The organism is Streptomyces sp. NPDC046215 (assembly GCF_040646215.1).
In the GTDB taxonomy this organism is placed as follows: Bacteria; Actinomycetota; Actinomycetes; order Streptomycetales; family Streptomycetaceae; genus Streptomyces; species Streptomyces stramineus.
In genome coordinates this window covers 1-56,523 of record NZ_JBEYZW010000015.1, presented here as the reverse complement: position 1 = coordinate 56,523, position 56,523 = coordinate 1, and the positions used below count along the sequence as shown (strand labels likewise).

The following is a 56,523-nucleotide window of genomic DNA, read 5'->3' as shown; positions in this document are numbered from 1 at the left end:
TTCGAAGGGTGCAGAGTGAAGGGGGTGGGGGCGGGACCGGTGGCGAGAGTGGAGCTCAGGCCTTCGCGCGGAGGATGTCGATGTTGCCGTACCGGGTGCGGGCGTGGACCTCGACGGTGTCCTCGGCCTTGCCCGGGGTCTCGGAGGCGGTGAGCATGTTGCGCACCTGGCCGGAGCTGGAGTGGGCGTCGAGCCAGGCGGCGGTGCCCTCGCGGATGCCGACCTCGATGGTGCCGTAGGAGGTCTCCAGCCGGACGGTGCCGCGCGCCACTTCGCCCACGCGCACGGCGCCGTGCGCGGTGACGGCGGTGACCGAGCCCTCGGCCCGCCGGATCTCGATGTCGCCGTTGGCGCCGCGCACCCGCAGCTCCCCGGTCGCCGCGCCGACGGTCGTGGTGCCGTGCGAGTTCTTCAGGACGGCCGGGCCGTCGACGGTGCCGACGCGCAGGCTGCCGGAGCTGGTGGTGATCTCGGCCGTGCCCTCGACGCGGTCCACGGTGATCGAGCCGTGGGAGGCGGTCAGCGTCAGGGGGCCGGTGGTGTCGAGGCGGACGTCGCCGGACGAGGTCTTCACGCGGACCTCGCCGAGCCGGCCCGTGCCGAGCACCTGGGCCCAGGAACCGGTCACCTCGACGCCCGAGCCCGTGGGCAGTTCGACCGTCACGTCCACGGTGCCGGTCCGGCCGAACGGATTCGACTTGGGCGTCCGGACGGTCAGGACGCCGCTCGCGCAGGTGACCTCCGTCTGGTCGGCCGTCCGCACGTCCCGGTCCTTCTTCGGGTCGCGGGGCCGCACCTCGACGACGGTGTCGAGGCGGTCACCCGCCACGAACTGGATGGAACCGGCCTCCACGTGCGCCGTGGCCGAGAGCGGTCCGGAGGTCTCGAAAGAAGGCATGGCTGTCCCGTCCTCTTGGGTCTTGGGGTCGTCCCAGCAGGTGGGACGTGGTGTGGGTGAAGTGGTGCGGGGTGCGGGCGCGAAGGCGGTTAACGCATCCAGCCCGTGATGCTCTGTCCGATCGTCTGGGCCCTCTCCGGCGTGCGCGGCCGGGTGCCGCCGTCGACCGCGGCCGACACGGCGCGCACCAGCCACGCGTTGACCGACAGGCCCTCGCGGCTCGCGGCCTCCTCGGCGCGGGCCTTGAGGTGGGCGGGCAGGCGCAGGTTGACGCGGGCGGTGCCGCCCTCGTCGCCGTCGGCCGGGGCCGGGGCCGTGAACGGCTCGACGGGCGCGGCCGGCGCGGCGGGGGCGCCGCCGTCGGTGGACGGCAGGGTCACCACGAAGTCGGGGTCCAGGCCGCGCAGCCGTACGTCGACCGAGCCGGGGGCGAGCTCGCGGGTGATCTCGTCCATCGCCGCGGAGAGCACGTTCAGCAGGGTCAGCCGGGTCGCCGACTCCAGAGGGGCGGTGAGCCGCTCGGCCAGCTCGCGGGCTTCGTCGCCACCGGCCTCGGCGGCCACCGCGAGTTCGCGGCGGAGGGTGTCGACATACGGGGTGAGGTCCATGACGTCATCATGGCACCATTGTGGCGCCATGCGCAAGCCTGATGGCGTCGCCTCGGGTGTGAACTTCTGAAGAAGCGCTCTGACCTGCGGAAATGCTGGGAGGTGGCGCCGGGCTGGGAGGGTGTCGTCCGGGCTCGGGTGCCCATTCGGGCTAGAGGTGGCACCGCGTGGCGTCAGATGGCGCTAAATGGTGCCACTCGGCGTCATGTGGCGCCATGCGCGCCCGGGGAGATCCGCCGTCGCGGCTTGATCGTCATGGCTTGAACCCTGCGGTTCGCGGGGTTCGGCCTGATCTTCTCTCCCTGAGGCCCCTCCTCCCCGTAACATTACCTGCCGGTAACGTTACGGGGGCGGAGGGATGTTTCTTGTGAATACTGTACAAACCCACGCTGCTGGGGCCCGGTTGAAGCCGAAGACCCGGGTCAGGCGGATGCCGCGCGAGGTGCGCGAGCGCCAGATGCTCGACGCGGCCGTGCAGGTCTTCGCGCGCCGCGGCTACCGCCCGGCGTCGATGGACGAGATCGCCGAGCTCGCCGGGGCCTCCAAGCCGCTCGTGTACCTCTACCTGAACTCCAAGGAGGAACTGTTCAGCGCCTGCGTCCGGCGGGAGGCCGACGCGCTGGTCAGGGCCGTGCGGGACGCGGTGGACCCGGACTCGCCCGCCGAGCGGCGGCTGTGGGACGGCCTGCGCGGGTTCTTCGCGCACACGGCCGCCCACCCCGACGGCTGGGCGGTCCTGCACTGCCAGGCCCGCACGCACGGCGAGCCCTTCGCGCTGGAAGTGGCCGCCGTGCGGCAGAAGCTCGTCGACATCGTCACCCACCTGATAGCGGAGACCGCGGCCGAGGGCAGCTGCGGCGCGCCCCTGGCCGGGCACGAGGCGTCCGGGCTGGCCAACGCGCTGGTGGGCGCCGCCGAGGCGCTCGCCGGGTGGTCCAACGCCCGCACGGACGAGGCGCCTTCGGCCACCGAGCGGGCCCGGACGCTGATGAACTTCGCCTGGGCCGGGCTGGAGAACCTCACCAACGGACGGCGCTGGGCGCCCGCCCGTCCGTGAGGGTCCCTCCAGGGCCGGGGCCGACGTCCGGGTGCGGCCGGACCGCCCCGCCCCGGGCCTTCCGGCGCGGCCTCGTAAGAGCGCCCGCACCGGACACCGCCCGCCGAGCCGCGAAGCTCCACCGGCCCGGCCCCGCCGAGCCGCCTTCCCCCGGCACCTTCCGGTCCGAAGACACGAGGCGGTCTGGAACGCACGGGAGCGGAGTCGTACATTCGCAGCCGAGGTTGCTTGTGGGCCCGACTACAGGAGCCGCACGTGTCCATACCGCACAGCGCCGCACCCCCGCCACCCCTCGTACCGCCCCGGGCCACCCGCGTCCGGGGCGTCGTCCGCGAGGCGTCCGTCCCCCCGCTCGTCCCACCCGTCTCCCGGGGATCCCTGGGAGACCTGCCCTTCGACAACGCCGCCGCCGACCCCACCGCCCCCGTCCTCAGCCGCAAACAGCCGGACGGCACCTGGCGCGACGTCACCGCGGCCACCTTCGCCGCCGAGGTCCTGGCCACCGCCAAAGGGCTGATCGCCCACGGCCTGCGCCCCGGCGACCGGCTGGCCGTCATGGCCCGCACCTCCTACGAGTGGACGCTCCTGGACTTCGCCGGCTGGGCGGCCGGCCTGGTCACCGTCCCCGTCTACCCCACCTCCTCCGCCGACCAGGTCCGCTGGATCCTCGCCGACTCCGGGGCCGCCGCCTGCGCCGTCGAAAGCACCGCCCAGGAAGGCCTGGTGGCCGGTGAACGGGACGGCCTCCCCGCCCTGAGGCACCTCTGGTGCTTCGACGCGGGCGCCGTCGGCCGGCTCGCGGCCGCCGGCCGGGAGCTGCCCCGGACTGCCGTCGACGAGGCCCGCGCCACCCGCACCCCCGACGACATCGCCACCCTCATCTACACCTCGGGCACCACCGGCCGCCCCAAAGGCTGTGTCCTCACCCACGCCAACTTCTGCACGGCCACCGACAACACCACCGAGCTGCTCCACCCCGTCTTCAAGGCGTCCGCCGGAGCCCCCGCCTCCACGCTCCTCTTCCTGCCGCTCTCGCACGTCTTCGGCCGCTCGGCCGCCGTCGGCTGCATGCGGGCGCGCGTCCGGCTGGGCCACGCGCCGTCCCTGCGGACCGAGGACCTCCTCGCCGACCTCGCCGGGTTCCGGCCGACGTTCCTGATGGCCGTCCCCTACGTCCTGGAGAAGGTCTACAACACCGGCCGCGCCACGGCCGAACGGCGCGGCCGCGCCGCCTCCTTCGACCGGGCCGCCCGCGTCGCCCGGCGGTACGGGGAGGCCGAGGAGGCCCGGCGGCGTGGGGACGGACCCGGGCCCGGACCCGGGCTGCGGGCGGCCCGCGCCCTGTACGACCCGCTCGTCTACCGCCGGATCCGGGCCGCGCTCGGCGGCGAGGTCCGCTACGTGCTCAGCGGCGGCTCACCGCTGGGGGAGCGGCTCGCCGCGTTCTGCGCGGGCGCCGGCATCGAGGTGTTCGAGGGCTACGGGCTGACGGAGACGACGGCCGGCGCCACCGTCACCCCGCCGCTGCGGCCCCGCCGCGGCACGGTCGGCTGGCCGCTGCCGGGCGGCGCGGTGCGGATCGCCGAGGACGGCGAGGTGCTGCTGCGCGGCGGGCACGTCTTCGCCGGGTACTGGGACGCCGGGCGCGGGGCGGCCGTGCCCGCCGGGCCGGGGGAGTGGTTCGCCACCGGCGACCTGGGCGCGCTCGACACCGAGGGCTACCTCACGATCACCGGCCGCAAGAAGGAGCTGATCGTCACCTCCGCGGGCAAGAACGTCGCCCCGGCTCCGCTGGAGGACCGGGTGCGCGCCCACCCCCTCGTCGGCCAGTGCGTGGTCATCGGTGACGACCGCCCCTACGTCACCGCCCTGATCACCCTCGAACCCGACGGGCTGGCCCACTGGCTGCGGATGCGCCCCGAGGGGGCGCCGGCCGGCGCACCGGCGGACGACCCGGAGCTGCGGGCGGAGCTCCAGCGGGCGGTGGACGACGCCAACACCCTCGTCTCCCGCGCCGAATCGATTCGCCGCTTCGCGGTCCTGCCGGGGCAGTTCACCGAGGAGAGCGGTCACCTCACCCCGTCCATGAAGCTCAAGCGGACGGCGATCGCCCGGGACTTCGTGGCCGAGATCACGGCGCTGTACGAGCGCTGACCCGTGAGCGCCCCGTACCGGCCTCTTGGGGGAGGGCGGTACGGGGTCTCGTCCCCGGCGGGTCAGCAGTTGCCGGTGGTCCGCTTGTCCGCGAAGCGGTCGGCCAGCCAGTTCGCAGCCGGGATCGACTCGGTGATCACCCCGAGGACGTGCTCGCCCAGCGGCAGCGACTTCCACTGGACGGCGCCGCCCTTGGCGCACCAGTCGGCGCGCAGCTGCTTGCCGACGCCGTAGGGGATCAGCTCGTCGATGACCCCGTGGTAGAGGTACACGGGCCGGCTCGGGGCGTGCGAGCCGAGGGCGGAGGAGCGCAGCACCCGCTGCCAGTCCGCCTCGGAGAGCGGGTTCGTCACCGTGACGTCGGAGATCCGCTTGAAGAGGCCGGCGACGGCGCTGACGGCCACGCAGTTCTTGCGCAGGAAGTCGACGTAGAAGCGGCCCCTGTCGTTGAGGTACTTGTCCAGGTCCAGCTCGGGGTGGGCGGCGTTCTGGCCGACGGCCGCCATGAGGATCAGGCCGGCGCCGATGCCCCCGTCGTTGTACTCAGCGGTCCGCAGGAGGTCGGCGGGCACGCCGCCGGTGGCCGTGCCCTTGAGGTTGAGCTCGGGAGCGTAGGAATCGTGCAGCTCGGCGGCCCAGCTGCTGGCCTGCCCGCCCTGGGAGTAGCCCATGATGCCCACGGGCGAGTCCTTGCCGAGCCCGGCCTCGGGCAGTCTCAGCGCGGCGCGGGCCGCGTCGAGGACGGCGTGGCCCGCGGAGCGGCCGACGACGTAGGTGTGGTCGCCGGGGGTGCCCAGCCCCTCGTAGTCGGTGACGGCGACGGCCCAGCCGCGCAGGGTGAGCTGCTGGATGAGGTTGGCCTCCAGCGTGGTGCCGTTCGGGAAGCCGGCGGAGGGGGCGCACTTGTCGGCCAGGCCGACGGTCCCGACGGCGTAGGTGATCAGCGGGCGGGGGCCTTTCCGGCCGTCCTGGGGGACGATCACGGTGCCCGAGACGACGTTGGGGGCGCCCTTGGCGGTGGTGGAGCGGTAGGTGATGTGCCAGGAACGGGTGAGGGTGGGCTGGCCGGGCAGCGGGTGGAAGGACGTGGGGGCGGAGCTGACGATGTCGCCCGGTGCCGTGGCCCGGGGCGCGGCCGAGGCGGTGCCCGTGCCCGCCAGGCCGAGCGAGACGGCCAGGGCGGTGAGCGCGGCGAGGGCTGTGGTGCGCAGGTGCATGCGGCTCTCCCGACTGTGCAGGGTGATGGACCGGCGGTGGAGCGGTGGTGGTGACCGTAGTGACTGCCGGGGCCGCCGGGAGCTGACCGGGGTGCTCAGCTTTGCTGACCGTGGAGCCGGTAGGCACCGGTGTGCTGCCCGTGGAGCCGGACTGCTCAGCTTTGCTGACCGTGGAGCCGGAAGGTGCCGGTCTGCTGGCCGTCGAGCCGGAAGGCACCGGGCGTCGTGCCCGTCCAGCGGCGGAACGCCCGGTGGAAGGCGGTGTCCTCGGAGAACCCCAGCCGGGCCGCGAGCTGGGCGATGGGCTCCTGGCCCTCGGCCAGGCTGCTGACCGCGGCCTCCCGCCTGACCTGGTCCTTCAGCCGCCGGTAGGAGGTGCCCTCCGCCTGGAGCCGGCGGCGCAGCGTCGCGGGGCTCACCGCGAGCCGGGCGGCTATCTGCGCCACCTCCGGCAGCCGGGCCGCGCGGCCCTCGCGAAGGGCCCGTACGAGTGAACGCCGGACCTGCTCGGCGACGGTCGTGGCGTAGTCCCGGCGGGTAAGGAGGTCGGCGGGGGCCCGCCGCAGCAACTCCGCCAGGCTCTCCTCGTCCTGGACGACGGGCGCGGCCAGCCACCGCGGGTCGAAGCCGGCCCGGGTGCGGCGGGCGCCGAAGCGGACGGGACAGCCGAGGAGCAGGTCGTACTCGGCCGCGTAGGGCGGGGCCGGGTGGGCGAACTCGGCCCAGCGCAGGGGAATGCGGCGGTCGATGAACCAGCTCGCCAGCCGGTGCCAGATCACGATCAGGCACTCGCCGAGGAAAGCGCCCTCGGGGATGCCCCGCAGGTCGTCGCGGAGGGTGAACACCGCGTCGTCACCGAGGCGTTCGAGCGCGAGGTCGGGCCCGGCGGGGAAGAGCCCGTAGAAGCGGGTGGCCCGCTCCACGGCCGAGGCCAGGTCGCGGCAGCCGACGCAGGTGCAGCACATCATCGCGAAGGTGCCCTGCCGGCTGGGCGCGGGGGCCAGGCCCAGGAACTCGTCACCCGTCGCCCGGCGCACGCCGTTGACCAGCCGGGTGAACTGCTCGGGCGTCACCCGGGCCCGGTCGTCGCCGAGCAGCAGCGGCGGGATCCGCGCGGCCTGGAGCAGGGGGACGGGGTCGATGCCGAGCCGCTCCGCCCCGCCGAGGGCCGCCCTGACGTAGTGCACGGTGATCGTGCGCCTCATGCCGTGCACGGTAGCCCGATTGAGCGCTGAGGACAGCGGTGCTGACGGTTCCGGTCATCCCGGTGAGCGGGGTTGGCTCCGTAGCGTCAGGAATTGTCCGAATGCACTCAGGGAGGCGTCATGCGGCAACGACCCGGCACGCTCGCGGTGCTCGTGGAATGGGCGGCCGAACAGTACGGCGGCCTGCCGGCCCTGCGGTTTCGGACGCCCGGCACCGCCGGCTGGACGGAGACCGGTTACACGGAGCTCCGCACGGCCGTACGGGCCGTCGGCCGGGGCCTGCTCGGCCTCGGGGTGCGCCCGGGCGACCGGGTGGCGATCCTCGCCGAGACCCGGCCGGAGTGGACCCGCGCCCACTTCGGGGCGCTGGCCGCGGGCGCGGTCGTGGTCCCGGTCTATCCGACGGCGGGTGAGGAGGAACTGGCCTGGGTGCTCGCCGACTCGGGCGCGTCCGTGGTCGTCTGCGAAGACGAGGCGCAGGCGGCGCGGGTGGCCGCGGTGCGCGGGAAGCTGCCGGAGCTGCGGCACGTGGTGCTGATGGACGGCGGGGCGGGGGCGCTCCCGCTGGACGCGCTGCCCGGCCCGGCGCCGGAAGGGGAGTTACTGGCGCGGGCCCGGTCCCGCCGCCCCGAGGACGTGTGCGTCATCGTCTACACCTCCGGCACCACCGGTCTCCCCAAAGGCTGCCGCCTCACCCATCGCAACTTCACGGCGGTGGACGGCGCCACCGCCGAGCTCATCGGAGGGGGTCCGGGGCACACCACCTTCCTCTACCTGCCGCTCGCCCACCTCCTGGCCCAGCTCATCCAGCTGTCCGCGCTCGTGGAGGGCGGCACCGTCTGCTTCTTCGGCGGGCGGATCGAGAACGTCGTCGCCGACCTGGCCGAGGCCCGCCCCACCCATCTGCCGTCCGTGCCCCGCCTGTTCGAGAAGGTCCACGCCTCGGTGGCCGCGCTCGCCGACTCCCGGGGACCCGAGGCCCGGGCCCGCTTCGACGCGGCGATCCGCACCGGCCTCGCGGTCGCCGCGGCGCGCGAGCGGGGCGAGGAGCCCGGGGCCGCGCTGCTGGCCGCCTGGCGGGAGGCGGACGAGAGCCTCTTCTCACCCGTCCGGGAGGCATTCGGCGGCCGGCTGCGGCTGGCGATCACCGGGGCCGCGCCGATCGCCCCGCAGACCCTGGACTTCCTGCGCGCCTGCCGGATCGCGGTCTACGAGGGCTACGGCATGACGGAGGCCACCGGGGTGATCACCCTCAACCACCCGGGCGCCGTGCGGCACGGAACGGTGGGCCGGCCGGTGGCCTGCGCCGAGGTGCGGATCGCGGCGGACGGCGAGGTGCTCGCGCGCGGCGCCGGCGTCTTCGCGGGCTACCACAACGACCCGGCCGCGACCGCCGCGGTGCTGGGCGCGGACGGCTGGCTGCGCACCGGGGACCTCGGCAGCCTCGACGTGGACGGGTTCCTGTCCATCACCGGGCGCAAGAAGGACCTGATCATCACGTCGGGCGGCAAGAACCTCACACCGTCACTGGTGGAGTTCGCCCTCCAGCAGTCCCGCTGGATCTCCCGCGCGGTCATGGTCGGCGACCGCCGTCCGTACCCGGTGGCGCTGCTCACCCTGGACGCGGCGGAGATCGCCGCCTGGGCCGGCCGTGAGGGGGTGCAGCTCGACGGGCCCCCGGCCCGGCACCCGGCTGTCCGGGCGCTGTGCGAGGAGGCGGTCGCGGCCGCGAACCGGCAGGTCTCCCGGCCGGCCCGGATTCGGGCCTTCGCAATTCTGGACGCCGACTTCAGCGTCGGGGACGGGACGCTGACCCCGACCCTGAAACTCCGGCGGGCGGCCATCGCCGACCGCTACGCGATCGAGATCGATGCACTGTATGAACGAAAGTGAAAGAAAGCGTCGCAAGTGAAAGCGGAAGCGAACGGGAAGGGAACGGGGAGGGGACTAAAGCGGAAAGGCAGGAGCCCTGCCCCTCCGCCGAAGCGGAAGAAGGACAGGGCTCCTTGGGTACAGCGTGTCGATCGCGATCGGCAACCGTCGTACCGGAGAGATCCGAGGATCAGACCGGGGTGACGTTCTCCGCCTGCGGGCCCTTCGGGCCCTGCGTGACGTCGAAGTTGACCTGCTGGTTCTCCTCGAGGGAGCGGAAGCCAGCGGCGTTGATCGCGGAGTAGTGGACGAAGACGTCGGGGCCCCCGCCGTCCTGGGCGATGAAGCCAAAGCCCTTTTCAGCGTTGAACCACTTCACGGTTCCGGTAGCCATAAGCCCTCCTTGGGCCAAAGGGTTGCCCTGCTCCAGAACCTGCGAGAAGTCTGAAAACTACAAAAGCCTGCGGGGTCACATGCTCCGCAGGCTCTGTACTGCAAGGGAAACCAAACTGCAACTTGCGGCGAGCCTAGCACGCGAAGTTCTTGCTGCGAAAGAGTCGAAGATCACGCTGTCGGATGGTTTTCCGGCTCTCGCGGTCGGAAAAGATCGACGGTTGGGCCGGGCCCGCCGGGACCCCCCGGCCCGCCCTCCGAAGGGCCGCGGGCTAGCCTCCGGATGTGGACAATTCAGCCTCAGACCCCACCGGCCGGAACACTCCCGGCGCCGCTTCGGCCGAGCGCCGCAGCCGCCCCCGCGTCGGCCACATCCAGTTCCTCAACTGCCTCCCCCTGTACTGGGGGCTCGCCCGCACCGGCACGCTCCTCGACCTGGACCTGACCAAGGACACCCCGGAGAAGCTCAGCGAGCAACTGATCCGCGGCGACCTGGACATCGGCCCGGTCACCCTCGTCGAGTACCTGCGCAACGCCGACGACCTGGTCGCCCTCCCGGACATCGCCGTGGGCTGCGACGGCCCGGTGATGTCCTGCGTGATCGTCTCGCAGCTGCCGCTGGACCGGCTGGACAAGGCACGGGTCGCGCTCGGCTCCACCTCGCGCACCTCGGTGCGGCTCGCGCAGCTGCTGCTGGCCGAGCGCTACGGGGTCGAGCCGGAGTACTACACCTGCCCGCCCGACCTGGGGCTGATGATGCGGGAGGCGGACGCCGCCGTCCTGATCGGGGACGCCGCCCTGCGGGCCTCCCTGCACGACGCGCCCCGGCTCGGCCTGGAGGTCCACGACCTGGGGCAGATGTGGAAGGAGTGGACGGGGCTGCCGTTCGTCTTCGCTGTGTGGGCCGTGCGCCGCGACTACCTGGCCCGCCAGCCGCGCATCGTCTCCCAGGTCCACGAGGCGTTCCTCGCCTCCCGGGACGTGTCCCTGAAGGAGGTCGGGAAGGTCGCCGAGCAGGCGGCGCGCTGGGAGGCGTTCGACGCCGAGCTCCTGGAGCGCTACTTCACCACGCTGGACTTCCGCTTCGGCGCGGGACAGCTGGCCGGCGTCACCGAGTTCGCCCGCCGCACCGGACCGACGACGGGCTTCCCCGCCGACGTGCGGGTGGAACTGCTGGAGCCCTGACCCCGGGGTTCGGGGTCAGGGCTCCAGCGAGCGAAGGTGCCGCGGTCAAGGGGCCGGGCGGCCGGGGAACAGGACGGTGCCCGGCCGCGGGATCAGGGCTCGACGGGTCCCGTCATCTGGTCACTGATCCACTTCATGCTGCCCGCGTTCATGCCGTCGATGTAGGTCTTGGCGTTGTGCGTGCCGCCCTCGATCACCTGCAGGTGGGTGTGGACGGGGCCCTTGTTGCCGTACGTGGCGATGAACTTGTCCACGTGCGGAATGACGCTCTTCTCCTTCGACCCGTACTGGAAGGCGAGATAGACGTCCGGTCCCTTGCGGGCGATGAGGTCCTTCGCCAGCAGCTCGGGGTTGTTCTCGTTCTTCTCCTTCTCGTAGCCCTTCCACAGGGGCGAGTCGGGGAGGATGTCCGGGCCGGAGGCGATCACGGCCTTGAACTTGTCCGGGTGCTTGAGCACGGCCTTCAGGCCGGCGAAGGCGCCGGAGGAGGAGCCCATGAACGCCCAGCCGTCGCGCGACTTCACCGTGCGGAAGTTGGCCTTGATCAGGTCCGGGACGTCCTCGGTCAGCCAGGTGCCCATCTTCGGCTGGCCCGGGATGTCACTGCCGTCCCAGTAGAGCCCGCCGGTGTCCGGCTTGGGGTTGAGGACCGGCATGGCCAGGATGAACGGCTTGCCCTTGCCCTCGTTGTACCACTTGGTGACGGACGACTGGAGGTGGAGGCCACCGTCGTCCATCCAGTAGTTGTTGGGGAACCCGGGGCCGCCGGGGAGGGCGATCAGGACGGGGAAGCCGCTCTTGGCGAACTTCTCCTCCTTGTACGCCTTGGGGGCCCAGACCCAGACCTTGCCCTTGAAGCCGGACTTCTTGCCGTCCAGCGTGGTCACGGCGACCTGGGTGCCGTCCGAGAGGGTGCTGGTGTTCTTGAACTCGGCGACCGGCCCGGTGGGCATCAGCACCTTGGAGTCCGGGGCCTGCCCGCCGCCCGCGCCGCCGGCCTGGCCGCCCTTGGCCTGGTCCTGGCCGAAGCTCACGGGCTTGCCCTTGTCGGAGAACGGGCCGATCTTGAGGTAGTTGAGCACCCCGCCGGCTATGAGCCCGAGTACGGCTATGGAGGCCACCACGATGGTCCATCGTTTGGCCCGGGATGCACGGCGGTGGCCTTGGGACTGGTAGGCCCCGTTGTTCAGGTGCGTCATCGCGTCGCTCCGGATGATGCTGCTGCCCCGAAGGACATGACGGTCTGTTCCGTCCTGGTGGATGGGAGAACCGGGCTTCGGGGTTCCTGGGACACCCCGTGAAATGAGTCATAGCCTGCAAATCGGGGCCCAAAGGGTCCCCACCGGGGGAGGCGAAGGGCCCGATGCAGCCATTGCTGGCGGAAGATCCGCAGGTCATCGGCGCGTACCGGCTGCTGGGGCGGCTGGGCGCGGGCGGCATGGGCCGGGTGTACCTGGGCCGCAGCGCCGGCGGGCGGACGGTCGCGGTCAAGGTCGTGCACCCCCAGTACGCCCTCGATGAACAGTTCCGGGCCCGCTTCCGCCGGGAGGTGGCGGCGGCCCGCCGGGTCGGCGGCGATCTGGGCGCTGAGCCGCACGGCACGTGGACGGCGCCCGTCCTGGACGCCGACCCGGACGCCCCCGTGCCGTGGGTGGCCACCGGGTATGTGGCCGGGCCGTCCCTCACCCAGGCCGTCGAGGACACCGGCGCCCAGCCGGAGCGGACCGTACGAGCCCTCACCGCGGGGCTGGCCGAGGCACTGGCCGCGGTGCACGCCCTGGGCCTCGTCCACCGGGACGTCAAGCCGTCCAACGTGCTGCTGACCCTGGACGGCCCGCGGCTGATCGACTTCGGCATCGCCCGGGCCACCGACGCCACCGCGTCCCTGACCGCCACCGGGGTGTCCGTCGGTTCCCCCGGCTACATGGCACCCGAGCAGATCCTGGGCCGGGAGGTGACGGGCGCGGCCGACGTCTTCTCGCTCGGTGCCGTCCTCGCCTACGCGGCCACCGGGGAACCCCCCTTCCCCGGCGATCACGCCGCCGTCCTCCTCTACCGCGTCGTCCACGAGCCGCCCGCCCTGGGGCCGCGGCTCACCGGCGAGCTGCGGGCCCTCGCCGAGAGCTGCCTGGCCAAGGACCCCGGCGACCGGCCGGCCCCCGGCGAGGTGGTCCGGCGGCTGGCCCCCGGCGGCGCGGCCACGCTCGTCCGCTCCGGCTGGCTGCCGGGGCCGCTGGTGGAGAGCGTGAGCCGGCGGGCCGTGGAACTGCTGAATCTGGAGGCCGCCGGCTTCGACGCGCCGGGCGCCTCCGCTGCGTCCGGCTCCTCCGGCTCCTCTGGCCCGTCCATCCGGGAAGCGACCGCACCGGACGGGCCGGCGGACGCCCCGCCCGTCCCGTCCGCCTCGCCCGCCCCGCCCACCGGCAAGAAGATCGAGGTGACCGCCGGGGCGGGCGGCGGGCAGCGCCGCCCGCGCCGGCTGAGCTGCACCCTGGTGGTGTCCCTCGCCGCCGCGCTGGCCGTCGCGACGTCCCTGCTGTTCGTCTTCGACCTGCTGCCCGGCAGGGAGAACGGCGGCGGACCCGCCTCCGACGCGCGGCGGCCCCCCGCCGCCTCCGCCCCGGCCTCGGACAAAGACCCGTCCGCCACCGTCCCCAAGGCGTTCCTCGGTACCTGGAACGGCGAGATCCGCCAGGCCGACGGCACCCCCAACGGCACCCTGACCGCCGTCATCACCGCCGGCGGCAAGGGCGCCTACGTGGCCCGCACCACCTACAAGGCGCTGAACATCCTGGAGTGCCGCAGCAAGGCCCGGCTGCTCACCGCCAGCGCCCGCCGAATCACCCTGGAAGAGGTCACCGACGGCACCGCCGGCCTCGGCTGCACGGGCGAGACCGCGCGGATCACCTTCACCCTCGCCGACGGCGGCAAGCTCGCCTACGCCTCGCAGGACGCCAAGGGCGGCAAACCCACGGCGACGTTGGCCAGGACCGGTGGCTGACCGGCCGCCATCAGCCGCTCCGAAGGGCTGGCGTAGGCTGGATCGGACGTGTAATACCCCCTCCGAAGGGACGCCCCGGTGACCGAGAACGCCGACCTTACGTCCGTAAATGTCGCAGCCGTCCTCGACCGCGCTGCAGCCGGTGGCCGCATCACCCCCGAAGAGGCGCTCGAGCTGTACCGGTCCGCGCCGCTGCACGCCCTGGGGCAGGCGGCCGACGCCGTGCGCCGCCGCCGCTACGCGGGCACCGAGCACATCGCGACGTACATCATCGAGCGGAACATCAACTACACGAACTCGTGCGTCACCGCGTGCAAGTTCTGCGCCTTCTACGCCCCGCCGAAGAGCGACAAGGTCTGGACCCGCGGCCTCGACGACATCCTGCGCCGCTGCGCGGAGACCGTGGAGCTGGGCGGCACCCAGATCATGTTCCAGGGTGGCCACCACCCGGACTACGGCGTGGAGTACTACGAGGAGCACTTCTCGGCGATCAAGAAGGCGTTCCCGCAGCTCGTCATCCACTCCCTCGGCGCGTCCGAGGTCGAGCACATGTCGCGCATCTCGGGCGTCAGCGCCGAGGAGGCCATCCGCCGGATCCACGCCGCGGGCCTCGACTCCTTCGCGGGCGCCGGCGCCGAGCTGCTCCCGGCCCGGCCGCGCAAGGCCATCGCGCCGCTGAAGGAGTCCGGCGAGCGCTGGCTGGAGATCATGGAGCTCGCCCACACGATGGGGGTCGAGTCGACGTCCACGATGCTGATGGGCACCGGCGAGACCAACGCCGAGCGCATCGAGCACCTGCGGATGATCCGCGACGTGCAGGACCGGACGGGCGGCTTCCGCGCCTTCATCCCGTACACCTACCAGCCCGAGAACAACACGCTGAAGGGCCGGACGCAGGCCACGCTCTTCGAGTACCTGCGGATGATCGCCATCGCGCGGCTCTTCCTCGACAACGTCGCCCACATCCAGGGCTCCTGGCTGACCACGGGCAAGGAGGTCGGCCAGCTCTCCCTGCACTACGGCGCGGACGACCTCGGCTCGATCATGCTGGAGGAGAACGTCGTCTCCTCGGCCGGTGCCAAGCACCGCTCCAACCGCATGGAGATCATCGACCTCATCCGCAAGGCGGGCCGCGTCCCGGCGCAGCGCGCCACGACGTACGAGCACCTGCTCGTCCACGACGACCCGGCGAACGACCCGGTCGACGACCGCGTCGTCTCCCACCTGTCGTCGACGGCGATCGAGGGCGGCACGGCGCACCCCGAGCTGAAGCTCGTCAGCGCCGACTGAGGACGCCGCTGTGCTGACGCTTCACGCCGCACCCGCCGTGTGCCTGACCTGGGACGCGGAGCCGCTCGCCGACGGCGGTGTCGCCGTCGAGGGCGACCGGATCGCGGCCGTCGGCCCGCTCGCGGAGCTGCTGGAGCGATTCCCGGGCGCGCGGGTGCGGCGCTGGCCGGGCACGCTGGGCCCCGCGCTCGTCCACGAGGGCCCGCTGCCGGACGCGCCGAGCCCGCGGGAGCGGGTGCACGAGGTGCTGAAGCGGGGGGCCGCGGCCGTACTGGCCGAGCACGCGACCGACCCCGGGGTACGGGCGGCCGCGGGCCGGGTCGGTGTCGCCGTCCTGGAGCGGTCCCGGCCGGTGGCGATCGCCGACACCGCCCGCGCGGATCTCGCGGTGTTCGCGGAGGACGGGCGCTGTATCGCTACGGTGCTGGGTGGCCGGCTGGTACACCGGCGGGCCTGACGCCTTTTCCGGTGTGGAGCGCCGTTCATTGCTTCGGGTGACGCTACCGTCGTATATAGGACCGCGATCCGCATCCGCGTCCACACTCGCGTCCATGGGAGCAGTGATGATCGCAGAACGGCTGGAGAAGGCCACTCCTGAGAACTGGATGTTCCCGCCTGAAGAGGGCTGGACGGTGGACCAGGTGGAAGACCTGGAGCTCCCGTTCGACTGGGAACTCGTGGACGGAGTGGTCGTGGTTCGGGGGAGGACGGTGCCGTGGCACAACTGCGTGCGGGCGGGCATTGAGAGGCGACTGGTGGGTTGCCTGGTTGAACCCTATGGCGTGCTGTCGGAGCAGTGCGTCCTGATCGACAAGTACAACCCGCCGGTTCCTGACGTCGTCGTCTTGGACAAGCGGGGCTTCGACCTCTTCCAGGCCAAGTACGTCCCGGTAGAAAAGGCCGTCCTCATCGTCGAGGTGGTCTCCCCGGGCTCGCGCCAGGACGACCGCGTCCGTAAGCCGGCCATGTATGCCACAGCAGGGGTGCCGTATTACTGGCGCGTGGAGCGGGGTGAGAACGGCCTTCCCGAAGTGCACGAGTACTGGCTCCACCAAGACCGGGGTGAATACATCCCGCGTCCCATGCGCCCTTGCCATACCGGCAAGCTGGAGACCGAGCAGCCCTTCCCCGTCACCATCGACCTGGCGAGCCTGGTCGAGCTCTGAACAGACCTGCCCGTCAGTGATCCGTAAGGACGCCGTCCCCGTACGTCAGAGCCGCATCAACGGAAGCGGTCCCGCCGTTTTCGCCCGCCAGGATGGGAACCGCGGGGACGGCCGCTCAGGCCGTCTCGCGGTGTGCTGCAAGGCGTCCACCACCGGCCGGGGGGTTCGGTGGTCCCGGGGGGCGGGGGTTTCCGGGGCGGCGCGTGCGCACCGCGGGGCGGTGGCCGTCCCCGTCCAAGCAGGCGTCCCCGTCCCAGCAGGCATCGCCGTCAGGCGACGGCCCGATCGACGCGCCCCCGCCCCCTGCTCCACCGCGCCGGAGGCGCACCGTGAACAATGGGGGCGTGACCCGAGCATCCCTGGACAAGCAGCCGCACGAAGTCGCCGCGATGTTCGACGACGTGGCGGCGAAATACGACCTGACCAACGACGTGCTGTCGCTCGGCCAGGCCCGCCTGTGGCGCAAGGAGGTCGCCCGGGCCGTGAACGCCCGGCCGGGCGAGAAGGTGCTGGACCTGGCGGCCGGGACGGGCACCTCCTCGATGCCGTTCACCGCCGCCGGCGCGTACGTCGTGCCGTGCGACTTCTCCGTCGGCATGCTCAGCGAGGGCAAGAAGCGCCACCCGTGGCTGCCGCTCACCGCCGGTGACGCCACCCGGCTGCCGTTCGCGGACGATGTGTTCGACGCCGTCACCATCTCCTTCGGGCTGCGCAACGTGCAGGAGACCGACACCGCGCTGCGCGAGATGCTGCGGGTGACGAAGCCCGGCGGGCGCGTGGTGATCTGCGAGTTCAGCCAGCCGACCTGGGCGCCGTTCCGCACGGTCTACACCGAGTACCTGATGCGGGCCCTGCCGCCGGTCGCCCGGGTCGTCAGCAGCAGCCCGGATGCCTACGTCTACCTCGCCGAGTCGATCCGCGCCTGGCCCGACCAGCCGGCGCTCGCCGCCCGGCTCCAGGGGGCCGGCTGGGCGAAGGTCGCCTGGCGCAACCTCACCGGCGGGGTCGTCGCGCTGCACCGGGGCGTCAAGCTTCCCGGCTGACGCCCGGGGCGGGTTGGTCAGTTGACATGGGCAGGGCGCGTTCAATCGCTACGATCAAGGGCCGCCCCCGCCGCACGTCACGCCTGACCCCGGAGCATTTCCATGCCCTTGTCCTGCCCTGCCTGTGACACCCCGTTCGCCCCGGAAGCCCGCTTCTGCATGAAGTGCGGCCGGGAACGAGCGGCACAGGCCGCGGTCCCGGCGGCCGCACCGCCCGCTCCCGCCGCACCTCCCGCCCCCGGTGCCCCACCGGCCCTGCCACCCCTGCCCGGCAGCCCGCCGCCACCGTCGTACGCGCCCCCGGGCGGGTACGGGCAGCCGTCGCCCGTGGGGCTGTTCCTGCGCCGGGCCCTCGGCGGCGGCTGGGCGGGCGCGGCCAGGGCGGTGCTGTGGCCGACGGCCCTGCTGCTCGTCCTCGCGCTCTTCGTGTCGGTGCCGTCGGCCCCCGACGACTACGACCAGGCGGGGCTCTCCGACTGGGGCTCCCGCTTCCAGGCCGCGATCACCCTGCTGCTCCAGGGGCTCGGCGCCACCCTGGAGGTGGAGACGCGGCAGGGCGGCGGGTTCGTCTCGCTGTTCCTCCGCGGCAAGGGCTCGGTGTCCGTCTGGCCCCTGACGGTGACCCTGCTGTGGGCGGCGGCCGTGGCCGTCGGCGCGCGCGGGCTGCGCCGCACCCGGCCGGCGGGCGCGGGCGGCGGTGCGGAGGAGACGCTGCGGATCGCGCTGCTGAGCGCGGGGACCGTGCTGGTGCTCGGTCTGCTCGGGAAGCCGGACCTCGACGGCATCGAGGTCTCCACCACCCCCGGCCTCGCGGCGCTGTGCGCGGGCGCGCTGGCGGGTGCGGTGAGCGGATCGGTGCTGTGCCGCGAGGAGCTCACCGCCCGGCTGGGCGAGGGCGCGCGGATGGCCGTGCGGGCGTGGGGCACGGCTCTGCGGGCGCTGGGTCTGGCGGTGGCGCTGTGCGCGGTCGTCGTGTTCGTCGTCCTCGCCTCGCACCAGGACGAGGTGGGCGGCACGACCGTGCTGGCCTCGCTGCTGGTGCTGGTCAACCTGGCGCTGATGGCGATCGGCGTGAGCTGGGGCGCCGGGGTGAAGGGGTCGTCCAGCGAGCACGGCAGCCAGGACGACGGGACGTTCGGGCTCTCCGAGCTCGGTGAGGCGGCGGGCGACTGGGCGCAGGTGGGCGCGGTGGTCCTGGGCCTGGCGTGTGCGCTGCTCCTCGCGGTCGTGGCGGCCCGCCGCTCGGCCGACCGGCGGGAACACGTGCTGGCCGGCGGGTTCTTCTTCGCCGCGCTGTGGCTGCTGTCGCTCGTGTCCGGTGGCGGGTTCGAAATGTCGGCGGGCACGCGGTTCGGCTTCGGCGGTTCGCGTTCCGCTGACGCCGAGGTCGGCACGGACTCCGCCGAGCTGCTGCTGTTCGGGCTGCTGTGGACGGCGGGCGCGGTGCTCGTGGCATCCTTCCTGGACCGTACGGGCCGGGGCGCCGGGACGCCGTCCGGCGGGCCGGGAGGGGGGAGCCCCTTCGCGCCGGGCGCGCCGTTCGGGGCGCAGCCGATGCCTTCGGCGCCTCCGGTGCCGCCGACTGCCGCGCCCGCCCCTGCTGCCCCTGCCGCTCCTGCCGCCCCGCCGGCTCAGTTCGTTCAGCCCGCGCCGGTGGTCCCCGCGCGGCAGTCCGTCCCGGCTCCCGCCCCGGCCACCGACGCCTTCGGCTTCCCGCACGCCGCACCGGACCGCCGCCGGCGCACCCTGCGCTGGGTGGCCGTCGGCGCGGCCGCCTTCCTCGTGGGCGGTGCCGCCGCCGGTGGGGTGCTGCTGACCCAGGGCAAGGACGGCAAGAAGCACGGCAAGGAGGACCAAGCCGTCGCCAAGGACGACAAGCCCGTGGTCACCGGCCCGTCCCAGGGCCCGGCGCCCTCGCCGAGCCCCTTCGGCTCGCCGTCCGCGTCGCCGTCCGCGTCCGCGTCGTCCGAGCCGTCCGGGTCGGCCTCTCCGGTGCCGTCGGGTTCGGCCTCCGCGCCCGCGGGCTACGCCCTGCGCACCGACCCGCTCGGCTTCACCTTCGCGGTGCCGGACGGCTGGAACCGCGAGGCGAAGGGCAGCATGCAGACCGATTTCACGGCGCCCACGGGTGGCGCGTACCTCAGGGTCGGGATGGTGGTGAAGAGCCCGCAGTCCGCGTACGCGCACTTCGAGGAGCTGGAGAAGGGCCTGAAGGACCGCAACCCCACCTTCAAGCGGGTGTCCCTCACCAAGAACACCTTCCAGGGGCAGCCGGGCGCCCGCTGGGAGTTCACCTGGACCGAGCGGGACACCGGCCGCACCATGCACGCCGTCGACCAGGCGTACGTGAACGAGGCGGGCACCGAGTACGCGGTGTACTTCCAGTCGCGCGACGACCAGTGGTCCGGTAGCCGGACGGTGTTCGACACCGCCGTGTCCACCTGGTCGGTCATCCCCGTCGACTTCGGGTGAGCGGGCACTGACGGAGGGGCGGTGCGCGGCAGAGGGCGACCCTTATCTCCCGGCTGCGACCGCCCCCATAGACTTCTCACGTCCGGTGCCCGGCCTGGCCGGCGCACGCACACAGCCGAGCTTCGGGAGTCCCCACCGTGACCGAGTCCCCTACCGAACACAGCGCAGATGTGATCGTCGTCGGGGCCGGCCCGGCGGGCTCCGCGACCGCCTACCACCTGGCGAAGTCCGGCCTCGACGTCCTGCTGCTGGAGAAGACGGCGTTCCCGCGCGAGAAGGTGTGCGGTGACGGGCTGACCCCCCGCGCCACCAAGCAGCTCATCTCCATGGGCATCGACATCTCCGAGGAAGCGGGCTGGCTGCGCAACAAGGGCCTGCGCATCATCGGCGGCGGCGTCCGCCTCCAGCTCGACTGGCCGGACCTGGCGTCCTTCCCCGACTACGGCCTGGTCCGCAAGCGGGACGACTTCGACGAGCAGCTCGCCCGGAACGCGGAGAAGGCCGGCGCCCGGCTGTACGAGCGCTGCAACGTCGGCGCCCCGGTCATCGACGACCGCACGGGCCGGATCACCGGCGTCCACGCCAAGCTCGGCGAGGACAAGACCCCGGTCACCTTCCACGCCCCGCTCGTCGTCGCCGCCGACGGCAACTCCACGCGCCTGTCCCTGGCCATGGGTCTGCACCGGCGCGACGACCGCCCGATGGGCGTGGCCGTGCGGACGTACTTCACCTCCCCGCGCCACGAGGACGACTACCTGGAGTCGTGGCTGGAGCTGTGGGACCGGCGCGGCCCGCAGGACCGGCTGCTCCCCGGCTACGGCTGGATCTTCGGCATGGGCGACGGGACGAGCAACGTCGGGCTCGGCGTCCTCAACACGTCCGACTCCTTCAAGGAGCTGGACTGGCGCGAGGTCCTCAAGGCGTGGTGCGCGTCCATGCCGGAGGAGTGGGGCTACACCCCGGAGAACATGACCGGCCCGATCCGCGGCGCCGCCCTGCCGATGGCCTTCAACCGCCAGCCGCACTACACGCGCGGCCTGCTGCTGGTGGGCGACGCGGGCGGCCTGGTCAACCCGTTCAACGGCGAGGGCATCGCGTACGCCATGGAGTCCGGGCAGATCGCCGCGGACGTCATCGTCCAGGCCCACGGCCGCGCCTCGTACGCCCAGCGCGAGCTGGCCCTCCAGCGCTACCCCAAGGTCCTCAAGGACACCTACGGCGGCTACTACACGCTCGGCCGGGCCTTCGTGAAGCTCATCGGCAACCCGAAGATCATGCGGCTGGCCGCCGAGCGGGGCCTGACGCACCCGCTGCTGATGAAGTTCACGCTGAAGATGCTGGCGAACCTGACGGACCCGACGGGCGGCGACGCGATGGATCGCATCATCAACGGGCTGAGCAAGGTGGCGCCGCGCTCGTGACGTCGAGAGCCGCCCGGCGGGCGGTGTTGTGTCGTTGCGCTCCAAGCCTCACACCGGCACCGTCCGGGACGTGTGCGACGCGGGCAGCCGGCGTGAGAGGGACGTGCAGTGGCCGCAGTAGACCGTGCCGAGCGGGTGCCGCCCGGCACGGCTTGCACCGGCGGCGGAGACGTCCGGCCACAGCCTCAGCGCAGCGCGCACGCCGCTCTCCAGGCGCCGCCCCGTGCAGCGGCGGGCCGGGCCGTCCTCCGCCGAGGTCGGGCGTCGGTCAGGCGGTTCGGTCGCGCCAGATGTCGAGAACGGCCTGGACGGCGCTGGAGACCTGGTTCTGCTGGGTGCGGCCGGCCCATAGGTGCGCGTCGTGCTCGGTGAGCTTGACCGTCTCGCCGGTCTCGGTGACGGCGGCGGTGAAGTTGAACTGGCGGGTCGCGCGTCCACTGCCGGAGCGGTAGTCGAAGTGGCCGAGGTAGTCGCCGACGGCGGCGACGGTCAACCCGGTCTCTTCGGCGACCTCGCGCCGCAGGGCCTCGGTCAGGCTCTCACCGCGGTCGACGCCGCCGGAGGGGAGCTCCCACAGGCCACCGAGGTAGTCGTCGGCCGGGCGGTGCAGCAGCAGTACCTTTCCGGCCTCGTCCGTGATGACGGCGCCGACGACGGTCTTGACGATGCCGTCGCGTGCGGCGGCGCGGGTGAGATCTTCGAGGAGGGCGGTGTCGACGGGTCGCATCACAGGAGGTCCTCGTGGTGGGCGGCGACTTTGACGATGGCCTGGGTGTAGGCGTCGGCGAGGGGGACGTCCTCGTCCAGGTGCCAGACGGGAAGCTTGAGGGTCGTTGTGTACACGTGCTCGGCACCGGGGAAGTCCCCCGGTGCGGGGTTCCGGCGCTCAGCGTAGCCGGGCAGCAGGGCTCCGGGGTTCTGGAACAGCGGATGGGTGGCGAGCGGGCGGGTGGAGCCGGGTTGGTCCGCCTCGGTGGCGCCTTCGGCGTGGACGGCGTCGAAGAACCGCTGGAGCGGGAGCCCGCCGAGCTCGGCCGGCTCGTAGCGCAGTGGCAGCGCGTACCAGGACGGCCCGGCCGAGGCGGAGACGCGCGGCATGCGGACACCGGGCACCTCGTCCAAGGCCGCGCACATCCGGGCCGCGGTGGCCTGGCGCCCGGCGAGATAGCCGTCCAGGCGGGGCAATTGGGCATGGGCGAGGGCGGCGGCGAGGGGGTGGATGCGCAGTTTGAGGCCCATGCCGGTGACGGCGTAGCGCGCGAGCGGGTGGTTGGCGGGGATCTCGCGGCGGCACCGCTTGTTGTACTGGCCGTGCAACAGGACCCGGAAGTACAGTTCGCTGTCGTCCGTGGCCACGAAGCCGCCTTCGCCGGCGGACAGCGGCTTGGGCCCGTTGAGACTGAACGCTGCGGCGGCCCCGAAGGTACCGGCGCGTTTGCTGTTCCAGGTCGCGCCGTGGGCGTGGGAGCCGTCCTCCAGCAGCATCAGGTTGTGCGCGTCAGTAAAGGAGACGAGGGCGTCCATGTCCTCGGGCATCCCCCACAGGTGCACAGCGACCATGGCCTTTGTGCGGGCGGTGATGCGGCGGGCGGCGTCGTCGAGGTCGAGCTGTCCTGACTCGTCCACGTCGGCGAGGACGGCGTGGGCGCCGAGGTGGAACAGCGGGGTGGCCGTCGCATGGAAGGTGAGCGCCGGGACGATCACCTCGTCGCCCGGGCCGATCCCGGCCGCCGCGTACATCGAGTGCAGTGCGGCCGTCCCCGTGCAGGTGGTCACGACGTGCTGCACACCGAGGTACGAGGCGAGCGCGCCCTCCAGCTCGGCCACGACGCCAGAGCGGTCCGGGATCGAGACGGCCGCCTCCAGTTGGGCGGCCACTGCCTCGCGGTCGGGTTCGGCGATGGGCGGCCAGGTGAAATGCGGGCCGGGGGTGGTGATGGCGGGTTCACCGCCGAGCAGGGCGAGCGGGGAGTCGTTCATGTCAGAAACTCCTTCGGATCGGCAGGAAGGCTGGTGGCCTTGGAGGCGTAGGCGGCGGCCAGGAACGCGGCATGCGGCAGGTGCACGGCCGGACCTGAGGGGTTGGGGCTGGTGCCGTTCAGGACGCGGCAGAAGCGGTCGATCTGTGCGGTGGGCGCGCACGGCCAGGCCGGTTCGCGCAGCAGCGACTCGACCACCCGCCCGGCCGCATCGAGGCGGCGCACGGCGCCGCGCTCGATGACGACGGTGCCGTGCGGCCCGGTGATGGCCAGGCGCTCGGTCTTGGGACCTGCGGAGCGGGAGACCAGCAGCGACCCGTACAAGCCGGAGTCGTATGCGAGGTGGACCATGGCGGTGTCCTCGGCGTCGTAGTCGGCGTCCGGTGCGGCGGCGGCCGAGGTGTCGGCGAGCAGCCGGTCGGGCAGGCCGAGATACCAGATCAGCAGGTCGATCAGGTGGTAGCCCATGTCTGTCAGGCACCCGCCCCCGGCGAGCTCGGTCTGGCCGCGCCAGCCGGAGGCCGGGTCGGGGCAGTGGAAGGTGTACCGGCCTTCGATCAGGTACGGGGTGCCGATTTGTTCCAGCAGCCCGGCGGCGGCCGCGTAGAGGGGGTGGAGGCGGCGCTGGACGGTGACCATCAGTTCGATGCCCGTCTTCTCACACAGGGCGGCCAGTTCGGCGGCCTCGTGCGGGTTGGTGGCGAACGGCTTTTCCTTCATCACGTGCACCCCCGCCCGGGCACATGTCTCGATGACGTGCCGGCCGGCGTGGTGCGGCACCGCGGCGACGACGAAGTCCGGCCGCACCTCGCCCAGCAGGCGCCCGAGGTCGGTGAAGCCGGGCACTTGCCACTTGCCGGACTGGACAGCCGCGCGCTGCGGGTCTATATCGCACACGGCGGCGAGCTCGGCGAGCCGGCATTCGGCCAGCGCGGGAAGGTGTTCTGCCTGGGACTGGTCGCCGAGTCCTACTACGGCGGCCCTCTTCAGTGCGCTCATCGCTCACATCTCTTCGAAGGCGAGGCGGCGGTCCGCCGTCTGCGGGCCACCTGCCCTTCGAGGAGACCGCGGCCCGCCGAGCGGGCGGCAGGGCCGCTGCCGGGGCACGCAAAGCCGCTTGCATCCGGCGCAAGGCCTCTGCCCCAGCCCGGCGGACACCGCTACGGTGAGGGGCTGCGCGCCTCTCGGATACGAGCGGGGACGGTATGGATACGGTCAGAGCACGGCCGACGGCGGACGGTGGCTCCGGCGGGCTGGTCCGCCGCACGCGCAAGGAACAGCGGCTGACGCTGGCCCAGCTCGGGGCAATGACCGGCTACTCCGCCGCCCAGGTCTCCCGGTACGAGCGCGGCATCTCGCCGCTGACAGATATGACGGTGCTGCGGCGCTTCGCCGACGCGCTCTCCATCGCGCCCCAGGCGCTCGGCCTGACTCCCCGGCCCGACGTCCGGCACGGGCAGGTGGTCGGGCCGACCACCGCCTACCCGCGCCTCCCCGGCCCTAGGCTGGTGGGTACGACTCGGGAGGACGGTGAGGGTGGGGTGCGGCGCAGGCAGTTGCTGGCGAACCTCGCGGTCACCGCCGCCGCAGCCGTCGGCACCCCCATCCTGCCGGGCGGCGGGACGCCGGTGAGCGAGGCCGCGCTCGGCGAGGTGCTCGTCGGCCGCGTCCGCGACGCGATGCTCGGCTTCCACACCGGCATCACTGTCCCGCCCACGGCCGTTGTGCATACCGACCTCGCGCGCGCCCTGGCCGACTTCCACACCTGCCGCTACGGCAGCCTCGCCGTACGCCTGCCCCGGCTCATCCAGGCCGGCCACGCGAGCGATGACGGAGGCACACTGCTGGCCCAGAGCTATCTGCTGGCCACCCGCATGCTGATCAAGCTCGACGAGCAGCAGCTCGGCTGGATGGCCGCCGACCGCGCCCGCCAGAGCGCCCAAGCAGCCGGTGACGTCCTCCTGGTCGCCGAAGCCGCCCGCCAGCTCGCCGTCCTCGCCCGTAAAGCGCAGTGGCACGAGCAGGCCATGTCCCTCGCTCTCACCGCCGCCGACCATCCCAGCCTGCACGGCGGCGGTCCGAACCACGCAGCCGAGCGCGGCCTGCTGATCCAGTCCGCCGCCTACACCGCCGCCCGGGCCGGCGACGCCGCCGGGATGCGGGAACTGACCGACGAGGCCGCCGCCATTGCCAAGGAACTCGGCGGCACGCTGCTGCGCGACCACGGCGGCGGCTTCAGCCCCACCACCGTCCAGCTCCACCGCATCTCCGCCGAGAACTCCGCAGGCGACCCCTCCGCCGCGCTCGCCGCCGCGAAGTCCGTCGCACCGGGGAGCCTGCCGAGCACAGAACGCCGGGCCCGCTACTACACCGACATCGCCACCGCCTGCGCGCGCTGGAACCGCCGCGAGGCATGCATCCGCGCACTGCTGGCCGCCGAACACCATGCCCCCGAGGAAACCCACGCCCGACCCGCGGTCAAATCTCTGGTCTCCGGGTTGCTGGTCTCCGGGCGGACCACCACCGAACTCCGCGGACTCGCAGCCCGTGTCGGCGTCCTCACCTGACCGCCGGGCTGACGGCGTCCCGCTCGGCGCTGCCGCATGGCGACCGCGCATACCCGCCTCCGGCCCCGGCCAGGGCATGATCGTGGGCTGAGCAAGGTGGCGCCGCGCTCGTAACGTCGAGAGCCACCCGGCCCGCCGGGCCTTTCGGGGACCGGCGGGGCGGCCGTGGACTTCACGCGCAGGCGCCCGTTTGTGCGAGCCGGGTGAGGTGGTCGCTCCCGAGGCGCTGCCGCAGTTCGGCGGGTTCTACGAACGCGAAGGCGAGGATGCCCCCTGGCTGCGCAACAACGGCCATCGGGTTTCCCTCTCGGCGGGCCGCGTCATCAGATCAGGCGGTCAAGCCTGTCCGTCTTGACGCCTTCGAAGAGCAGCGCGAGTCGTTCGCGGGTGCTGCTGAGGACGAGCGCGGGTCGTTCGCTCTCCCGGATGTGAACGGATTCAGCCCCGGAGCGTATCTCCACACAGTTGTTCCCGCCTCCGCCGCAAAAAGATGACTTCTGCCAAGCGGTTTCCTGCATTTTCGGCCCCTTCGTAGACTTTGCGCGATTTCTCGAACGGTGTCTCGTGACCGTTTTGACGTCAGCGTACTTCTCTCCATGGCGGAGAGGAGGTCTCGATAAGCGGCGAGCGACGTTCGGGCACTCCGACAAGGCGAGCAGATGCCCAAGTCGCTTGCGAGCCAAGGCCGCCCTACCACCGAAGCGCATCCGTAGCGCAGCCTTTGTGAGCGCCGCACGCAGTGCGTGATCCATACGTCCCGCACCGGTGCCGCCGGTGACGGGGCCGGCGGCGTCCTCGGCGAGCACGCCGTCGATCTGCGTCACCCACGTCGTGTTCTGGTAGGTGAGGCGCAGCCATTCCACAGCGGACACATCGTCACGGCGTGCGGGGGTCCACACCGTGACGCCCGGCGGGTCACTCGGCCGGTAGACCGCGCGCCCGAGGAACGTGTCACGGGGAACGGTCTCGGCGGCGTGGCGCAGCTCCGGGTCGTGCAACAGCCCTCACCGACGAGCTGCTCGACGAGGCGGCGCCGCAGGACGGCGAAGGTTTCAGCGGTCATGGGGGTGCGCCCTTTATGCCGCGAGACGGTCGAACTCTCCCGCTTTCACTTGACGGAGGAGCGCGGTAAGGTCGCCTCGACCGAGCCTTGCCACGGTGTTCGGGTGGTCACTCTCGCGCATCAAGATCTGGCCACCCTGGTTGGCAACTTCCACGCACTGTCCCTGCGCCTCGGAGAACGAAGACTTCTGCCACTGAACGCTTGCGGTCGTTCTGTTCTCTTCGACCGCGTGACCGCTCGCGTCGAGGGTCAAGCGTGTGCTGCCCCATAGCTGCACAGGAACGGCCATCGGTTCTTCCTCTCCGGTCGACGGTCACTTGCCTTGAGTTGCATACGGTGCGCTTGCCTCGGCTCGACCACAAGACCACGCCGGGGTGACGGGCCGCGCGGGCCCTACGCGCACGCGCCCGCTTGTGCGAGCAGAGTCAGGTGGTCGCTGCGGAGGCGGCGCCGGAGTTCCGTGGGCTCTGCGAAGGTGAAGGCCAGGATCTTCGGCACGGCCACCTCGGGGAGGGAGATGCGGTTGATCTCCTCGGCGCTCAGCGTTCCGCACGGGTAGAGGACGAGCCACCCCCTGCGGGGGTCGTCCGGGATCTTGGTGCTCAGGCCCCACGAGGTTCTGCGGTCCGGCCGCAACGGCAGCCGGAGCGCGTGCCGCAGGTGGTACGCGACGGCGTCGGCTGCGGATTCCCCCGGGACGACGGATCCGCCGGGCAGGACCCAGGTGTGACTGTCGCGGACTTTCAGAAGGAGGGTTCGGCCCGCGTCGTCGGTGACGTGCGCGAGGGCGACTGTGGGACGAAAGGGCCTGGTCTGCGTCGCCGTTGCTGTCTTCATCGGCCTCGCGCACTCCTCAAGTGGTGAGCGGGGCGACGCCGCCGCGTTCTCCTGGAGCGGGAAGACGGGCGGCGCCGCGCGGGCTCCCCCGGCCGTAACCGCTGTGCGGGCAGGGGGAGTTACGTCGCCGATGCGGGCCCACCTGCATCGGCGACGCAGAGCGAAGGTAGCGCTCGCCGGCGCAGGACGGCAAGGGTGCTACGGGGCAACCTTGCCTACTGCTCTATGACAAAACCCCCTACCGCTCCGGGAAGGGGGCCTGCTCAGCAGGGCAGATGGGGCGTCAGGTTGCGATACGGTCGAACTCTCCCGCCTTCACTCGAAGGAGGAACGTGGCAAGGTTGCCTCGACTGGGTTCTGCCACGACGTTCGGGTAGTCGCTCTCCCGCATCAAGATCCGGTCGCCCCGGTCGGCGAGTTCTATGCAATCCTCTCCTCCGCCTCCGGAGAAGGAAGACTTTTTCCACTGGATGCGTGCGCTCATTCTGTGCTCTCTCACAGGTCTCGGGCGATATGGCGAATGAATTGCTTCGATTCCTCGGCGTCGAGCGCGGCCCGCTCGGTGATATCGATCAGTTCCCGATAGCGCTGGAGTTCCGTCTCGGAGCTCAGGAAGCGCCCACCGAACGGCATGTCGATGCGCACGGTGTCCAGCTGAGGAACCGGCGCACCTGCGTAAAGAACGGGATGCGTGACTTCGATGAAGTCCTCGCTCGTGAAGGGGATTACTCGAACGGTTACGCGGGGGCGGCTCGCGACATCCATCACATGCTCAAGCTGTGCCCGGGCGGTCTTGCGGCCACCGAAGCGCATCCGCAAGGCGGATTCATGGATGATGGCGTCCACGGGCGCTGAATCCTCAGCAGCCATGACCTGTTGCCGTCGCATCCGGTATTCGACACGCGTTTCGATCTCGTCCGCCGGAAGCTTCAAATGCACCGCACTGAACAGGGCGCGGGCGTACTCCTCCGTCTGGAACAGACCGGGGATGGTGACGCTTTGCACCGACCTGATCGATACAGCGTGGTGTTCCATCTCGGCCACATCAAGGAATCCGGGCGCGAGAATGCCGCGGTACTCGTCCCACCAGAATTGCCCACGATGCTCTCGCGCCATGGCGCACAGCGCGTCGATGAGAGCTTCGTCGGTGCACATGTAGAAGACCGCGAGCCGACGGATGCGCGCCTCGCTGACGCCGATCCGACCGGACTCAATGTTGCTGATCTTGGCTTGGTCGGTCGAGAGTAGTCCGGCGGCCTCGCGCGCAGTCTTGCCGGCGCGCTCCCGCAGCCTGCGCAACTCCATGCCCAGTCGCGCTTGGCGAGCTGTCGGGTTGTCTCTGGGTGGCATGGGTTCCTTCCCTGGTCCGGTGCGAGTGTCCTGCTAACCGTGTCACGCGTCCACCTCGGGCCACCAGGATGGTGAGCACCCTTGCTCCGGAGCAAGCTTGCCACTACCGTCCTCGACGTACCGAACCGCACGCCGGGAAGACCCGAAGTGCAGCCACCTGCATGCCCGTTGGGGCATCCCGGGAGGTGGTCGAGCCACGGACGGCGGTGCGGTACGGCGTCAACGAACCGTGTTGGGAGACAACATGAGTCCAGCCACGCTCGACCCCCTTGCCGGGGCAACCGATGGCTCCGCACACGTCCTCGCCGGTGTCCTGGTGATGACACTCGGCGTCCTCGGACTGTTCTTACTGGTGACGTGGTGGGCCTTACCGAGCCCTCGGCAGTCGGTCACGCCACCTCCCCTCGACGCCCCCGGAACCCGGTTCCGGTGCTGGTGTCACAGCGAACCGGCCGAGGTGCTGGTGGTCCCACGGGGATCGGTCGTGCGGCTCCCGTCCGGCCGGCACGCGAAGCCCTCGCGGCGGGCCACTCTGCGCTACCGCCTGCGCGCAGCGACGTCCGCGGAGGCCCGGGAGGGCGGCATACGTCCCACACCGGTGCCGGCCTGAGTGGCGCACCCGGGCGGTGACACCGGCAGGCCCCGGCGCCGCCACGGGCCGGGGCCTGCCGCGCCCACGCCGATCCGATGCGACCCAACCCGCCCCGCGCAGCGGCCGGCGCAGCGGCCACGCTTCACCCGTTCGTGCGGCATCCGCCCCGCTTTACGGGCAGATGTCCCTGGGCAGCATCCGGATGGTCCGGTTCCGATCGGCTCCGGCACCGCTTCCTGTACGACATCGAAGGGGTTGGGCTCGTGGCGCACGTAAAGAGACACCCGCACAGAGGCACGGCCCGCAGGGCCGCCCCGCTCGCCGCCGTGGCGCTGGCGCTGCTGCTCCCGGCCACCGCCCTCGCGGCACAGGCGCCCGCGCCCGCGGCCCGCGCCGCCGCCACCGACTGCACCCTCAACGGCGTCCCCCAGCCGGGCCCGGACATCATCGGCACCAACGCGGACGACACGATCGTGTGCTCGTCCCTCGACGCGGGGCACACCGTCGAAGCGCTCGGGGGAGCGGACACCATCACGCTCACCGGGGGCATCGACGGCAACGTCCGCGGCGGCGACGGCGGCGACCGCATCACGCTCGCCGGGAACAGCGCGTCCGTCGGCCCGATGGGCTCGATCGACGGTCAGTTCGGCGACGACACCATCACCATCGAGGCCCTGGTGCTCGGCGCCGTCCGCGGTGGCCAGCACAACGACACCGTTCACTTCGTCAACGGCTCCAGCATGGCGAGCCGCACGCTCGTCCGCGGGGCCCGGGGGCACGACAACCTGACCTTCGACGACGAGGTCGAGGTCTCGGGCACGGTCGAGGGCGCCGAGGAGGACGACGTGATCAGGGTCTTCGGCACCGTCACCCAGAACGGCGAAGTCCTCGGCGGCACCGGTGACGACGACGTCCACGTCCACAACAACCAGGGCGCCGTGGACGCCCGGCCGGGGGAGAACGACCGCTGCGTCGTCGACATGGGCAGGCCCTGCCTGCGCTGAGCACGGCGAAGGGCCGCCGTCCCGAGCGGGGGGAGCGGCGGCCCTTCGGCGAAACCCTGGGAGGGCGGGCGTCACATGACGCGCACGGCACCCGTGGGCGGGGAGTAGCTGAGGTCGCGCTCGACGACACCGGTGCTGGGGTTCTGCGCGCCGATGAACTTGCCGCCGCCGATGTAGACGCCGACGTGGTGCGCGCTGCCCGCGGCGCCCCAGTAGAGGATGTCCCCGACCTGGAGGTTGCCGAGGCCGACCTGCGTGCCGGCCGTCGACTGGTCCTGGGAGACGCGCGGGAGGCTGATCCCGATCTGGTTGTACGCCGACATGACCAGACCCGAGCAGTCGAACGAGGACGGGCCCGTGGAGCCCATCACGTACGCCTTGCCGACCTGCGCCCGGAGGTAGTCCACCAGGGTGGCGGAGCTGCCCGTGGCGGACGACTTCTTCGCGGACGAACCGGCGGAGGAGCCGGAGCCGTCGGAGTCGTCGGCGGAGGCGGACTTGGTGCCGAGCGCCGAGCGCTCGGAGGTGCGGGAGGCGCGGGCCTGCTCGGCGTCGCGCTTCTCCTGGGCCTCGGCGGCCTTCTTCTCCGCCTCGGCCTTGCGGTCGGCCTCTTCCTTCGCCTTCTTGGCGTCGGTCTTGGCCTTGCCCGCGGCGTCGTCCTGCTGGGCGCGGACCTGGTAGTCGAAGGCGGTCTGCTGCGTGGCCGCAGCGCTCTGCGCGATGGAGGTGGCGAGCGTGGCGTTGACCGCCGGCATCTCCAGGGTCGACTCGGTGGGCTTCTCGGCGGCGGTGGCGGAACCGGCGCCGGCCACGGCCAGCGTGCTCAGGACGCCACCGGCGACACCAGTGCGGACGACCCACGACTGGGTGGCCGTGCGACGGGGCTTCCGGTGGCTGGTTATCTGCGCGTTCGGGGACATGGAACAACGGACTATCAGTACGCACAGGTTGAGTTCAATAAAAGTGACCTGCGCCACAATTGGCATGTGCGCGCCTATATTTCGGACATTTGATCACGGTGGAGTCACGGAGTCCGGAAGGGCGGCGCGGGTCAACAGGCGCCTCAGCACGGCGTTTGACGGCGCGGGGAAGATCGATGATCGCTCTATCACCTTTGCAGCTCGCGTGTCGAGGCTACCCAGTGAAGACGCCTTCCGAACCTCTTGTCGCGTGGCGCACCTCACGCCCCACCGACCCCCGCCGGGCGCTCGTGAACCGGATCGCGAGCCGGTGATCAAGGGGGCGGCCGACGGGGTTCCGGGACGGGCGGGGCGGTGCCGCACGGAGGCCCGGCCGACGGTCGGCGCGCGACCGGCCGGGTGCCCCCGCTGACTGATGTCGCCTCAGTGGGTGGCTTTGCTTTATCAGTTGACGACTCCGCGCGCCAATTTGCATGCATGATGCACCGCTTGATAGTGCCGCACGCTCCCCATCGGCGCCGGAGCCCGGAAATGTCACCTCTGGTGATCACTCGACCGCTTCGCGTATGAAGATCGCCGCTCATCCGACTTGATGATCCTTCGTCAGGTGGTGAAGATCACAAACGCGAGCCCGTACCCCGTGTCGCAGATCACAGACCGACGGGCATAGGATGCAGGCGACCCGGGCTTGTGAACTGCCTCACATATAGGTGATCTTCGCGGAGGATCGCCCGATCTCCTCCGGGGCGGTGAGCCCGCCGGGGTCCGGTCAGCCAGCAGTCAGCGTCGACTGGAAGGAGCGAGGAGCGGTGAACGCCTACGCGCCCATCCTCGTACTGGGAGCCCTCGGGGCGGCCTTCGCGATCTTCTCCGTGGTCATGGCCTCGCTCATCGGCCCCAAGAGGTACAACCGCGCCAAGCTCGAAGCCTACGAATGCGGCATCGAGCCGACCCCGCAGCCGGCCGGCGGCGGGCGCTTCCCGATCAAGTACTACCTGACGGCGATGCTCTTCATCGTCTTCGACATCGAGATCGTCTTCCTCTACCCCTGGGCCGTCTCCTTCGACGCCCTGGGGCTGTTCGGGCTCGTGGAGATGCTCCTCTTCGTGCTCACCGTCTTCGTCGCCTACGCCTATGTCTGGCGCCGCGGCGGCCTGGAATGGGACTAGGGGGCCACACCACACCATGGGACTCGAAGAGAAGCTGCCCAGCGGCTTTGTGCTGACCACCGTCGAACAGGCCGCGGGGTGGGTGCGCAAGTCGTCCGTCTTCCCGGCCACGTTCGGCCTCGCCTGCTGCGCCATCGAGATGATGACCACCGGCGCCGGCCGCTACGACCTCGCCCGCTTCGGCATGGAGGTCTTCCGCGGCTCGCCGCGCCAGGCCGATCTGATGATCGTGGCCGGCCGGGTCAGCCAGAAGATGGCGCCCGTCCTGCGGCAGGTCTACGACCAGATGCCCAACCCCAAATGGGTCATCTCCATGGGCGTCTGCGCCTCCAGCGGCGGCATGTTCAACAACTACGCGATCGTTCAGGGCGTCGACCACATCGTGCCGGTCGACATCTATCTGCCCGGCTGCCCGCCGCGCCCCGAGATGCTGTTGGACGCCATCTTGAAGCTGCACCAGAAGATCCAGGGCGAGAAGCTCGGCGTGAACCGCGAGGAAGCCGCCCGCGAGGCCGAGCAGGCGGCACTCAAGGCCCTGCCGCTGATCGAGATGAAGGGTCTGCTGCGGTGAGCGAACCCAAGAGCGACCCGACAGGAAACGGCGTCAACCCCGACCAGGAGAGCGCCGCCCAGCAGCTCCCGGGCCAGCGCGGCGACCAGGGCGAGGCCATCCGCGTCCAGCGCGGCATGTTCGGCGCCCGCAACGGCGGCGACACCTCCGGCTACGGCGGCCTCGTCCGCACCGTGCGGCTGCCCGGCAGCACCTCCCGCCCGTACGGCGGCTGGTTCGACGAGGTCGCGGACGAACTCGAAGGCGCCCTGGAGGAACAGGGCCTCCTCCCGGAGAACGCCGTCGAGAAGACCGTCGTCGACCGCGGCGAGCTCACCTTCCACATCGCCCGCGAGCACCTGCCGCGCGTCGCCCGGACCCTGCGCGACGACCCCGCGCTGCGCTTCGAGCTCTGCACGGGCGTCAGCGGCGTCCACTTCCCCGAGGACAAGGGGCGCGAGCTGCACGCCGTCTACCACCTGCGCTCGATCACCCACAACCGGCTGATCCGGCTGGAGGTCGGCGTCCCCGACAGCGACCCGCACCTGCCCTCGATCGTCGGCGTCTACCCCACCAACGACTGGCACGAGCGCGAGACGTACGACTTCTTCGGCCTCGTCTTCGACGGCCACCCGGCGCTCACGCGGATCATGATGCCGGACGACTGGCAGGGCTTCCCGCAGCGCAAGGACTACCCCCTCGGCGGCATCCCCGTCGAGTACAAGGGCGCCCGGATCCCGGCTCCGGACCAGCGGAGGTCGTACAGCTGATGAGCACATCCCACGCGAGCGCGCGCGACACCACCGAAGGGACGGTCTACACCGTCACCGGCGGTGACTGGGACGAGATCGCCGCGGCGGCCGGACAGGCCGACGACGAGCGGATCATCGTCAACATGGGCCCCCAGCACCCCTCCACCCACGGGGTGCTCCGGCTCATCCTGGAGATCGACGGCGAGACCGTCACCGAGGCCCGCTGCGGCATCGGCTACCTCCACACCGGCATCGAGAAGAACCTCGAATTCCGCAACTGGACGCAGGGCACCACCTTCGTCACGCGCATGGACTACCTCACCTCGTTCTACAACGAGACGGCCTACTGCCTGGGCGTGGAGAAGCTCCTCGGCATCGAGGACCACATCCCCGACCGGGCCACCACCGTCCGCGTGATGCTGATGGAGCTGAACCGTCTCTCCTCCCACCTGGTGGCCATCGCCACCGGAGGCATGGAGCTCGGCGCCACCACGATCATGATCTACGGCTTCCGGGACCGCGAGATGATCCTGGACCTCTACGAACTGATCACCGGGCTGCGGATGAACCACGCGTACATCCGGCCCGGCGGACTGGCCCAGGACCTGCCGCCCGGCGCGGTGGACGCCGTGCGCGAGTTCGTCAAGAAGATGCGCAAGAACCTCCCCGAGTACGACAAGCTCGCCACCGGCAACCCCATCTTCAAGGGCCGCATGCAGGACGTCGGCTACCTGGACCTCGCCGGCTGCCTGGCGCTCGGCGCGACCGGCCCGATCGTGCGCTCCGCCGGCCTCCCGCACGACCTGCGCAAGGCCCAGCCGTACTGCGGTTACGAGACCTACGACTTCGAGGTCCCGACCACCGACACCTGTGACGCGTACGGGCGCTTCCTCATCCGGCTGGAGGAGATGCGGCAGTCGCTGCGGATCGTCGAGCAGTGCCTGGACCGGTTGGCGCCCGGCCCGGTCATGGTGGCCGACAAGAAGATCGCCTGGCCCGCCCAGCTGGCCCTCGGCCCGGACGGGCTCGGCAACTCCCTCGACCACATCAAGAAGATCATGGGCACCTCGATGGAGGCCCTGATCCACCACTTCAAGCTGGTGACGGAAGGCTTCCGGGTACCGCCCGGGCAGGCGTACGTGGCGGTGGAATCCCCCAAGGGCGAGCTCGGCGTGCACGTCGTCAGCGACGGCGGCACCCGCCCCTACCGGGTCCACTTCCGGGACCCCTCCTTCACCAATCTCCAGGCCATGGCGGCGATGTGCGAGGGCGGCCAGGTGGCCGACGTCATCGTCGCCGTCGCGTCCATCGACCCCGTGATGGGAGGCGTCGACCGGTGAGTGCCGCATCGAGCAGTCAAGGGGTGCAGCTGGGGATGCCGCAGCTCCCCGCCCCCGACTACCCCGCCGAGGTCCGCGCCCGGCTCGACGCGGACGCCGAGGAGGTGATCGCCCGCTACCCCGACAGCCGCAGCGCCCTGCTGCCGCTGCTGCACCTCGTACAGGCCGAGGAGGGGTACGTCACCCGCACCGGCATCCGCTTCTGCGCCGAGGTCCTGGGCCTCACCACCGCCGAGGTGACCGCCGTGTCGACCTTCTACACCATGTACCGGCGCGAGGCCGGCGGCGATTACCAGGTCGGGGTGTGCACCAACACCCTGTGCGCGGTGATGGGCGGCGACGCCATCTTCGAGGCCCTGCGCGCGCACCTCGCCGTCGGCAACGGCGGGACGACCGAGGACGGCAAGGTCACCCTCGAACACATCGAGTGCAACGCCGCCTGCGACTTCGCGCCCGTCGTGATGGTCAACTGGGAGTTCTTCGACAACCAGACCGTCGAGAGCGCTAAGGCCCTCGTCGACGACCTGCGCGCCGGGCGCACCGCCGAGCCGACGCGCGGCGCGCCCCTGTGCACCTACCGGGAGACGGCCCGCATCCTCGCCGGCTTCCCCGACCAGCGGCCGGGGGCGGTCGAGGCGAGCGGCGGCGCCGGGCCCGCGTCCCTGGCGGGGCTGCGGCTGGCCAAGGGCGAGCGCGGGCCCGCCCGCGTCGGACCGCCGCGCGGCGCGCCGCCCCCCGGCGGGCCGGTCTCCGCGCCGGACCCCGCGCGGCACCCGAGCTCGCACGACGCACCGCAGAAGACATCGGCCTCGGACCCCGACTTCCCCGCCGGGCCGGTAGCCGAGGAGGGGGAGGAATGACCGTGGCACCCGCGAACGGTGGCACCTCCCAGCCGGAGGTGGGGGGCGGCACCGGCCCCGAGAAGCTCCTGTCACCCGTGCTGAGCGCGTTCTGGGACGACGAGCGGTCCTGGACGCTGGAGACCTACCGGCGGCACGACGGGTACGAGGGGCTGCGCAAGGCCCTCGCGATGAGCCCGGACGACGTCATCGGCTTCGTCAAGGACGCGGGCCTGCGCGGCCGCGGCGGCGCAGGCTTCCCGACGGGCATGAAGTGGCAGTTCATCCCGCAGGGCGACAACAAACCGCACTACCTCGTCGTCAACGCCGACGAGTCGGAGCCGGGCACCTGCAAGGACATCCCGCTGCTCTTCGCCAACCCGCACGCGCTCATCGAGGGCATGGTGATCGCCTGTCACGCGATCCGCTCGCAGCACGCCTTCATCTACCTGCGCGGTGAGACCGTGCCCGTGCTGCGGCGGCTGCACGAGGCCGTGCGCGAGGCGTACGCGGCGGGCTACCTCGGCCGGAACATCCTCGGCAGCGGACTCGACCTCGACATCACCGTGCACGCCGGGGCGGGCGCCTACATCTGCGGCGAGGAGACCGCCCTCCTCGACTCGCTCGAAGGGCGCCGCGGCCAGCCCCGGCTGAGGCCGCCCTTCCCCGCCGTCGCGGGCCTGTACGCCTGCCCCACTGTCGTGAACAACGTGGAGTCCATCGCCTCGGTTCCCGCGATCCTCCACCGCGGCAAGGACTGGTTCCGCTCGATGGGCAGCGAGAAGTCCCCGGGCTTCACGCTCTACTCCCTCAGCGGGCACGTCGCGGGCCCCGGCCAGTACGAGGCGCCGCTCGGCATCACACTGCGCCAGCTGCTCGACATGAGCGGCGGCATGCGCCCCGGCCACCGGCTGAAGTTCTGGACCCCGGGCGGCTCGTCCACCCCCATGTTCACCGACGAGCACCTGGACGTGCCGCTCGACTACGAGGCCGTCGCCGCCGCCGGGTCGATGCTCGGCACCAAGGCCCTGCAGTGCTTCGACGAGACGACCTGCGTGGTGCGGGCCGTCACCCGCTGGACGGAGTTCTACGCGCACGAGTCCTGCGGCAAGTGCACCCCCTGCCGCGAAGGCACCTACTGGCTCGTCCAGTTGCTCCGCGACATCGAGGCCGGCAAGGGCCGCCGGTCCGACATCGACAAGCTCGCCGACATCGCCGACAACATCAACGGCAAGTCCTTCTGCGCCCTGGGCGACGGCGCCGCCGCCCCGATCTTCTCCTCGCTGAAGTACTTCCGCGCGGAGTACGAGCAGCACGTCACGGGCAAGGGCTGCCCCTTCGACCCCGCCGCGTCGACCCTGTGGGCCGACGGTCCCCGGCACTCCCCCCTGGAGGCGAACGCATGACCGTCACCACGTCCGCCCCTTCCGGAGGGGGCGAGGTGGCTCCGCCGGAGGACCTCGTCTCCGTCTCGATCGACGGCATCGCGATCTCCGTCCCCAAGGGGACGCTCGTCATCCGCGCCGCCGAGCTGCTGGGCATCGAGATCCCGCGCTTCTGCGACCACCCGCTCCTGGACCCGGCCGGCGCCTGCCGGCAGTGCATCGTCGAGGTCGAGGGCCAGCGCAAGCCGATGGCGTCCTGCACGATCACCTGCACGGACGGCATGGTCGTGCGGACCCAGCTGACCTCGCCCGTCGCCGAGAAGGCCCAGCGCGGGGTGATGGAGCTGCTGCTCATCAACCACCCGCTCGACTGCCCGGTCTGCGACAAGGGCGGCGAGTGCCCGCTGCAGAACCAGGCGATGTCCGCCGGGCAGGCCGACTCCCGCTTCGAGGGCGCCAAACGGACCTTCGAGAAGCCCGTGCCGATCTCCGCACAGGTACTGCTCGACCGCGAGCGGTGCGTGCTGTGCGCGCGCTGCACCCGCTTCTCCCAGCAGATCGCGGGCGACCCGATGATCGAACTGCTGGAGCGCGGCGCGCTCCAGCAGGTGGGCACCGGTGAGGGCGACCCCTTCGAGTCCTACTTCTCCGGCAACACCATCCAGATCTGCCCGGTCGGCGCGCTGACCTCCGCGGCGTACCGGTTCCGCTCCCGGCCCTTCGACCTCGTCTCCTCGCCGTCGGTGTGCGAACACTGCGCGGGCGGCTGCGCGACGCGCACGGACCACCGGCGCGGCAAGGTGCTGCGCAGGCTGGCCGCGGACGACCCCGAGGTCAACGAGGAATGGGTGTGCGACAAGGGCCGCTTCGGCTTCCGCTACGCCCAGCGCCCGGACCGGCTCACCACCCCGCTCGTCCGCAGCGCCGAGGGGTCCCTGGAGCCGGCGAGCTGGCCGGAGGCGCTGGAGGCCGCGGCCCGCGGGCTGGCCGCGGCGCGCGGCCGGGCCGGGGTCCTCACCGGCGGGCGGCTGACCGTCGAGGACGCCTACGCCTACGCCAAGTTCGCACGGGTGGCGCTCGACACCCACGACATCGACTTCCGGGCCCGCGTGCACAGCGGCGAGGAGGCCGACTTCCTCGCCGCCCGTGTCGCCGGGCGCGGCCGGGACCTCGACGGCACCGGGGTGACGTACACGGCGCTGGAGAAGGCGCCCGCGGTGCTGCTCGCCGGGATCGAGGCCGAGGAGGAAGCGCCCGGGGTGTTCCTGCGGCTGCGCAAGGCGCACCGCAAGCACGGGCAGCGCACGTTCGCCCTCGCCACCCACGCCACCCGCGGCCTGGCGAAGGCGGGCGGCACGCTGCTGCCCGCCGCGCCCGGCACCGAGACCGAGTGGCTGCGGGCCCTCGCGGACTCCATGGGACTGGACCCGGCCGGGCAGGCCGCGGCCGAGGCGCTGCGCGCCGAGGGCGCGGTCATCGTCGTCGGCGAGCGCCTGGCGGGCGTGCCCGGTGCCCTGACCGCCGCGCTGGCCGCGGCCACCGCCACCGGGGCGGCCCTGGTGTGGATCCCGCGCCGGGCGGGGGAGCGGGGAGCGCTGGAGGCCGGGGCCCTGCCCGGGCTGCTGCCCGGCGGCCGGCCCGCCACCGACCCGCGGGCCCGGGAGGAGACGGCCGCCGCCTGGGGCGTCGCCGAACTGCCGCGCGCCACGGGCCGGGACACCGGCCAGATCGTCGAGGCCGCGGCCAGTGGCGAGCTGGGCGCCCTGCTCGTGGCCGGGGTGGACCTCGCGGACCTGCCCGACCCGGCCCGCGCGCGCGCCGCGCTGGACTCCATCGGGTTCCTCGTCAGCCTGGAACAGCGGCCCGGCGAGGTGACCCGGCGGGCGGACGTGGTGCTGCCGGTGGCGGCCGTCGCGGAGAAAGCGGGCACGTTCCTCAACTGGGAGGGACGGGCCCGCCCCTTCGAGGCGGCGATCCGGCCCGACCAGCTCACGCGCCACCACGTCCCCGCGGACGCCCGGGTGCTGCACATGCTGGCCGACGCCATGGAGATCGACCTCGCCCTGCCGGACACCGACGCCGTCCGGGCCGAGCTGCACCGGCTCGGCTCCTGGTCCGGCACCTTCGCCGCCGACCCGGTGGAGGGCGTGCGCACCCAGCCGTCGCCCGGTGCCGGGGAGGCCGTCCTCGCGGGCCACCGGCTGCTGCTCGACCAGGGGCGGCTCCAGGAGGGTGACGAGGCGCTGGCCGGCACCCGGCACGCCGCCGTGGCCCGGCTCTCCGCGGCGACCGCGGCGGAGACGGGCGTGCGGGACGGCGAGGCGCTGGCCGTGACCGGGCCCGCCGGCACGGTCCGGCTGCCCCTGCTGATCACCCCCATGCCGGACCGGGTGGTGTGGCTCCCCCTGAACTCCACGGGCGGGGGCGTCGCCACCGACACGGGCGCCCGGCCGGGAGAGCTCGTGACGATCGGCGCCGCCGGGGACGCGGGCGCCGGAACCGAGTCGCCGGAGGTGCGATCGTGAGTGCGGTGGCGGGGTGGGAGCCGGGCTCCCTCCATCAACTGGCCGCCGGGGACCTGTCGCTGTTCGGCCGGGACCCGTGGTGGCTGGTGGTCGTCAAGGCGGTGTTCTGCTTCGCGTTCGTGATGCTGACCGTGCTGTTCTCCATCGTGTGGGAACGCAAGGTCGTCGCGTGGATGCAGCTGCGCATCGGCCCCAACCGGCACGGGCCCTGGGGCATGCTCCAGTCCCTCGCCGACGGCATCAAGCTGATGCTGAAAGAGGATGTGATCGTCAAGCGCGCCGACAAGGCGGTCTACCTCCTGGCCCCGGTCGTCGCGGCGATCCCGGCGTTCATGGCGATCGCCGTGATCCCCTTCGGCCCGGCCGGCAACGAGATCTCCATCTTCGGCCAGCGCACCACGATGCAGCTGACGGACCTGCCGATCGCGGTGCTGTACATCCTGGCCACCGCGTCGATCGGCATCTACGGCATCGTCCTGGCGGGCTGGTCCTCCGGCTCGACGTACCCGCTGCTCGGCGGGTTGCGCTCCTGCGCGCAGATGATCTCCTACGAGATCGCGATGGGCGTGTCGTTCGCCGCGGTCTTCCTTTACTCCGGGTCGATGTCGACGTCGGCGATCGTGGACGCGCAGCAGGGCCGGTGGTACGCGCTGCTGCTGCCCGTCTCCTTCATCATCTACATCGTGGCGATGGTCGGGGAGACCAACCGGGCGCCGTTCGACCTGCCGGAGTCCGAGGGCGACCTGGTGGGCGGCTTCAACACCGAGTACTCCTCCATCAAGTTCGCGATGTTCATGCTGGCCGAGTACGTCAACATGGTCACGGTCTCGGCGGTCGCGGTGACGCTGTTCCTGGGCGGCTGGCGGGCCCCGTACCCGATCTCGGCGTTCTGGGAGGGCGCGAACCACGGCTGGTGGCCGATGCTGTGGTTCGTCGTCAAGCTCCAGCTGCTGCTGTTCTTCTTCATCTGGCTGCGCGGCACGCTGCCGCGCCTGCGCTACGACCAGTTCATGAAGCTGGGGTGGAAGGTCCTCATCCCGGTCTCGATGGTGTGGCTGATGCTCGTCGCGGCCGTCCGGGCGCTGCGGAACGAGAACTACGACTTCCAGCAGATCGTGCTGTACGTCGGCGGCGGTGTCGTCGCGGTGCTGCTGCTTTCGTTCGTCGCCGACATCTTCCGTGACCGCGGCGCGGCGGCCGAGGAGAGCGAAGGACGGGCCCCGGACGGGGCGTTCGACCCGATGGCGGGCGGATTCCCCGTGCCGCCGCTGCCCGGCCAGACCCTGCCCCCCGTGCCGCGCCGGCCGTCCCGCCACGACCGGGAGCTCATTGTCAGTGGTGGCACGGATACTCTCAGTGACGGCCCTCGCAAGGGAAAGGAGGCCGGTGGTGCCTGACTTCGAGAATCCCGTGGCCGGCTTCGGCGTGACCTTCAAGGCCATGTTCAAGAAACGGCTGACCGAGCAGTACCCCGAGGAGAAGAAGCACACGGCGCCCCGCTTCCACGGCCGCCACCAGCTCAACCGTCACCCGGACGGGCTGGAGAAGTGCATCGGCTGCGAGCTGTGCGCGTGGGCCTGCCCGGCGGACGCCATCTACGTGGAGGGCGCGGACAACACCCCGGAGGAGCGCTATTCCCCCGGCGAGCGCTACGGCCGCGTCTACCAGATCAACTACCTGCGCTGCATCCTGTGCGGCCTGTGCGTCGAGGCGTGCCCCACCCGGGCGCTGACGATGACCAATGAGTACGAGCTGGCCGACTCCAGCCGGGAAGCGCTCATCTACACCAAGGAAGAGCTGCTCTCGGGCCTGGAGGAGGGCATGGTCGACAGCCCGCACGCGATCTTCCCGGGGATGACGGAGAAGGACTACTACCGGGGCCTGGTGACGGAGGCCGCGCCGGGCACGGAGCGGCAGGTCGCCCGCGCCAAGGGCGAGAAGCCCGAGCAGGAGCAGCGGACGGGGCCCGAGCCCACCGCGTCCGCCGGCTTCCGCGAGGCGGGACGGACGGGGGAGCAGGCATGACCGGTCCGATCGCCGCCGCGTACACCACCTCCACCGGCGAGGCCGTGCAGTTCTGGCTGCTGGGGACCGTCGCCGTGATCGGGGCCCTGGCCACGATCCTGATGAAGAAGTCCGTGCACAGCGCCCTGTCGCTCGCCGGCACCATGATCGTCCTGGCGGTCTTCTACCTCGCCAACGGCGCCTATTTCCTCGGCGTCGTCCAGATCGTCGTCTACACCGGCGCGATCATGATGCTCTTCCTCTTCGTCGTCATGCTCGTCGGCGTCACCGCGGCGGACTCCCTCAAGGAGACCCTCAAGGGCCAGCGTTGGCTCGCCGGGCTGTGCGTGCTGGGCTTCGGCATCCTGCTCATCGCCGGCATCGCCAACGCCTCGCTGAAGGACTTCAACGGGCTCGGCCAGGCCAACGCCGGCGGGAACGTGGAGGGTCTCGCGGCCCTCATCTTCACCAAGTACGTCTTCGCCTTCGAGATCACCGGCGCCCTGCTGATCACCGCGGCCGTGGGGGCGATGGTCCTCACCCACCGCGAGCGCACCTCGCCGGCCGCCGGCCAGCGCGAGCTGTCCGAGGCGCGCGTGCGCTCCGGCGCGCAGGTGCCGCCGCTGCCCGCACCCGGTGTCTACGCCCGGCACAACGCCGTCGACATCCCCGGTCTGCTGCCGGACGGCACCCCGTCCGAGCTCACCGTCAACCCCACGCTGCGGGCCCGGGGCCAGATCCGTGACGTGTCGGCCGAGGCGCTCGGCGAGCTGGCGGCGCTGGAGCAGCGCTCGCAGGACTGGGCCGAGCGCGGGCGCACCGAGGACTCCAAGGGGGCCGGCAAGTGAACCCGGTCAATTACCTCTATCTGGCGGCCCTGTTGTTCACCATCGGGGCCACCGGCGTGCTCATCCGGCGGAACGCGATCGTCGTCTTCATGTGCGTCGAGCTGATGCTGAACGCCTGCAATCTCGCGTTCGTCACCTTCTCCCGGCTGCACGGCAATCTGGACGGCCAGATCATCGCGTTCTTCACGATGGTCGTGGCCGCGGCCGAAGTCGTGGTCGGCCTCGCGATCATCGTGACGATCTTCCGCTCCCGCCACTCGGCCTCGGTCGACGACGCGAGCCTGCTGAAGCTGTAAGGGGACGCTGACGTGGAGAACCTCATCGGATTGCTCGTCGCGGCACCGCTGCTGGGCGCGGCCCTGCTGCTGTGCGGCGGGCGGCGGCTGGACCGCGCCGGGCACTGGCTCGGCACCCTGTTCGCGGCCGTGTCCTTCGCGATCGCCGTGGCGCTCTTCGCCGACATGCTGGGCCGCGGCGCCGAGGACCGGGTGCTGGGCGCGACGGTGTTCAGCTGGGTGCCGGTCGGCGGCTTCCGGGCGGACGTCGGCTTCCAGCTCGATCAGCTGTCGATGACCTTCGTCCTGCTGATCACGGGCGTGGGCACCCTCATCCACCTCTACTCCGTCGGCTACATGGAGCACGACGAGCGGCGGCGGCGCTTCTTCGGCTATCTGAACCTCTTCCTGGCCGCGATGCTGCTGCTCGTCGTCGCCGACAACTACCTTCTGCTGTACGTGGGCTGGGAGGGCGTCGGCCTCGCCTCGTACCTGCTGATCGGCTTCTGGCAGCACAAGCCGAGCGCGGCCACGGCCGCGAAGAAGGCGTTCCTCGTCAACCGCGTCGGTGACGTGGGCCTGTCGATCGCCATCATGCTGATGTTCACCACGTTCGGGACGTTCGCCTTCGGGCCCGTCCTGGACCGGGCGGCGGAGGCGGGCGAGGGCAAGCTGACGGCCGTCGGCCTGATGCTGCTGCTCGCCGCGTGCGGCAAGTCCGCCCAGGTGCCGCTCCAGTCCTGGCTCGGTGACGCGATGGAGGGCCCGACCCCGGTCTCGGCCCTGATCCACGCGGCGACGATGGTGACCGCCGGCGTCTATCTGATCACCCGGTCCGGCGCGGTCTTCGACGCGGCGCCGGACGCGCAGACGGCGGTCGTGACCGTGGGCGCGGTGACGCTGCTCTTCGGTGCGATCGTCGGTTGCGCGAAGGACGACATCAAGAAGGCCCTGGCGGGCTCGACGATGTCCCAGATCGGCTACATGATCCTCGCCGCCGGGCTGGGTCCCGTCGGCTATGTCTTCGCGATCATGCACCTGGTGACCCACGGCTTCTTCAAGGCCGGGCTCTTCCTCGGCGCCGGATCCGTGATGCACGGGATGAACGACGAGGTCGACATGCGGCGCTACGGCGGCCTGCGGAAGTACATGCCGGTCACCTTCGTCACCTTCGGCCTCGGCTACCTCGCCATCATCGGCTTCCCCGGTCTGTCCGGCTTCTTCTCCAAGGACAAGATCATCGAGGCCGCCTTCGCCAAGGGCGGCACCGAGGGCTGGATCCTCGGCGGAGCGGCGCTGCTGGGCGCGGGCATCACCGCCTTCTACATGACCCGCGTGATGATCATGACGTTCTTCGGTGAGAAGCGCTGGCAGTCTGATGGTGAGGGCAAGGCCCCGCACCCGCACGAGTCGCCGCGGACGATGACGATTCCGATGGTCGTGCTGGCCTTCGGCTCCGTCTTCGCCGGCGGGCTGTTCAGCGTCAACGACGCGTTCCTGAAGTGGCTGGAGCCCGTCACCGGCCACGCCCACGGGAACCCGCCGGTCAGCGCGCTGACGGTGACCCTGTCGACCATGGTCGTGCTCGTCCTCGGGGTCGGGCTCGCCTGGCTGCGGTACGGGCGCGGGCCGGTGCCCGTCACCGCGCCGCGCGGCAGCCTGCTGACCCGGGCGGCCCGGCGCGATCTCCTCCAGGACGACTTCAACCACGTCGTCCTCGTCCGCGGCGGCGAGCACCTCACCCGCAGTCTCGTCTACGTCGACCACACCCTGGTCGACGGTGTCGTCAACGGCACAGCCGCCTCCGTCGGCGGCCTGTCGGGCCGGATGCGCCGGCTGCAGAACGGCTACGCGCGTTCGTACGCGGTCTCGATGTTCGGCGGTGCGGCCGTGCTCATCGCCGCGACCCTGCTGATGAGGGCGGTCTGAATATGTCTTTTCCCCTGCTGACGGTGACGGCCGCGGTGCCCGCGGCCGGCGCGGTCCTGACCGCGGCCGTCCCGGCCGCCCGGCGCACGGCGGCGAAATGGCTCGCGCTGGGCTTCTCCCTTGCCACGCTCGTGCTGGCCGCCGTCCAGCTGGTGCGGTTCGACCCGGACGCCGAAGGGCCGTTCCAGCTCACCGAGTCCCACGCCTGGATCAAGGACTTCGGGGTCCGCTACGAGCTGGGCGTCGACGGCATCGGGGTGGTGCTGATCGCCCTGACGGCGCTGCTGATCCCCTTCATCATGCTGGCTGGCTGGCATGACGCCGACCCCCCGGCCGGCGCCGCGGGCGGCTCGTCGCGCTGGCGGCCCACCCAGGGCTTCTTCGCCCTGATCCTCATGGTCGAGGCCATGGTGGTGATCTCCTTCGAGGCCACCGACATCTTCCTCTTCTACGTCTTCTTCGAAGCCATGCTGGTCCCGATGTACTTCCTCATCGGCGGCTTCGGTGACCGGGCCGGCGGGCGCGGCGAGGAGGAGACGGCGGCCCAGCGGTCCTACGCGGCCGTGAAGTTCCTCCTGTACAACCTCGCCGGCGGGCTGATCATGCTGGCCGCCGTCATCGGGCTGTACGCGGTCACCGCCGATCAGCTCGGGGCGGGCACGTTCTCGCTCCAGGAGATCGTCCGGGCCCGCGCCGACGGCGAGCTGGACCTCGCGACCTCCACCGAACGGGCCCTGTTCCTCGGCTTCTTCTTCGCCTTCGCGGTGAAGGCGCCGCTGTGGCCGCTGCACACCTGGCTGCCCAACGCCATGGGCGAGGCCACCGCCCCCGTCGCCGTGCTGATCACCGCGGTCGTCGACAAGGTCGGCACGTTCGCGATGCTCCGCTTCTGCCTCCAGCTCTTCCCGGAGGCGTCGAAGTGGGCCACCCCGGTGATCGTCGTCCTGGCGCTCGTCAGCATCCTCTACGGGGCGCTGCTCGCGGTCGGGCAGCGGGACATCAAGCGGCTGGTCGCCTACGCCTCGATCTCGCACTTCGGCTTCATCGTCCTCGGGATCTTCGCGATGACCACCCAGGCGCAGGGCGGCGCGGCGCTCTACATGGTCAACCACGGGATCTCCACGGCCGCGCTGATGCTCGTCGCCGGCTTCCTGATCTCGCGCCGCGGCTCCCGGCTCATCGCGGACTACGGCGGGGTCCAGAAGGTCGCCCCGGTCCTCGCGGGGACGTTCCTCATCGGCGGGCTGGCCACGCTGTCGCTGCCGGGTCTGGCGCCCTTCGTCTCCGAATTCCTGGTCCTGGTGGGCACCTTCAGCCGCTACCCGGCGGCCGGTGTCGTCGCCACCGTCGGCATCGTGTTCGCCGCGCTGTACGTCCTGGTGCTCTACCAGCGGACCATGACCGGCCCGGTGAAGGACGAGGTGCGCAGCATGCCCGACCTCCGGCCGCGCGAACTGCTGGTCGTCGCACCGCTGATCGCGCTGCTGCTCTTCCTCGGCGTCTACCCCAAGCCGGTGACGCAGATCCTCGACCCGGCCGTCGAGCACACCATGTCGCAGGTGGACAAGACCGACCCCCAGCCCGATCTGAAGACGAACGATGTGGAGGCCGCGAAGTGAGCCACGCAGCATTCGTCCACAGCCTGTGGGCGATGTCGGCCGAGCCGCCGAGAAAGATCCCGGCCCCGCACATCGAGTACGCCCAGCTGTCACCGACGCTGATCGTGCTGGGCGCCGCGGTCCTCGGCATCCTCGTCGAAGCCTTCCTCCCGCGCCGTGCGCGGCACTCCGCCCATCTGCTGCTGAGCGCCGTCGGGCTGGTCGCGGCCTTCGCCGCCGTCATCGCCCTGGCCGCCGGGGGGTACGGCGGGGACAAGGCGAATCTCGCCGCCATGGGGGCCGTCGCCGTCGACGGTCCCGCGCTGTTCCTCCAGGGGACCATTCTCCTCGTCGCGCTGGTGGCCGTGTTCACCTTCGCCGAGCGCCGCCTGGACCCGGTGGCCCACGGCAACCGCGTCGACTCCTTCGCCGCGCAGGGCGCCGCCGTGCCCGGCGGCAAGGCCGAGCAGGAAGCGGTCAAGGCCGGGTTCGCCACCACCGAGGTCTTCCCGCTGCTGCTGTTCGCCGTCGGCGGCATGCTCGTCTTCCCCGCGGCGAACGACCTGCTGACGCTCTTCATCGCCCTGGAGGTCTTCTCCCTCCCGCTGTACATCCTGTGCGCGCTGGCCCGCCGCCAGCGGCTCCTGTCGCAGGAGTCGGCCGTCAAGTACTTCCTGCTGGGCGCCTTCTCCTCGGCGTTCCTGCTCTTCGGGGTCGCGCTGCTGTACGGCTACGCGGGCACGGTCACCTACGGCGGCATCGCCGACGTCGTCGACGGCACCACCAGGACGGTCGACCCCGCGCTCGCCGCGACCACCGGCAACGACGCGCTGCTGCTGATCGGCGGGGCGCTGGTGCTGATGGGGCTGCTGTTCAAGGTGGGTGCGGTGCCGTTCCACATGTGGACGCCCGACGTCTATCAGGGCGCCCCCACCCCCGTCACCGGCTTCATGGCCGCCGCGACGAAGGTCGCCGCCTTCGGCGCCCTGCTGCGGCTGCTGTACGTGGTCCTGCCGGGGCTGCGCTGGGACTGGCGGCCGGTGATGTGGGGCGTCGCGATCGTCACCATGCTGGTGGGCGCCGTCGTGGCCGTCACCCAGACCGACGTGAAGCGGCTCCTCGCCTACTCCTCCATCGCGCACGCCGGGTTCATCCTCGCCGGTGTCATCGCCACCAGCCCCGACGGCGTGTCGTCCGTGCTGTTCTACCTGGGCGCGTACTCGTTCGTCACCCTGGGCGCCTTCGCCGTGGTGACGCTGGTGCGCGACGCGGGCGGCGAAGCCACCCACCTGTCCAAGTGGGCGGGGCTCGGGCGGCGTTCGCCCCTGGTGGCGGCGGTCTTCGCGGTCTTCCTGCTGGCCTTCGCGGGCATCCCGCTGACCAGCGGATTCGCGGGCAAGTTCGCCGTCTTCAAGGCGGCGGCGCAGGGCGGGGCCGGCGGGCTGGTGATCGTCGGTGTGCTGTCCTCGGCGATCGCGGCGTTCTTCTACATCCGGGTGATCGTGCTGATGTTCTTCAGCGAGCCCAAGGCGGACGGTCCGACCGTCGCCGTCCCCAGCGCGCTGACGTCCATGGCCATCGCCGTCGGGGTGGCGGTCACGCTCGTCCTGGGCGTGGCCCCGCAGTACTTCCTGGACCTCGCGGGCCAGGCGGGCACGTTTGTCAGGTGACGCCGCCGTCAGGTGAGAGGCGGCGCCCCGGCACGCCCGTCGCCCCGGACCCCTGGAGAAGGGGTCCGGGGCGACGGGCGTTTTCCGCGGGCGTCAGCCGGTGATGCCGGCGCGGGCGTCAGCCGGTGATGCCGGGGATGCCGGTGACCTTGCCGTCCGAGCCCACCGTCTTGGTGAAGGTGTCCTCCTTGCCGGAGGCCCAGGACACCACGAGGGTCTTGCCGTCGACGCTCTTGACGGTGCCCTTGGCGTAGTCGGTGCTGCCGTCCTTGCAGTTGAAGGTGAGCGTCACCGGCTTGGCGTCGTAGTCGACCTTGCCGGCGCAGGCGGACTTGCCGCTGAGCATCGCCGTCTTGTCGGCGAAGGAGAGGATCAGCAGGCTCTTGTCCACGAGCTGGCCCTTGTTGCCCCAGCCGCCGTTGAGCGTCGCGGGCGTCACCGGGCCGGACGAGCCCGGGGTGTCGGCCGGCTTCTCGCCGGGCTTCTGCTGGTCGGCGGCCGGCGGCGTGGACTGCTTGGGGTCGCTCGGCTTGTCGTCGCCCTCGCTGCTGCAACCCGTCATCAGCACAGCGGCGAAGATCGCCGCCCCCGTGATCTGTACTGCCTTGCGCACGTGCGCTCTCCTCGATCGTGGATATGAACACGACAAATTAGCAGCCCTGATCCGCGGGTCCGGAATGCCTCAATCGCCCCCGCCGCCACCCCCGTCGCCCCCGCCGTCCCCACCGCCGCCGCCGCTGTTCTGGTCGCTCCGGACGTTGCGGTGCACGGCCTGCGCGATCCAGTCCGTCCGGACGAGCTGCCGCATGGCCTTGCGCTCGTGCCGCTTGTCCCACCCCGGGTACAGCCGCCCGGCCGAGCCGGTCGCGGACACCAGGGCGGCCAGGGCACGGGAGCGCGCGTCCGGGAAACCGGCGACCCGCGCCGCCTCGAAGCGCTGCCGGGTGCCGGTGGTCAGATCGAGCGGCCCCACGGGGTGGGTGACGTAGGGGATGAAGCCGAGGATCCGGCGGGAGCGGGCCCGCAGCGCCCCCCGCTCCACCAGCCGGGCCACCCAGGGCTCCTCCAGGTGCCCCGACGCGGTCCGCACCCAGCGGTGCGACTTGGGGCCCCGGGTCCCGGCCGCGGGCAGGCTCGCCATCGCCATGGCCAGCAGCGGGTCCCCGGGCGGGCGGGGGTCGAGCACGACGGGGCGCCCGTACTGCTCGGCCACGCGGCCCGCCAGTCGGAGTTCGGCCAGGACGGCCCCGGCCACGCCGTACTCCACGGCGCGGGGCGTGCTCAGCATCCGGCCCGTTTCGGGGTGGAGGGAGAGCAGCAGCAGCTCCTCGGGGAGCATGAGGCCGGGGCCGCCGCCGGTCATGGCGCGGCGGTGCCGGGCGCGGGGACGATCCGGCCGGTGACCTCGCCGAGGCCGATCCGGGCGCCGGCGGGGCCGGGGGCCCAGGCGGTGAGCGTGACCACGTCGCCGTCGGCCAGGTAGGGGCCCTTGCCCTCGGTCAGCTCCAGGAGGCAGCCGCGCTGGTCGGGGTCGGGGCCGCTGACCGTGCCGGACGCGTAGAAGTCGCCGGTGCGCAGCGAGGCGCCATTGACCGTCATATGGGCGAGCTGCTGGGCGGCCGTCCAGTACATGGAGGCGAACGGCGGCCGGGAGACCGTCTCGCCGTTGATCGCCACCTCGATCCGCAGGTCGATGCCGCCGGGCTCGGCCCCGGAGTCGTCCAGGTACGGCAGCAGCGGGAAGGTGCGCTCCGGCGGGGCGGTGCGGGCGGCGTCGAAGGCGTCCAGCGGGGTGATCCACGCGGAGACGGACGTCGCGAAGGACTTGCCGAGGAACGGGCCGAGCGGCACGTACTCCCACGCCTGGACGTCGCGCGCCGACCAGTCGTTGACGAGGCAGACGCCGAAGACGTGCTCGCGGAAGTCCGCCAGGGCCACGGGGGTGTTCGCGGGCGCGGGGGCGCCCACGACGAAGCCGACCTCGGCCTCGATGTCCAGGCGGAGGGAGGGGCCGAAGGAGGGCCGGGCGTCGGCGGGGGCCTTGCGCTGGCCCTGCGGGCGGACCACGTCGGTGCCGGAGACGACGACCGTGCCGGCCCGGCCGTGGTAACCGATGGGCAGGTGCTTCCAGTTGGGCGTCAGGGGCTCGCTGTCGGGGCGGAAGATCCGGCCGACGTTGGTGGCGTGGTGCTCGCTGGCGTAGAAGTCGACGTAGTCGGCGACCTCGAACGGCAGGTGCAGCGTCACGCCTTCCAGCGGGTGGAAGTGCTCCGCGCCGCCGTCGGCCGTCACCCAGGTGCGGACCTCGGCGCGCACGGCCTGCCAGACGGGCCGGCCCGCGGCCAGCAGGGGGTTGAGCGTGGGGGCGGTCAGCAGCGCGGTGTGCGCGGAGCCGTGGGCGGCCGCCGCCGCTGCCGCGTCGAGGACGTACGCGCCGTAGCGGACGCCGATCCGGCGGCGCTCGGGGGCGTCGGGGGTGGTGAAGACGCCGTACGGGAGGGTGTCCGCGCCGAAGGGGTCGCCTTCGGGCAGCTCGCGGGGGCTCTGCTGGGGCATGGGGACGCTGCCTCGCTCTCTCGGAAGCCTGCCGACCCCCCTCCATCGGGGGTCCCGGCCCACATTACGTGCTGGTGGCCGGCGCACAAGGGGCGTCGGGGAGCGCTTGCCGACGGCCGGCCCGCACCGGTCCGCGCGGCCGTCCCCGCGCCCTTCGGCCCGGCTCCGAACGCCCGCCCGGGCGCCGCCCGAACCGCTGTCCGATCACGGGCTAAAGCTCGGCCAATGTCCGGTAATTCCTTGCTGGAGCAGACGATTCCGAAGTAGCGTCCTTAATCGGGTCACACACAGTGGGGGGCCGCTGCGGCTGAGTGGCCGAGGGGGGTGCTGGTGGCGAGCAGGGGCACGCTCATCGCGGCGGACCGGTCCGTTCCGGGTCTGATAGTGAAGATCGGCAACTACCCCCTGCACCACGGTGGCGTCGGCGCCATCCGCAGTCTCGGCAGACTCGGCGTCCCCATGTACGCCATCACCGAGGACCGCTGGACGCCCGCCGCCGTCTCCCGGTACCTGCGCGGCGGCTTCGTCTGGCCCACCACCGGCACGGAAGGGGCCGAAGAGCTCGTCGAGGGGCTGCTGCGCATAGGCCGCAGGATCGGCCGTCCCACCGTGCTGCTGCCCACCGACGAGGAAGCGGCGGTGCTGATCGCCGAGCACGCCGCCGACCTCTCGGACACCTTCCTCTTCCCGCCCGTGGAGCGGCGGTTGCCCCGCCGGCTCGCGAGCAAGCAGGGGCTGCACGAGCTGTGCGTGGAGCACGGCGTGCCGTCCCCGGGCGCGCTCTTCCCCCTGTCCTACGAGGAGATCGAGGAGTACGCGGCCCGCGCCGTCTTCCCCGTGGTGGCCAAGAACCGGGAGGCGTTCGAGCGGCGCCGCCGGCCCGCCGTGCACGGCACCACCCGCATCGGCGGCCCCCGGGAGCTGCTGACCCTGGCGCGCGGCTGGGGCCCGGTGCCGGGGGTGATCCTCCAGGAGTACCTGCCCCGCGAGGAGGCGGAGGACTGGATCGTCCACGCCTACTTCGGCGCGGAGAGCACCCCGCTGGCGATGTTCACCGGGGTCAAGGTGCGCTCCTGGCCGCCGCACGCGGGCATGACGGCCCACGCGTACGTCGTGGACAACCCGGAGCTGGCCGACCTGGCCGCGCAGTTCATCAAGCAGATCGGCTTCTGCGGGATCATCGACCTCGACTGGCGGTTCGACCGGCGCGACGGCCGCTACAAGCTCCTGGACTTCAACCCCCGCATGGGCGCGCAGTTCCGGCTCTTCGAGAGCGCCACGGGTGTCGACGTCGTCCGGGCCCAGCACCTGGACCTCACCGGGCGCAGGGTCCCCGAGGGCGAGCAGCTCGCCGGGCGGCGGTTCGTCGTGGAGAACATCGACCTGCCCGCGCTCGCCGCCTACCGCCGCAGCGGCTACACCACCCCGCACGCGCCCGCCCGCGCCACCGGCACCGAGCTGGCCTGGGCCGCGCGGGACGACATGAAGCCCTTCTTCACCATGCTCGCCCGGTTCGTGCGGCCGGGCGTGCGGCACCTGTGGCAGCTGTGGCGCTCCAGGCGTGCCGCTGCCGTCGTCGAGTAAAACCCTGGGAGGGGACTCGTGACATTGCCCGTAGCAGTGATCGGGGCCGGTCCGTACGGTCTGTCGACAGCCGCCCATCTGAGGGCGCACGGAGTGGCCACCCGTGTCTTCGGCTCACCGATGGTCAGCTGGCGGGAGCAGATGCCCGCCGGGATGCTCCTGAAGTCCACCCCCGTCGCCTCCAGCATCCACGCCCCGCAGCCGGGCCACACCCTCCTCGACTTCTGCCGCGACGTGGGGGAGCGGCGCTACGAGTCGGACTGGGACACCATTCCCGTCGAGACGTTCTCCCGGTACGGGCTGTGGTTCCAGGAGCGGCTCGTCCCCGAGCTGGAGCGGGTGCGGGTCGTCTCGGTCGACCGGCGCTCCACGGGCTTCGAGCTGAAGCTGGACTCGGGCGAGCAGTTCACCGCCCGCGCGGTGGTCGTCGCCACCGGGCTGAGCGGGCTCGCCCACCTGCCGCCGGAGCTGGCCGCCGCCGCGCCGGACGGCCCCTCGGCCGCCGGCCCCGTCTCGCACAGCTCGCAGCACCGGGACCTGACCCGCTTCGCCGGGCGCGAGGTCGTCGTCGTCGGCGCGGGGCAGTCGGCGCTGGAGAGCGCGGTCCTGCTGGCCGAGGCCGGGGCGTCGGTCCGGGTGGTCGCCCGGCGGCGAGGCGCGGTGCGCTTCGGGGCGGCGCCGGACGGGCAGCCGGCGCTGCGGCCCGACAGCCCCTTCGGGCGGGCCTGGTCGCTGTACGCGTTCTCGAACTACGCGGACGCTTTCCGCCATCTTCCGGCGCCGGCCCGGCAACTCCTCGTCCAGCGGGTGCTGGGGCCGCTCGGCGCGTGGTGGCTGCGGGAGCGCTTCATCGGCGCGGTCCGGGTCTCGGAGGGGAAGCGGATCGTCCGGACACACCTGGAAGAGGGGCGTCCGGTCTTGACGCTGGCCGGGGCCGACGGCGTCGTCGAGGGCGAGCTCGCCGCCGACCACGTCCTCGCCGCGACGGGCTACAAGGTGGACCTGTCGGCCATGGACTTCCTGGGCCACGGCCTGCGCACCCGGCTCGCGGTCGGCGCGGGCGGGCCCCGGCTGGGCGCCGGGTACCGCTCGTCGGTGCCCGGGCTGTTCTTCACCGGCCTGCCGGCGGCGGCCAGCTTCGGACCGGTCATGCGGTTCGTCTGCGGCACGGACTACGCCTCGCCGCGCCTGGCGCGGGCGGTGGTGGCACTGTCCTAGCGGCCCGGCGGGCGCGCGGGGCGGGGCGGCGCCGGTGGCCCGCCCCGCGCGCCCGCGACGGCCGTGCGAAACCGGCGGTACCGGACGGACCGCCGGTTTTTATTCGGCCGAAGAGCCGTAGGGCGGGGGTGACCGGCCGTGACGGGCGGCGCGATACTCCTCGGGCCGGGTGCGCGACCGGGCCTGAGCAGGCACTCCCGGCCCGGCCGAGGGGCGGCGGGGCCCCGCGGGGAGCGTCGGCGGAGAGCGATCGAAGAGGCAGGCGCCCACGGTGATCGACAGCCGACCGGATACGCTGACTTTCGGTGGAGACAGCGACACATCGACAAACCCCGTGTTCGCAGGCAGACAGGAGTACCCCTCGTGACCGTCGTCGGGCCTTTCGGGCTGAGCGTGCGGGACCAGGCTCTTGAAGCCGATGTCCAGGCCGGGTTGGCCGCCGTCGAGGAAGGACTCCTCGACGCCACCAAGAGTGATGTGCCCTTCATCACCGAAGCCGCCCAGCACCTCGTCCGGGCCGGCGGCAAGCGGTTCCGCCCGCTGCTGGTGATGCTCGCCGCGCAGTTCGGCGACCCCTTCGCGCCCGGTGTCGTGCCCTCGGCCGTCGTCGTCGAGCTCACCCACCTGGCCACGCTCTACCACGACGACGTCATGGACGAGGCCGAGGTGCGCCGCGGCGTGGACAGCGCCAACGCCCGCTGGGGCAACTCCGTGGCCGTGCTCACCGGCGACTTCCTCTTCTCCCGCGCCTCGCACATCCTGGCCGACCTGGGCCCGGAGGCCGTCCGCATTCAGGCCGAGGCGTTCGAGCGCCTGGTCACCGGCCAGATCCTGGAGACGGCCGGCCCGCGCGACGGCCGCGACCCCATCGAGCACTACCTCGACGTCATCGCCGGCAAGACCGGTTCGCTGATCGCCGTGGCCGGGCGGTACGGCGCGATGATGTCCGGCGCCGACGAGCGCACGGTGGACATCCTCACCCACTACGGCGAGCGGCTCGGCACCGCCTTCCAGCTCGCCGACGACGTCCTCGACATCGCCAGCGACTCCCACGAGTCCGGCAAGACCCCCGGTACCGACCTGCGCGAGGGCATCCCCACGCTGCCGGTGCTGCACCTGCGTGCCCGGGCCGCGGCCACCGGCTCCCCGGCCGACCTGCGGCTGTGCGAGCTCCTCGACGGCGACCTCGCCGACGACGCCCTGCACGGCGAGGTGCTGCGGCAGCTGCGCGCCCACCCCGCCCTGGAGCAGGCCCGGCGCGACACCGTCCGCTACGCCCAGGAGGCGCGGGCCATCCTGGCACCGCTGCCGGAGTGCTACGCGAAGTCCGCCCTGGAGGACCTCTGCGACGCGGTCGTGCACCGGGCGGGCTGAGGCCCTCCCGCTGTGCCGCGCCGGGGCTTCTCCCCGGTGCTCCCCCGCGCGGGGGGCGGTCCCTTAAGGGGCGTCATACCCGAGAGGTACGCGGACGTGATCCCGTCGGCTGATGACCGGGGCGGCTCGGTTTGATGGAATCGAGAACGTCATGAACCGGGGAAAAAACCTTCGGTTCCCCGTTCCACCGCCGAGCGGCCGGGCCACAATGAGCCTGGGGGGTGGGCGAGTGCACGACGCGTTATGACCGCCGCCGATGACGGAGGTAGAGCAGACATGGCACCGAACGAACCGATCCAGGACACCGACGGCTCCGCACAGCGGGGCCCGGGCCGCCGCAAGGCCGCCCGCTACGCCGTGCCCGTCGCGGTCGCGGGTATCGCGGCGGCGACGATCGGCATCACCTCGGCCCTCGCGAACAGCGCCGACCCCGATCTGCCGAAGATCAGCGCCGAGGACCTGATAGCCAAGGTCGCGAAGTCGGACGTACAGCAGCTGTCCGGGTCGGTGCGGGTGACCACGGATCTGGGTCTGCCGTCGCTGCCGTCGGGCGTCTCGCTCGGCGGGTCGGGTTCCGCCGAGGGCAAGGGCGGGGACGCCTCCCCGCAGGCCAAGCTCACGGAACTCGCCTCGGGCACGCACACCCTGCGGGTGGCCGTCGACGGCCCCGACAAGCAGCGCCTGTCGATCGTCGAGCGCGCCGCGGAGTACAGCCTGATCCACAACGGCGACCAGGTCTGGGCGTACGACAGCGCGAGCAACACCGTCCACCACTCCAAGGCGCCGCGCGACACGAGCGGTTCCGCGGACCGGGCGCCGGGCGACCTGAGCGGTGCCGCGCCGCAGGAGCTCGCCAAGAAGGCCCTCGCCGCCGTCGACGACTCGACGTCCGTGACGGTCGACGGCACGGCCAAGGTCGCCGGCCGCGACGCCTACCAGCTCGTCGTCAAGCCGAAGGCCGGGGAGTCCACGGTCGGCGCGGTCCGCATCGCCGTCGACGCGAAGACCGGCACCCCGCTGAAGTTCACGCTCGCCCCGAAGGGCGGCGGCAAGGCCGTCGTCGAGGCGGCCTTCACCAAGGTCGACTTCTCCCGGCCGAGCGCGAGCACCTTCGACTTCACCCCGCCGAAGGGCGCCAAGGTCACCGAGGGCGAGCCGGCCGAGGGGGCCGCGGGCAAGGACGTCAAGGGCCTCAAGGGCTCCCACCAGGGCGAGATGCCCGGAATGGGCGAGCTGTCCGGCCTCAATGTGGTCGGCAAGAGCTGGACCTCGATCGCCGAGTTCCGCGTCCCGCAGGGCGCCGAGAGCGGCAAGGGCGCCGGCGCGGGCAAGAGCGCCGACGCCGCCGGGGGCCTGATGGAGAAGTTCGGCAGCAAGGTCTCCGGCTCCTTCGGCTCGGGCCATGTCTTCAGCACCCGCCTCGTCAACGCCCTGGTCACCGACGACGGCAAGGTCTACGTCGGCGCGGTCACCAAGGACGCGCTCCTCAAGGCCGCGAGCTAGGGCCCTGCCGGGCGGCATGGTCACCGCCAAGGACAGCGAGATCGACAAGGTCGTCGGCCTGGAAATAGGAGCCGACGACTACGTGACCAAGCCCTTCTCCTCCCGTGAGC

At 71.9% G+C, this 56,523-nt stretch carries 50 protein-coding genes and 1 pseudogene; 32 read left to right on the top strand and 19 right to left on the bottom strand.

The annotated features are described in order from the left end of the window. Nucleotides 1-55: 55 nt before the first annotated feature. Together ABZ951_RS09470 and ABZ951_RS09465 are read right to left on the bottom strand one after the other, a co-directional pair. A complete protein-coding gene (locus ABZ951_RS09470) occupies nt 56-898 on the bottom strand; it encodes a DUF4097 family beta strand repeat-containing protein (protein ID WP_344087257.1) in 843 nt (280 codons plus the stop codon). Nucleotides 899-987: 89 nt separating this feature from the next. Continuing rightward, on the bottom strand, nt 988-1,506 hold the full coding sequence (locus ABZ951_RS09465; protein ID WP_344087260.1) for a hypothetical protein: 519 nt from the start codon (nt 1,504-1,506) through the stop codon (nt 988-990). A 430-nt stretch (nt 1,507-1,936) separates the two neighbouring features. Between ABZ951_RS09465 and ABZ951_RS09460 the strand changes: the two genes are divergently transcribed. Next, on the top strand, nt 1,937-2,563 hold the full coding sequence (locus ABZ951_RS09460; protein WP_344087417.1) for a TetR/AcrR family transcriptional regulator: 627 nt from the start codon (nt 1,937-1,939) through the stop codon (nt 2,561-2,563). 261 nt (nt 2,564-2,824) lie between these two features. Continuing rightward, nucleotides 2,825-4,717 carry an AMP-dependent synthetase/ligase gene (locus ABZ951_RS09455; protein WP_344087420.1) on the top strand — a complete coding sequence of 631 codons (1,893 nt, stop codon included), beginning with the start codon at nt 2,825-2,827 and terminating at the stop codon, nt 4,715-4,717. Between the two features lie 62 nt (nt 4,718-4,779). On the opposite strand, the gene ABZ951_RS09450 is transcribed toward ABZ951_RS09455, so the two are convergent. Together ABZ951_RS09450 and ABZ951_RS09445 are read right to left on the bottom strand one after the other, a co-directional pair. Beyond that, on the bottom strand, nt 4,780-5,934 hold the full coding sequence (locus tag ABZ951_RS09450) for a lipase family protein (protein WP_344087263.1): 1,155 nt from the start codon (nt 5,932-5,934) through the stop codon (nt 4,780-4,782). Between the two features lie 155 nt (nt 5,935-6,089). After that, the gene (locus tag ABZ951_RS09445; protein ID WP_344087266.1) at nt 6,090-7,139 is read right to left on the bottom strand and encodes an AraC family transcriptional regulator; all 1,050 of its coding nucleotides are present in this window, start codon (nt 7,137-7,139) and stop codon (nt 6,090-6,092) included. Between the two features lie 120 nt (nt 7,140-7,259). Here ABZ951_RS09445 and ABZ951_RS09440 point away from each other — a divergent pair, with 120 nt between their 5' ends. Continuing rightward, a complete protein-coding gene (locus ABZ951_RS09440; RefSeq protein WP_344087269.1) occupies nt 7,260-9,032 on the top strand; it encodes a long-chain fatty acid--CoA ligase in 1,773 nt (590 codons plus the stop codon). A 169-nt stretch (nt 9,033-9,201) separates the two neighbouring features. Here ABZ951_RS09440 and ABZ951_RS09435 read toward each other — a convergent pair whose 3' ends face one another. Continuing rightward, a complete protein-coding gene (locus ABZ951_RS09435) occupies nt 9,202-9,405 on the bottom strand; it encodes a cold-shock protein (RefSeq protein WP_014144190.1) in 204 nt (67 codons plus the stop codon). A gap of 284 nt (nt 9,406-9,689) precedes the next feature. On the opposite strand from ABZ951_RS09435, the gene ABZ951_RS09430 reads away from it, so the two are divergent. Beyond that, on the top strand, nt 9,690-10,589 hold the full coding sequence (locus ABZ951_RS09430) for a menaquinone biosynthesis protein (RefSeq protein WP_344087273.1): 900 nt from the start codon (nt 9,690-9,692) through the stop codon (nt 10,587-10,589). A 92-nt stretch (nt 10,590-10,681) separates the two neighbouring features. Here ABZ951_RS09430 and ABZ951_RS09425 read toward each other — a convergent pair whose 3' ends face one another. Next, nucleotides 10,682-11,788, bottom strand: coding sequence for an alpha/beta hydrolase-fold protein (locus tag ABZ951_RS09425; protein WP_344087276.1), 1,107 nt, complete (start codon nt 11,786-11,788; stop codon nt 10,682-10,684). Nucleotides 11,789-11,952: 164 nt separating this feature from the next. Here ABZ951_RS09425 and ABZ951_RS09420 point away from each other — a divergent pair, with 164 nt between their 5' ends. The 7 genes from ABZ951_RS09420 (at nt 11,953) to ABZ951_RS09390 (ending at nt 20,982) form a co-directional block, all read left to right on the top strand. Continuing rightward, the gene (locus ABZ951_RS09420; RefSeq protein WP_344087279.1) at nt 11,953-13,590 is read left to right on the top strand and encodes a serine/threonine-protein kinase; all 1,638 of its coding nucleotides are present in this window, start codon (nt 11,953-11,955) and stop codon (nt 13,588-13,590) included. A 78-nt stretch (nt 13,591-13,668) separates the two neighbouring features. After that, nucleotides 13,669-14,880 (top strand): cyclic dehypoxanthinyl futalosine synthase, encoded by a 1,212-nt coding sequence (gene mqnC / locus ABZ951_RS09415; protein ID WP_344087282.1) that lies wholly within the window; start codon nt 13,669-13,671, stop codon nt 14,878-14,880. 10 nt (nt 14,881-14,890) lie between these two features. Beyond that, nucleotides 14,891-15,337, top strand: coding sequence for a hypothetical protein (locus ABZ951_RS09410; RefSeq protein ID WP_344087285.1), 447 nt, complete (start codon nt 14,891-14,893; stop codon nt 15,335-15,337). A gap of 94 nt (nt 15,338-15,431) precedes the next feature. Next, nucleotides 15,432-16,046 carry a Uma2 family endonuclease gene (locus tag ABZ951_RS09405; protein ID WP_344087288.1) on the top strand — a complete coding sequence of 205 codons (615 nt, stop codon included), beginning with the start codon at nt 15,432-15,434 and terminating at the stop codon, nt 16,044-16,046. Between the two features lie 344 nt (nt 16,047-16,390). Next, a complete protein-coding gene (locus ABZ951_RS09400) occupies nt 16,391-17,089 on the top strand; it encodes a demethylmenaquinone methyltransferase (RefSeq protein ID WP_344087291.1) in 699 nt (232 codons plus the stop codon). A 102-nt stretch (nt 17,090-17,191) separates the two neighbouring features. Beyond that, the gene (locus ABZ951_RS09395) at nt 17,192-19,561 is read left to right on the top strand and encodes a hypothetical protein (RefSeq protein ID WP_344087294.1); all 2,370 of its coding nucleotides are present in this window, start codon (nt 17,192-17,194) and stop codon (nt 19,559-19,561) included. Between the two features lie 137 nt (nt 19,562-19,698). After that, on the top strand, nt 19,699-20,982 hold the full coding sequence (locus ABZ951_RS09390; protein ID WP_344087297.1) for a geranylgeranyl reductase family protein: 1,284 nt from the start codon (nt 19,699-19,701) through the stop codon (nt 20,980-20,982). Nucleotides 20,983-21,250: 268 nt separating this feature from the next. Here ABZ951_RS09390 and ABZ951_RS09385 read toward each other — a convergent pair whose 3' ends face one another. Genes ABZ951_RS09385 through ABZ951_RS09375 form a run of 3 tightly spaced genes read right to left on the bottom strand, consistent with a single transcriptional unit; the run spans nt 21,251 to nt 23,960 of the window. Beyond that, entirely contained in the window at nt 21,251-21,709 is a 459-nt protein-coding gene (locus tag ABZ951_RS09385) for an NUDIX domain-containing protein (protein WP_344087300.1), read from the bottom strand. Beyond that, on the bottom strand, nt 21,709-22,962 hold the full coding sequence (locus tag ABZ951_RS09380) for an aminotransferase class I/II-fold pyridoxal phosphate-dependent enzyme (RefSeq protein ID WP_344087303.1): 1,254 nt from the start codon (nt 22,960-22,962) through the stop codon (nt 21,709-21,711). The genes ABZ951_RS09385 and ABZ951_RS09380 overlap by 1 nt, the downstream gene beginning before the upstream one ends. Continuing rightward, nucleotides 22,959-23,960 (bottom strand): Gfo/Idh/MocA family oxidoreductase, encoded by a 1,002-nt coding sequence (locus ABZ951_RS09375; RefSeq protein WP_344087306.1) that lies wholly within the window; start codon nt 23,958-23,960, stop codon nt 22,959-22,961. The genes ABZ951_RS09380 and ABZ951_RS09375 overlap by 4 nt, the downstream gene beginning before the upstream one ends. Before the next feature lie 206 nt (nt 23,961-24,166). Between ABZ951_RS09375 and ABZ951_RS09370 the strand changes: the two genes are divergently transcribed. Beyond that, nucleotides 24,167-25,528 (top strand): helix-turn-helix transcriptional regulator, encoded by a 1,362-nt coding sequence (locus ABZ951_RS09370; RefSeq protein ID WP_344087309.1) that lies wholly within the window; start codon nt 24,167-24,169, stop codon nt 25,526-25,528. A 172-nt stretch (nt 25,529-25,700) separates the two neighbouring features. On the opposite strand, the gene ABZ951_RS09365 is transcribed toward ABZ951_RS09370, so the two are convergent. The 6 genes from ABZ951_RS09365 to ABZ951_RS09340 form a co-directional block, all read right to left on the bottom strand. Further along, on the bottom strand, nt 25,701-25,823 hold the full coding sequence (locus ABZ951_RS09365; protein WP_344087312.1) for a hypothetical protein: 123 nt from the start codon (nt 25,821-25,823) through the stop codon (nt 25,701-25,703). Nucleotides 25,824-25,851: 28 nt separating this feature from the next. Then, the gene (locus ABZ951_RS09360; RefSeq protein ID WP_344087315.1) at nt 25,852-26,526 is read right to left on the bottom strand and encodes a DUF397 domain-containing protein; all 675 of its coding nucleotides are present in this window, start codon (nt 26,524-26,526) and stop codon (nt 25,852-25,854) included. A 78-nt stretch (nt 26,527-26,604) separates the two neighbouring features. Continuing rightward, nucleotides 26,605-26,880, bottom strand: coding sequence for a DUF397 domain-containing protein (locus ABZ951_RS09355; RefSeq protein ID WP_344087318.1), 276 nt, complete (start codon nt 26,878-26,880; stop codon nt 26,605-26,607). A gap of 104 nt (nt 26,881-26,984) precedes the next feature. After that, nucleotides 26,985-27,428, bottom strand: a complete 444-nt coding sequence (locus ABZ951_RS09350; RefSeq protein WP_344087321.1) for an NUDIX domain-containing protein — start codon at nt 27,426-27,428, stop codon at nt 26,985-26,987. Between the two features lie 283 nt (nt 27,429-27,711). After that, nucleotides 27,712-27,912, bottom strand: coding sequence for a DUF397 domain-containing protein (locus ABZ951_RS09345; RefSeq protein WP_344087324.1), 201 nt, complete (start codon nt 27,910-27,912; stop codon nt 27,712-27,714). 11 nt (nt 27,913-27,923) lie between these two features. Then, nucleotides 27,924-28,778, bottom strand: coding sequence for a helix-turn-helix transcriptional regulator (locus ABZ951_RS09340; RefSeq protein ID WP_344087327.1), 855 nt, complete (start codon nt 28,776-28,778; stop codon nt 27,924-27,926). An 855-nt stretch (nt 28,779-29,633) separates the two neighbouring features. On the opposite strand from ABZ951_RS09340, the gene ABZ951_RS09335 reads away from it, so the two are divergent. After that, a complete protein-coding gene (locus ABZ951_RS09335) occupies nt 29,634-30,374 on the top strand; it encodes a hypothetical protein (RefSeq protein ID WP_344087330.1) in 741 nt (246 codons plus the stop codon). 71 nt (nt 30,375-30,445) lie between these two features. Here ABZ951_RS09335 and ABZ951_RS09330 read toward each other — a convergent pair whose 3' ends face one another. Next, nucleotides 30,446-31,294, bottom strand: a complete 849-nt coding sequence (locus ABZ951_RS09330; protein WP_344087333.1) for a C40 family peptidase — start codon at nt 31,292-31,294, stop codon at nt 30,446-30,448. Between the two features lie 809 nt (nt 31,295-32,103). Here ABZ951_RS09330 and ABZ951_RS09325 point away from each other — a divergent pair. From ABZ951_RS09325 to nuoN, 14 genes are read left to right on the top strand one after another with little or no spacing between them, the layout of a single operon-like run. Next, nucleotides 32,104-32,463: an NADH-quinone oxidoreductase subunit A gene (locus tag ABZ951_RS09325; RefSeq protein ID WP_344087336.1), complete on the top strand. Its 360-nt coding sequence runs from the start codon at nt 32,104-32,106 to the stop codon at nt 32,461-32,463. Between the two features lie 16 nt (nt 32,464-32,479). Then, nucleotides 32,480-33,034 (top strand): NADH-quinone oxidoreductase subunit B family protein, encoded by a 555-nt coding sequence (locus ABZ951_RS09320; protein ID WP_344087339.1) that lies wholly within the window; start codon nt 32,480-32,482, stop codon nt 33,032-33,034. Beyond that, on the top strand, nt 33,031-33,783 hold the full coding sequence (locus ABZ951_RS09315; RefSeq protein WP_344087342.1) for an NADH-quinone oxidoreductase subunit C: 753 nt from the start codon (nt 33,031-33,033) through the stop codon (nt 33,781-33,783). The genes ABZ951_RS09320 and ABZ951_RS09315 overlap by 4 nt, the downstream gene beginning before the upstream one ends. Then, on the top strand, nt 33,783-35,105 hold the full coding sequence (locus ABZ951_RS09310) for an NADH-quinone oxidoreductase subunit D (protein ID WP_344087345.1): 1,323 nt from the start codon (nt 33,783-33,785) through the stop codon (nt 35,103-35,105). Before ABZ951_RS09315 ends, ABZ951_RS09310 begins: the two co-directional genes overlap by 1 nt. Continuing rightward, entirely contained in the window at nt 35,102-35,965 is an 864-nt protein-coding gene (nuoE, locus tag ABZ951_RS09305) for an NADH-quinone oxidoreductase subunit NuoE (protein WP_344087348.1), read from the top strand. The genes ABZ951_RS09310 and nuoE overlap by 4 nt, the downstream gene beginning before the upstream one ends. Next, on the top strand, nt 35,962-37,350 hold the full coding sequence (gene nuoF, locus ABZ951_RS09300) for an NADH-quinone oxidoreductase subunit NuoF (protein ID WP_344087350.1): 1,389 nt from the start codon (nt 35,962-35,964) through the stop codon (nt 37,348-37,350). Before nuoE ends, nuoF begins: the two co-directional genes overlap by 4 nt. After that, a complete protein-coding gene (locus tag ABZ951_RS09295; protein ID WP_361279540.1) occupies nt 37,347-39,854 on the top strand; it encodes an NADH-quinone oxidoreductase subunit G in 2,508 nt (835 codons plus the stop codon). The genes nuoF and ABZ951_RS09295 overlap by 4 nt, the downstream gene beginning before the upstream one ends. Further along, nucleotides 39,851-41,251 (top strand): NADH-quinone oxidoreductase subunit NuoH, encoded by a 1,401-nt coding sequence (nuoH, locus tag ABZ951_RS09290; protein ID WP_344087356.1) that lies wholly within the window; start codon nt 39,851-39,853, stop codon nt 41,249-41,251. Before ABZ951_RS09295 ends, nuoH begins: the two co-directional genes overlap by 4 nt. Further along, on the top strand, nt 41,244-41,879 hold the full coding sequence (gene nuoI / locus ABZ951_RS09285; protein ID WP_344087359.1) for an NADH-quinone oxidoreductase subunit NuoI: 636 nt from the start codon (nt 41,244-41,246) through the stop codon (nt 41,877-41,879). The genes nuoH and nuoI overlap by 8 nt, the downstream gene beginning before the upstream one ends. Continuing rightward, entirely contained in the window at nt 41,876-42,706 is an 831-nt protein-coding gene (locus ABZ951_RS09280; protein WP_344087362.1) for an NADH-quinone oxidoreductase subunit J, read from the top strand. The genes nuoI and ABZ951_RS09280 overlap by 4 nt, the downstream gene beginning before the upstream one ends. Beyond that, complete coding sequence (nuoK, locus tag ABZ951_RS09275) at nt 42,703-43,002, top strand: NADH-quinone oxidoreductase subunit NuoK (RefSeq protein WP_344087365.1); 300 nt, start codon at nt 42,703-42,705, stop codon at nt 43,000-43,002. Before ABZ951_RS09280 ends, nuoK begins: the two co-directional genes overlap by 4 nt. Nucleotides 43,003-43,014: 12 nt before the next feature. Then, nucleotides 43,015-44,910: an NADH-quinone oxidoreductase subunit L gene (nuoL, locus tag ABZ951_RS09270; RefSeq protein WP_344087369.1), complete on the top strand. Its 1,896-nt coding sequence runs from the start codon at nt 43,015-43,017 to the stop codon at nt 44,908-44,910. Nucleotides 44,911-44,912: 2 nt separating this feature from the next. Next, nucleotides 44,913-46,529, top strand: a complete 1,617-nt coding sequence (locus ABZ951_RS09265) for an NADH-quinone oxidoreductase subunit M (protein WP_344087372.1) — start codon at nt 44,913-44,915, stop codon at nt 46,527-46,529. Continuing rightward, nucleotides 46,526-48,178 (top strand): NADH-quinone oxidoreductase subunit NuoN, encoded by a 1,653-nt coding sequence (gene nuoN, locus ABZ951_RS09260; protein WP_344087375.1) that lies wholly within the window; start codon nt 46,526-46,528, stop codon nt 48,176-48,178. Before ABZ951_RS09265 ends, nuoN begins: the two co-directional genes overlap by 4 nt. A gap of 118 nt (nt 48,179-48,296) precedes the next feature. On the opposite strand, the gene ABZ951_RS09255 is transcribed toward nuoN, so the two are convergent. From ABZ951_RS09255 to ABZ951_RS09245, 3 genes are all read right to left on the bottom strand, one after another. Further along, on the bottom strand, nt 48,297-48,791 hold the full coding sequence (locus ABZ951_RS09255) for a hypothetical protein (RefSeq protein WP_344087379.1): 495 nt from the start codon (nt 48,789-48,791) through the stop codon (nt 48,297-48,299). Between the two features lie 69 nt (nt 48,792-48,860). Continuing rightward, on the bottom strand, nt 48,861-49,541 hold the full coding sequence (locus tag ABZ951_RS09250; RefSeq protein WP_344087382.1) for a GPP34 family phosphoprotein: 681 nt from the start codon (nt 49,539-49,541) through the stop codon (nt 48,861-48,863). Beyond that, complete coding sequence (locus ABZ951_RS09245; protein ID WP_344087385.1) at nt 49,538-50,734, bottom strand: fumarylacetoacetate hydrolase family protein; 1,197 nt, start codon at nt 50,732-50,734, stop codon at nt 49,538-49,540. The genes ABZ951_RS09250 and ABZ951_RS09245 overlap by 4 nt, the downstream gene beginning before the upstream one ends. Before the next feature lie 330 nt (nt 50,735-51,064). On the opposite strand from ABZ951_RS09245, the gene ABZ951_RS09240 reads away from it, so the two are divergent. From ABZ951_RS09240 to ABZ951_RS09220, 5 genes and pseudogenes are all read left to right on the top strand, one after another. Then, nucleotides 51,065-52,318 (top strand): ATP-grasp domain-containing protein, encoded by a 1,254-nt coding sequence (locus tag ABZ951_RS09240; protein ID WP_344087389.1) that lies wholly within the window; start codon nt 51,065-51,067, stop codon nt 52,316-52,318. A gap of 18 nt (nt 52,319-52,336) precedes the next feature. Beyond that, nucleotides 52,337-53,536 (top strand): NAD(P)-binding domain-containing protein, encoded by a 1,200-nt coding sequence (locus ABZ951_RS09235; protein WP_344087392.1) that lies wholly within the window; start codon nt 52,337-52,339, stop codon nt 53,534-53,536. Nucleotides 53,537-53,899: 363 nt separating this feature from the next. Further along, nucleotides 53,900-54,910, top strand: a complete 1,011-nt coding sequence (locus ABZ951_RS09230; protein ID WP_344087395.1) for a polyprenyl synthetase family protein — start codon at nt 53,900-53,902, stop codon at nt 54,908-54,910. Nucleotides 54,911-55,186: 276 nt separating this feature from the next. Further along, nucleotides 55,187-56,413 (top strand): DUF2092 domain-containing protein, encoded by a 1,227-nt coding sequence (locus ABZ951_RS09225; protein ID WP_344087398.1) that lies wholly within the window; start codon nt 55,187-55,189, stop codon nt 56,411-56,413. Between the two features lie 16 nt (nt 56,414-56,429). Beyond that, a pseudogene (locus ABZ951_RS09220) lies at nt 56,430-56,523 on the top strand (DNA-binding response regulator); the annotation flags it as partial.

Bases quoted from the DNA above. Each gene is read 5' to 3' on its own strand.
- ABZ951_RS09295 (WP_361279540.1), top strand. From the start codon at position 37,347: ATGACCGTCACCACGTCCGCCCCTTCCGGAGGGGGCGAGGTGGCTCCG.
- ABZ951_RS09395 (WP_344087294.1), top strand. From the start codon at position 17,192: ATGCCCTTGTCCTGCCCTGCCTGTGACACCCCGTTCGCCCCGGAAGCC.
- ABZ951_RS09450 (WP_344087263.1), bottom strand. From the start codon at position 5,934: ATGCACCTGCGCACCACAGCCCTCGCCGCGCTCACCGCCCTGGCCGTC.
- ABZ951_RS09465 (WP_344087260.1), bottom strand. From the start codon at position 1,506: ATGGACCTCACCCCGTATGTCGACACCCTCCGCCGCGAACTCGCGGTG.
- ABZ951_RS09280 (WP_344087362.1), top strand. From the start codon at position 41,876: ATGACCGGTCCGATCGCCGCCGCGTACACCACCTCCACCGGCGAGGCC.
- ABZ951_RS09425 (WP_344087276.1), bottom strand. From the start codon at position 11,788: ATGACGCACCTGAACAACGGGGCCTACCAGTCCCAAGGCCACCGCCGT.
- ABZ951_RS09440 (WP_344087269.1), top strand. From the start codon at position 7,260: ATGCGGCAACGACCCGGCACGCTCGCGGTGCTCGTGGAATGGGCGGCC.
- ABZ951_RS09225 (WP_344087398.1), top strand. From the start codon at position 55,187: ATGGCACCGAACGAACCGATCCAGGACACCGACGGCTCCGCACAGCGG.
- ABZ951_RS09365 (WP_344087312.1), bottom strand. From the start codon at position 25,823: ATGGCCGTTGTTGCGCAGCCAGGGGGCATCCTCGCCTTCGCGTTCGTA.
- ABZ951_RS09330 (WP_344087333.1), bottom strand. From the start codon at position 31,294: ATGTCCCCGAACGCGCAGATAACCAGCCACCGGAAGCCCCGTCGCACG.
- ABZ951_RS09380 (WP_344087303.1), bottom strand. From the start codon at position 22,962: ATGAACGACTCCCCGCTCGCCCTGCTCGGCGGTGAACCCGCCATCACC.
- nuoF (WP_344087350.1), top strand. From the start codon at position 35,962: ATGACCGTGGCACCCGCGAACGGTGGCACCTCCCAGCCGGAGGTGGGG.
- ABZ951_RS09265 (WP_344087372.1), top strand. From the start codon at position 44,913: ATGTCTTTTCCCCTGCTGACGGTGACGGCCGCGGTGCCCGCGGCCGGC.
- ABZ951_RS09470 (WP_344087257.1), bottom strand. From the start codon at position 898: ATGCCTTCTTTCGAGACCTCCGGACCGCTCTCGGCCACGGCGCACGTG.
- ABZ951_RS09345 (WP_344087324.1), bottom strand. From the start codon at position 27,912: ATGAGCGCACGCATCCAGTGGAAAAAGTCTTCCTTCTCCGGAGGCGGA.
- ABZ951_RS09445 (WP_344087266.1), bottom strand. From the start codon at position 7,139: ATGAGGCGCACGATCACCGTGCACTACGTCAGGGCGGCCCTCGGCGGG.
- ABZ951_RS09320 (WP_344087339.1), top strand. From the start codon at position 32,480: ATGGGACTCGAAGAGAAGCTGCCCAGCGGCTTTGTGCTGACCACCGTC.
- ABZ951_RS09350 (WP_344087321.1), bottom strand. From the start codon at position 27,428: ATGAAGACAGCAACGGCGACGCAGACCAGGCCCTTTCGTCCCACAGTC.
- ABZ951_RS09250 (WP_344087382.1), bottom strand. From the start codon at position 49,541: ATGACCGGCGGCGGCCCCGGCCTCATGCTCCCCGAGGAGCTGCTGCTG.
- ABZ951_RS09460 (WP_344087417.1), top strand. From the start codon at position 1,937: ATGCCGCGCGAGGTGCGCGAGCGCCAGATGCTCGACGCGGCCGTGCAG.
- ABZ951_RS09435 (WP_014144190.1), bottom strand. From the start codon at position 9,405: ATGGCTACCGGAACCGTGAAGTGGTTCAACGCTGAAAAGGGCTTTGGC.
- ABZ951_RS09375 (WP_344087306.1), bottom strand. From the start codon at position 23,960: ATGAGCGCACTGAAGAGGGCCGCCGTAGTAGGACTCGGCGACCAGTCC.
- ABZ951_RS09245 (WP_344087385.1), bottom strand. From the start codon at position 50,734: ATGCCCCAGCAGAGCCCCCGCGAGCTGCCCGAAGGCGACCCCTTCGGC.
- ABZ951_RS09310 (WP_344087345.1), top strand. From the start codon at position 33,783: ATGAGCACATCCCACGCGAGCGCGCGCGACACCACCGAAGGGACGGTC.
- ABZ951_RS09355 (WP_344087318.1), bottom strand. From the start codon at position 26,880: ATGGCCGTTCCTGTGCAGCTATGGGGCAGCACACGCTTGACCCTCGAC.
- ABZ951_RS09340 (WP_344087327.1), bottom strand. From the start codon at position 28,778: ATGCCACCCAGAGACAACCCGACAGCTCGCCAAGCGCGACTGGGCATG.
- ABZ951_RS09405 (WP_344087288.1), top strand. From the start codon at position 15,432: ATGGGAGCAGTGATGATCGCAGAACGGCTGGAGAAGGCCACTCCTGAG.
- ABZ951_RS09385 (WP_344087300.1), bottom strand. From the start codon at position 21,709: ATGCGACCCGTCGACACCGCCCTCCTCGAAGATCTCACCCGCGCCGCC.
- ABZ951_RS09370 (WP_344087309.1), top strand. From the start codon at position 24,167: ATGGATACGGTCAGAGCACGGCCGACGGCGGACGGTGGCTCCGGCGGG.
- ABZ951_RS09420 (WP_344087279.1), top strand. From the start codon at position 11,953: ATGCAGCCATTGCTGGCGGAAGATCCGCAGGTCATCGGCGCGTACCGG.